54 protein-coding genes, 1 tRNA gene and 1 pseudogene (1 of these 56 only partly in view) are annotated in these 55,407 nt (G+C 66.9%); 35 read left to right on the forward strand and 21 right to left on the reverse strand.

Going from position 1 to position 55,407, the window contains the following annotated elements; genetic code table 11:
* Together GU927_RS10700 and GU927_RS10705 are read right to left on the reverse strand one after the other, a co-directional pair.
* On the reverse strand, positions 1 to 926 hold a 926-nt coding region (locus tag GU927_RS10700; protein ID WP_232489192.1), incomplete at its 3' end, for an AIR synthase related protein.
* 460 nt (positions 927 to 1,386) lie between these two features.
* The gene (locus GU927_RS10705) at positions 1,387 to 2,280 is read right to left on the reverse strand and encodes a LysR family transcriptional regulator (protein WP_161762449.1); all 894 of its coding nucleotides are present in this window, start codon (positions 2,278 to 2,280) and stop codon (positions 1,387 to 1,389) included.
* A 202-nt stretch (positions 2,281 to 2,482) separates the two neighbouring features.
* Here GU927_RS10705 and murI point away from each other — a divergent pair, with 202 nt between their 5' ends.
* The 12 genes from murI (at position 2,483) to GU927_RS10765 (ending at position 11,540) form a co-directional block, all read left to right on the forward strand.
* Positions 2,483 to 3,295, forward strand: a complete 813-nt coding sequence (murI, locus tag GU927_RS10710; RefSeq protein WP_161762450.1) for a glutamate racemase — start codon at positions 2,483 to 2,485, stop codon at positions 3,293 to 3,295.
* A gap of 94 nt (positions 3,296 to 3,389) precedes the next feature.
* Positions 3,390 to 3,674, forward strand: a complete 285-nt coding sequence (locus GU927_RS10715) for a BrnT family toxin (RefSeq protein WP_161762451.1) — start codon at positions 3,390 to 3,392, stop codon at positions 3,672 to 3,674.
* A 13-nt stretch (positions 3,675 to 3,687) separates the two neighbouring features.
* A complete protein-coding gene (locus GU927_RS10720) occupies positions 3,688 to 3,900 on the forward strand; it encodes a BrnA antitoxin family protein (RefSeq protein WP_161762671.1) in 213 nt (70 codons plus the stop codon).
* Positions 3,901 to 4,098: 198 nt separating this feature from the next.
* Positions 4,099 to 5,127 (forward strand): N-acetyl-gamma-glutamyl-phosphate reductase, encoded by a 1,029-nt coding sequence (gene argC / locus GU927_RS10725; protein ID WP_161762452.1) that lies wholly within the window; start codon positions 4,099 to 4,101, stop codon positions 5,125 to 5,127.
* 17 nt (positions 5,128 to 5,144) lie between these two features.
* Positions 5,145 to 5,597: a cytochrome c maturation protein CcmE gene (gene ccmE, locus GU927_RS10730; RefSeq protein ID WP_161762672.1), complete on the forward strand. Its 453-nt coding sequence runs from the start codon at positions 5,145 to 5,147 to the stop codon at positions 5,595 to 5,597.
* Positions 5,598 to 5,667: 70 nt separating this feature from the next.
* A complete protein-coding gene (locus tag GU927_RS10735; RefSeq protein ID WP_161762453.1) occupies positions 5,668 to 6,024 on the forward strand; it encodes a 3TM-type holin in 357 nt (118 codons plus the stop codon).
* 68 nt (positions 6,025 to 6,092) lie between these two features.
* Positions 6,093 to 7,838 (forward strand): arginine--tRNA ligase, encoded by a 1,746-nt coding sequence (gene argS / locus GU927_RS10740; protein ID WP_161762454.1) that lies wholly within the window; start codon positions 6,093 to 6,095, stop codon positions 7,836 to 7,838.
* A 75-nt stretch (positions 7,839 to 7,913) separates the two neighbouring features.
* Complete coding sequence (locus GU927_RS10745; RefSeq protein ID WP_161762455.1) at positions 7,914 to 8,876, forward strand: SPOR domain-containing protein; 963 nt, start codon at positions 7,914 to 7,916, stop codon at positions 8,874 to 8,876.
* Positions 8,873 to 9,889, forward strand: coding sequence for a glycoside hydrolase family 3 N-terminal domain-containing protein (locus GU927_RS10750; protein ID WP_161762456.1), 1,017 nt, complete (start codon positions 8,873 to 8,875; stop codon positions 9,887 to 9,889). The genes GU927_RS10745 and GU927_RS10750 overlap by 4 nt, the downstream gene beginning before the upstream one ends.
* Positions 9,882 to 10,667: a segregation and condensation protein A gene (locus tag GU927_RS10755; RefSeq protein WP_161762457.1), complete on the forward strand. Its 786-nt coding sequence runs from the start codon at positions 9,882 to 9,884 to the stop codon at positions 10,665 to 10,667. The genes GU927_RS10750 and GU927_RS10755 overlap by 8 nt, the downstream gene beginning before the upstream one ends.
* Positions 10,664 to 11,311, forward strand: a complete 648-nt coding sequence (gene scpB, locus GU927_RS10760) for an SMC-Scp complex subunit ScpB (RefSeq protein WP_161762458.1) — start codon at positions 10,664 to 10,666, stop codon at positions 11,309 to 11,311. The genes GU927_RS10755 and scpB overlap by 4 nt, the downstream gene beginning before the upstream one ends.
* A 16-nt stretch (positions 11,312 to 11,327) precedes the next feature.
* Positions 11,328 to 11,540 (forward strand): hypothetical protein, encoded by a 213-nt coding sequence (locus tag GU927_RS10765; RefSeq protein WP_161762459.1) that lies wholly within the window; start codon positions 11,328 to 11,330, stop codon positions 11,538 to 11,540.
* On the opposite strand, the gene GU927_RS10770 is transcribed toward GU927_RS10765, so the two are convergent.
* From GU927_RS10770 to GU927_RS10805, 8 genes are all read right to left on the reverse strand, one after another.
* Entirely contained in the window at positions 11,541 to 12,617 is a 1,077-nt protein-coding gene (locus GU927_RS10770; RefSeq protein WP_161762673.1) for a 2'-deoxycytidine 5'-triphosphate deaminase, read from the reverse strand.
* Positions 12,618 to 12,690: 73 nt separating this feature from the next.
* Positions 12,691 to 12,768 (reverse strand) — tRNA-Pro (locus tag GU927_RS10775).
* Between the two features lie 63 nt (positions 12,769 to 12,831).
* Entirely contained in the window at positions 12,832 to 13,695 is an 864-nt protein-coding gene (locus GU927_RS10780) for a MerR family transcriptional regulator (protein WP_232489193.1), read from the reverse strand.
* 15 nt (positions 13,696 to 13,710) lie between these two features.
* Entirely contained in the window at positions 13,711 to 14,013 is a 303-nt protein-coding gene (ihfA, locus tag GU927_RS10785; protein ID WP_161762460.1) for an integration host factor subunit alpha, read from the reverse strand.
* Between the two features lie 88 nt (positions 14,014 to 14,101).
* On the reverse strand, positions 14,102 to 15,073 hold the full coding sequence (locus tag GU927_RS10790; RefSeq protein WP_161762461.1) for a beta-ketoacyl-ACP synthase III: 972 nt from the start codon (positions 15,071 to 15,073) through the stop codon (positions 14,102 to 14,104).
* A complete protein-coding gene (gene plsX / locus GU927_RS10795) occupies positions 15,070 to 16,203 on the reverse strand; it encodes a phosphate acyltransferase PlsX (protein WP_161762462.1) in 1,134 nt (377 codons plus the stop codon). Before plsX ends, GU927_RS10790 begins: the two co-directional genes overlap by 4 nt.
* Before the next feature lie 24 nt (positions 16,204 to 16,227).
* Complete coding sequence (rpmF, locus tag GU927_RS10800; RefSeq protein WP_161762463.1) at positions 16,228 to 16,434, reverse strand: 50S ribosomal protein L32; 207 nt, start codon at positions 16,432 to 16,434, stop codon at positions 16,228 to 16,230.
* Between the two features lie 161 nt (positions 16,435 to 16,595).
* Positions 16,596 to 17,153 (reverse strand): YceD family protein, encoded by a 558-nt coding sequence (locus GU927_RS10805; RefSeq protein ID WP_161762464.1) that lies wholly within the window; start codon positions 17,151 to 17,153, stop codon positions 16,596 to 16,598.
* 277 nt (positions 17,154 to 17,430) lie between these two features.
* Here GU927_RS10805 and GU927_RS10810 point away from each other — a divergent pair, with 277 nt between their 5' ends.
* Positions 17,431 to 17,877 carry an outer membrane protein assembly factor BamE gene (locus GU927_RS10810; protein ID WP_232489194.1) on the forward strand — a complete coding sequence of 149 codons (447 nt, stop codon included), beginning with the start codon at positions 17,431 to 17,433 and terminating at the stop codon, positions 17,875 to 17,877.
* Positions 17,878 to 17,938: 61 nt separating this feature from the next.
* Here the strand turns inward: GU927_RS10810 and msrB are convergent, their stop codons facing one another.
* Positions 17,939 to 18,331 (reverse strand): peptide-methionine (R)-S-oxide reductase MsrB, encoded by a 393-nt coding sequence (gene msrB, locus GU927_RS10815; RefSeq protein WP_161762466.1) that lies wholly within the window; start codon positions 18,329 to 18,331, stop codon positions 17,939 to 17,941.
* Between the two features lie 112 nt (positions 18,332 to 18,443).
* Here msrB and GU927_RS10820 point away from each other — a divergent pair, with 112 nt between their 5' ends.
* The 3 genes from GU927_RS10820 to GU927_RS10830 all read left to right on the forward strand — a co-directional run bounded on the left by GU927_RS10820 (position 18,444) and on the right by GU927_RS10830 (position 21,877).
* On the forward strand, positions 18,444 to 19,178 hold the full coding sequence (locus tag GU927_RS10820; protein ID WP_161762467.1) for a GNAT family N-acetyltransferase: 735 nt from the start codon (positions 18,444 to 18,446) through the stop codon (positions 19,176 to 19,178).
* A gap of 41 nt (positions 19,179 to 19,219) precedes the next feature.
* Positions 19,220 to 21,025, forward strand: coding sequence for an ABC-F family ATP-binding cassette domain-containing protein (locus GU927_RS10825; RefSeq protein WP_161762468.1), 1,806 nt, complete (start codon positions 19,220 to 19,222; stop codon positions 21,023 to 21,025).
* 243 nt (positions 21,026 to 21,268) lie between these two features.
* The gene (locus GU927_RS10830; RefSeq protein WP_161762469.1) at positions 21,269 to 21,877 is read left to right on the forward strand and encodes an outer membrane protein; all 609 of its coding nucleotides are present in this window, start codon (positions 21,269 to 21,271) and stop codon (positions 21,875 to 21,877) included.
* A gap of 61 nt (positions 21,878 to 21,938) precedes the next feature.
* Here the strand turns inward: GU927_RS10830 and GU927_RS10835 are convergent, their stop codons facing one another.
* Positions 21,939 to 23,327, reverse strand: a complete 1,389-nt coding sequence (locus GU927_RS10835) for a pyridoxal phosphate-dependent decarboxylase family protein (RefSeq protein WP_161762470.1) — start codon at positions 23,325 to 23,327, stop codon at positions 21,939 to 21,941.
* A 399-nt stretch (positions 23,328 to 23,726) separates the two neighbouring features.
* On the opposite strand from GU927_RS10835, the gene cysS reads away from it, so the two are divergent.
* The 4 genes from cysS to GU927_RS10855 all read left to right on the forward strand — a co-directional run bounded on the left by cysS (position 23,727) and on the right by GU927_RS10855 (position 28,362).
* Positions 23,727 to 25,178, forward strand: a complete 1,452-nt coding sequence (cysS, locus tag GU927_RS10840) for a cysteine--tRNA ligase (RefSeq protein WP_161762471.1) — start codon at positions 23,727 to 23,729, stop codon at positions 25,176 to 25,178.
* Between the two features lie 94 nt (positions 25,179 to 25,272).
* On the forward strand, positions 25,273 to 26,898 hold the full coding sequence (gene cimA, locus GU927_RS10845) for a citramalate synthase (protein WP_161762472.1): 1,626 nt from the start codon (positions 25,273 to 25,275) through the stop codon (positions 26,896 to 26,898).
* The gene (locus GU927_RS10850; RefSeq protein ID WP_161762473.1) at positions 26,895 to 27,668 is read left to right on the forward strand and encodes a phytoene/squalene synthase family protein; all 774 of its coding nucleotides are present in this window, start codon (positions 26,895 to 26,897) and stop codon (positions 27,666 to 27,668) included. Before cimA ends, GU927_RS10850 begins: the two co-directional genes overlap by 4 nt.
* A 157-nt stretch (positions 27,669 to 27,825) precedes the next feature.
* A complete protein-coding gene (locus GU927_RS10855; protein ID WP_161762474.1) occupies positions 27,826 to 28,362 on the forward strand; it encodes a Hint domain-containing protein in 537 nt (178 codons plus the stop codon).
* A 14-nt stretch (positions 28,363 to 28,376) separates the two neighbouring features.
* Here GU927_RS10855 and GU927_RS10860 read toward each other — a convergent pair whose 3' ends face one another.
* On the reverse strand, positions 28,377 to 29,600 hold the full coding sequence (locus GU927_RS10860; RefSeq protein WP_161762475.1) for an MFS transporter: 1,224 nt from the start codon (positions 29,598 to 29,600) through the stop codon (positions 28,377 to 28,379).
* Between the two features lie 145 nt (positions 29,601 to 29,745).
* On the opposite strand from GU927_RS10860, the gene GU927_RS10865 reads away from it, so the two are divergent.
* Both GU927_RS10865 and GU927_RS10870 read left to right on the forward strand, forming a co-directional pair.
* A complete protein-coding gene (locus tag GU927_RS10865) occupies positions 29,746 to 30,378 on the forward strand; it encodes a DNA-3-methyladenine glycosylase family protein (protein WP_161762476.1) in 633 nt (210 codons plus the stop codon).
* Complete coding sequence (locus GU927_RS10870; RefSeq protein WP_161762477.1) at positions 30,375 to 31,031, forward strand: alpha/beta hydrolase; 657 nt, start codon at positions 30,375 to 30,377, stop codon at positions 31,029 to 31,031. Before GU927_RS10865 ends, GU927_RS10870 begins: the two co-directional genes overlap by 4 nt.
* A gap of 99 nt (positions 31,032 to 31,130) precedes the next feature.
* Here the strand turns inward: GU927_RS10870 and GU927_RS10875 are convergent, their stop codons facing one another.
* Genes GU927_RS10875 through GU927_RS10885 form a run of 3 tightly spaced genes read right to left on the reverse strand, consistent with a single transcriptional unit; the run spans position 31,131 to position 34,474 of the window.
* The gene (locus GU927_RS10875; protein ID WP_161762478.1) at positions 31,131 to 32,108 is read right to left on the reverse strand and encodes a glucokinase; all 978 of its coding nucleotides are present in this window, start codon (positions 32,106 to 32,108) and stop codon (positions 31,131 to 31,133) included.
* 10 nt (positions 32,109 to 32,118) lie between these two features.
* Entirely contained in the window at positions 32,119 to 33,438 is a 1,320-nt protein-coding gene (locus GU927_RS10880; protein WP_161762479.1) for a GH1 family beta-glucosidase, read from the reverse strand.
* 4 nt (positions 33,439 to 33,442) lie between these two features.
* Positions 33,443 to 34,474, reverse strand: a complete 1,032-nt coding sequence (locus GU927_RS10885; protein ID WP_217765595.1) for a LacI family DNA-binding transcriptional regulator — start codon at positions 34,472 to 34,474, stop codon at positions 33,443 to 33,445.
* Positions 34,475 to 34,798: 324 nt separating this feature from the next.
* Between GU927_RS10885 and GU927_RS10890 the strand changes: the two genes are divergently transcribed.
* The 5 genes from GU927_RS10890 (at position 34,799) to GU927_RS10910 (ending at position 41,169) form a co-directional block, all read left to right on the forward strand.
* The gene (locus GU927_RS10890) at positions 34,799 to 36,151 is read left to right on the forward strand and encodes an ABC transporter substrate-binding protein (protein ID WP_161762481.1); all 1,353 of its coding nucleotides are present in this window, start codon (positions 34,799 to 34,801) and stop codon (positions 36,149 to 36,151) included.
* A gap of 148 nt (positions 36,152 to 36,299) precedes the next feature.
* Positions 36,300 to 37,292 (forward strand): carbohydrate ABC transporter permease, encoded by a 993-nt coding sequence (locus GU927_RS10895; RefSeq protein WP_161762482.1) that lies wholly within the window; start codon positions 36,300 to 36,302, stop codon positions 37,290 to 37,292.
* Positions 37,292 to 38,422, forward strand: coding sequence for a carbohydrate ABC transporter permease (locus tag GU927_RS10900; RefSeq protein ID WP_161762483.1), 1,131 nt, complete (start codon positions 37,292 to 37,294; stop codon positions 38,420 to 38,422). Before GU927_RS10895 ends, GU927_RS10900 begins: the two co-directional genes overlap by 1 nt.
* Positions 38,423 to 38,436: 14 nt before the next feature.
* Complete coding sequence (locus tag GU927_RS10905; protein WP_161762484.1) at positions 38,437 to 40,068, forward strand: alpha-amylase family glycosyl hydrolase; 1,632 nt, start codon at positions 38,437 to 38,439, stop codon at positions 40,066 to 40,068.
* Positions 40,069 to 40,083: 15 nt separating this feature from the next.
* Positions 40,084 to 41,169: an ABC transporter ATP-binding protein gene (locus GU927_RS10910; protein ID WP_161762485.1), complete on the forward strand. Its 1,086-nt coding sequence runs from the start codon at positions 40,084 to 40,086 to the stop codon at positions 41,167 to 41,169.
* A gap of 84 nt (positions 41,170 to 41,253) precedes the next feature.
* Here GU927_RS10910 and speB read toward each other — a convergent pair whose 3' ends face one another.
* Both speB and GU927_RS10920 read right to left on the reverse strand, forming a co-directional pair.
* Positions 41,254 to 42,216 carry an agmatinase gene (gene speB, locus GU927_RS10915; RefSeq protein WP_161762486.1) on the reverse strand — a complete coding sequence of 321 codons (963 nt, stop codon included), beginning with the start codon at positions 42,214 to 42,216 and terminating at the stop codon, positions 41,254 to 41,256.
* Between the two features lie 5 nt (positions 42,217 to 42,221).
* Complete coding sequence (locus GU927_RS10920) at positions 42,222 to 43,139, reverse strand: LysR family transcriptional regulator (protein ID WP_161762487.1); 918 nt, start codon at positions 43,137 to 43,139, stop codon at positions 42,222 to 42,224.
* 95 nt (positions 43,140 to 43,234) lie between these two features.
* Here GU927_RS10920 and GU927_RS10925 point away from each other — a divergent pair, with 95 nt between their 5' ends.
* Both GU927_RS10925 and GU927_RS10930 read left to right on the forward strand, forming a co-directional pair.
* Positions 43,235 to 44,020, forward strand: a complete 786-nt coding sequence (locus GU927_RS10925) for a phytanoyl-CoA dioxygenase family protein (RefSeq protein WP_161762488.1) — start codon at positions 43,235 to 43,237, stop codon at positions 44,018 to 44,020.
* A gap of 112 nt (positions 44,021 to 44,132) precedes the next feature.
* Positions 44,133 to 45,125, forward strand: a complete 993-nt coding sequence (locus GU927_RS10930) for a TDT family transporter (protein WP_161762489.1) — start codon at positions 44,133 to 44,135, stop codon at positions 45,123 to 45,125.
* A gap of 94 nt (positions 45,126 to 45,219) precedes the next feature.
* On the opposite strand, the gene GU927_RS10935 is transcribed toward GU927_RS10930, so the two are convergent.
* Positions 45,220 to 45,930 carry a type 1 glutamine amidotransferase gene (locus GU927_RS10935; RefSeq protein ID WP_161762490.1) on the reverse strand — a complete coding sequence of 237 codons (711 nt, stop codon included), beginning with the start codon at positions 45,928 to 45,930 and terminating at the stop codon, positions 45,220 to 45,222.
* Positions 45,931 to 46,053: 123 nt separating this feature from the next.
* Between GU927_RS10935 and guaB the strand changes: the two genes are divergently transcribed.
* Positions 46,054 to 47,502 carry an IMP dehydrogenase gene (gene guaB, locus GU927_RS10940; protein WP_161762491.1) on the forward strand — a complete coding sequence of 483 codons (1,449 nt, stop codon included), beginning with the start codon at positions 46,054 to 46,056 and terminating at the stop codon, positions 47,500 to 47,502.
* Positions 47,503 to 47,566: 64 nt separating this feature from the next.
* Here guaB and GU927_RS10945 read toward each other — a convergent pair whose 3' ends face one another.
* Positions 47,567 to 48,199 (reverse strand): hypothetical protein, encoded by a 633-nt coding sequence (locus GU927_RS10945; RefSeq protein WP_161762492.1) that lies wholly within the window; start codon positions 48,197 to 48,199, stop codon positions 47,567 to 47,569.
* Positions 48,200 to 48,299: 100 nt separating this feature from the next.
* Here GU927_RS10945 and GU927_RS10950 point away from each other — a divergent pair, with 100 nt between their 5' ends.
* From GU927_RS10950 to GU927_RS10960, 3 genes and pseudogenes are all read left to right on the forward strand, one after another.
* Entirely contained in the window at positions 48,300 to 49,073 is a 774-nt protein-coding gene (locus GU927_RS10950; RefSeq protein WP_217765596.1) for an SDR family NAD(P)-dependent oxidoreductase, read from the forward strand.
* Positions 49,070 to 50,221 (forward strand): RsmB/NOP family class I SAM-dependent RNA methyltransferase, encoded by a 1,152-nt coding sequence (locus tag GU927_RS10955; RefSeq protein WP_161762493.1) that lies wholly within the window; start codon positions 49,070 to 49,072, stop codon positions 50,219 to 50,221. Before GU927_RS10950 ends, GU927_RS10955 begins: the two co-directional genes overlap by 4 nt.
* A gap of 298 nt (positions 50,222 to 50,519) precedes the next feature.
* Positions 50,520 to 51,980 (forward strand): annotated as a pseudogene (locus GU927_RS10960) (ATP-binding response regulator); the annotation flags it as partial.
* A 4-nt stretch (positions 51,981 to 51,984) separates the two neighbouring features.
* On the opposite strand, the gene GU927_RS10965 reads toward GU927_RS10960, so the two are convergent.
* Positions 51,985 to 52,587: a hypothetical protein gene (locus GU927_RS10965; protein WP_161762495.1), complete on the reverse strand. Its 603-nt coding sequence runs from the start codon at positions 52,585 to 52,587 to the stop codon at positions 51,985 to 51,987.
* A gap of 209 nt (positions 52,588 to 52,796) precedes the next feature.
* On the opposite strand from GU927_RS10965, the gene recA reads away from it, so the two are divergent.
* Positions 52,797 to 53,870 carry a recombinase RecA gene (gene recA / locus GU927_RS10970; RefSeq protein ID WP_161762496.1) on the forward strand — a complete coding sequence of 358 codons (1,074 nt, stop codon included), beginning with the start codon at positions 52,797 to 52,799 and terminating at the stop codon, positions 53,868 to 53,870.
* A gap of 150 nt (positions 53,871 to 54,020) precedes the next feature.
* A protein-coding gene (alaS, locus tag GU927_RS10975) for an alanine--tRNA ligase (RefSeq protein WP_161762497.1) crosses the window boundary here: on the forward strand, positions 54,021 to 55,407 show its 5' portion. Its footprint extends 1,271 nt past the window's final position; only the first 1,387 of its 2,658 coding nucleotides appear in the window; it begins with the start codon at positions 54,021 to 54,023; its stop codon lies off the right edge, out of view.

Consider the following 55,407-nt stretch of genomic DNA (forward strand, 5'->3'; position numbering starts at 1 on the left):
GACAGCATCATCTCGTAGGCCATCATGCCCGTCTCGCGCTGCGGCACGTCATCCAGTTGCAGCCGGATACCCAGACCGCCCTTGTCGCCCATCTCCACCGCCGAACAGGTCAGGCCCGCCGCCCCCATGTCCTGAATGGAAATCACCGCGCCCGACGCCATAAGCTCCAGACAGGCCTCCAGCAGCCGCTTTTCGGTGAAGGGGTCACCCACCTGCACCGTGGGGCGCTTCTCCTCGATCGTGTCGTCGAATTCGGCGGATGCCATGGTCGCCCCGCCCACCCCGTCACGCCCCGTCTTGGCGCCCAGATAGACCACCGGCATCCCCACGCCGCTCGCGGCCGAGTAAAAGATCTTGTCCGCATCCGCGAGGCCAGCCGCAAAGGCATTGACCAGACAGTTGCCGTTATAGGCGCGGTGGAACCGCACCTCGCCCCCGACCGTCGGCACGCCGAAGGCATTGCCATAGGACCCGATCCCCTCGACAACGCCCTTGACCAGATGCGCGGTCTTGGGATGCGACGGCAGCCCGAAGGACAGCGCGTTCATCGCCGCGATGGGCCGCGCGCCCATGGTGAAGACGTCGCGCAGGATGCCGCCCACGCCCGTGGCCGCCCCCTGATGGGGTTCGATATAGGACGGGTGGTTGTGGCTCTCCATCTTGAAGATCACCGCCTGCCCGTCGCCGATATCCACGACCCCCGCATTCTCGCCCGGCCCGCAGATCACCTGCGGCCCCGTGGTCGGCAGCGTCCGCAGCCATTTCTTCGACGACTTGTAGGAACAATGCTCGTTCCACATGGCCGAAAAGATGCCCAGTTCCGTAAAGGTCGGCTCGCGCCCGATGATCTGCAATATCCGCTGATACTCGTCCGGCTTCAGCCCGTGGCTGGCGATCAGGTCGGGCGTGATGGCAGGTTCGGTCATGGCGGCATCCCTCGGGGCTTCGTCCTTGCCCGCGCGTCTAGGCGAAACGGGGCACAAGGAAAAGGGGGAAGGGCAGGGGATGCCCCCCCGCCGCCGGATTTTTCGCCGCGCCCCCGCAGCCCGACTCACACCCGCCGCCCGCGCCCCGTCCGCCCGTTCGCGCTCTGCCCCGATCCGCGGCAGGACCCGGCTGCGCCTGCCGCTTCCGCAGGCACCGGCCCGACCGGACCCTGAAAAGCAAAAAAAAAGGCCGAGCTTTCGCTCGGCCAAGTCCAACAGGGAGGTATGAAGCGGCAAGAGAAAGTCTCGATCACCGCCTCGCCGCTGCATTTAGGGTGGCGGACGATTCCGCGCAAGGGCAGGAATGCCGCAGATGCATCATGGCCGCTATGCACCTGATGCATGGCTGCGCGCATTGGCATGGAAACGGTTCCACAGCCCCCCGCGGACCGCCCCGAAATCAGGCCTGCTCGCGCTTGCGGTACTTGAAGATTTCCTCGCTGACGAACTCGCGGAAGGCCGCCACCCGCTTGGAATGGCGCAGCTCCTCGGGATAGGCCAGAAACACCGGCACCTCGCCGCTTTCCACCTCGGGCAGCACCCGCACCAGATGGGGGAAGTCCTCGGTGATGTAATCGGGCAGCACGCCGATCCCGATATGGTTCAAGACCCCCTGCAACACCCCGAAATAGTTGTTCACCGTCAGGGTGGACGGAATGTCATGGCTCATAAGCTGCTGCACGAGGCTCGCCCCCGCCGCCACCTGCGCCGTGCCGGGATGCTGGCAGATCAGCCGGTGGGAATGGAACTCGGCCATGGTCGCGGGCGTGCCATGCGCGGCCAGATATTCCTCGGTCGCATAAAGCCGCATCTTGATGTTCATGAGCCGCTTGCGGATCAGGTCGGCCTGCGACGGCTCCTTCATCCGGATCGCCACATCCGCCTCGCGCATGGGCAGGTCCAGCACCTTCTCCTCCAGCATCAGGTCGATCTTCAGACCGGGATACTTCTGGTACAGCGCGGCCAGACGCGGTGCCAGCCACAGCGTACCGAACCCCATCGTGGTCGTCACCCGCAACTCGCCGAAGACCTCGTCCTCGCTGTCCCGGATCCGCGCCGCCGTCGCATCCAGCCGCTTGACCATCTGCGTCGTCGCATCGAACAAAAGCTCGCCCTGCTCCGTCAGGATCAGCCCCCGCGCATGGCGGTGGAACAGGGTCACGTTCAGGCTTTCCTCCAGCGCGCGGATCTGCCGGCTCACCGCCGACTGGCTCAGATGCAGCACATCCCCCGCATGGGTCAGACTGCCCTTGTCCGCCACCGCGTGGAAAATCCGCAACTTGTCCCAATCCATGCCCGCACCTGTCCTGAAATCCCGGCCACGCTAGCACGGGAGACCCCACATAAGAAGTATATCAGCCATGTAAAGGACGCATGGCTGGGTAAAATGACACAAAGCCCCCCATACCCTTCCACAGCGCCCGCATCCCGCCTATGCTTTGTCCAAAGGACAGACCGCCGCCCCCGCGCGGCGGGCAAGGGCAAAGGGGCAGGTCATGGCAGTGGGCATCTTCGATTCGGGCCTCGGCGGGCTGACCGTGCTGGACGCCGTCGCGCGCCGCCTGCCCGATGTGCCCTTCGTCTATCTGGGCGACAATGCCCACGCCCCTTACGGCGTGCGCACCGCCGACGACATCTTCAACCTTACCTGCGCCGCGACAGAACGGCTCTGGGCCGAAGGCTGCGATCTGGTGATCCTCGCCTGCAACACCGCCTCTGCCGCCGCGCTGAAACGGATGCAGGAAACCTGGGTGCCGCCGAACAAACGCGTCCTGGGCGTCTTCGTGCCCCTGATCGAGGCGCTGACCGAACGGCAATGGGGCGACAACTCCCCCCCGCGCGAGGTCGCGGTGAAACACGTGGCCCTCTTCGCCACCCCCGCCACCGTCGCCTCCCGCGCCTTCCAGCGCGAGCTTGCCTTCCGCGCCATCGGTGTGGATGTCGAGGCGCAGCCCTGCGGCGGCGTGGTCGACGCCATCGAACAGGGCGACGAGATATTGGCCGAGGCGTTGGTGCGCTCGCATGTCGAGGCGCTCAAGCGCCGCATGCCCGCGCCCGAGGCCGCGATCCTCGGCTGCACCCATTACCCTTTGATGGAAAAGGTCTTCCAGGACGCGCTGGGGCAGGGGGTCAAGGTCTATTCCCAGGCCAATCTGGTGGCCGAGTCACTGGCCGACTACCTGACGCGGCGGCCGGAGTTTCTGGGCTCGGGGACGCAGTCGAAATTCCTGACGACGGGCGATCCCAAGGCGGTGTCGAACAAGGCGACGCAGTTCCTGCGGCGGAAGATCGAGTTCGAGGCGGCGTAGGGTGCGCCCCCGGCGCATCCCGCTTGGGTTAACCACCCCTTAACTGGCAGTTCTGCATGATCTTCCCGAGCGAGGATTTAATGTAGTAACAAAAATGCAGATCAGCTATGATCCCGCCAAGCGCGAACAGACCTTGTTGCAGCGCGGGATCGACATGGCCGATGCGGGCGACGTGCTTGCCGGACCTTGCCTCACGATCGAAGATGACCGGTTCGATTATGGCGAGCCGCGCTTCATCTCGGTCGGGTTCCTGCGCAGCCGCATGGTCCTCGTTGCGTGGACACCAAGAAACGACACCCTGCGCATCATCAGCATGAGGAAAGCCAATGCCCGCGAAATCGCCCGTTACCGGCCAGCCTTCGGAACCGCTGACGGATGACGACCGCGCGTCGATGCCTGACGGCGACCTCCCCGACCTCTCCACCCCCTACTGGGCCGAACGCTTCGCCAAGGCCGAGGTGACTCGCGGTCGCCCCAAGGCCGCCGTCACCAAGGTCTCCACCACCCTCCGCCTCGACCCCGACATCCTTGCCGCCTACCGCGCCACCGGACCCGGCTGGCAGGGCCGCATCAATGCCGATCTGCGCCGCGCGCTGGGGCTGTGACGGGGCGGGCGGGCTGGCGCTACCGTTAACCCCGCTGGACTCATCCCCCGCCGCAGCCGTTGCGCCCGACCCCGCCCGACCGCGCGCTGCGTATGTACAGTTTGCGGCACAACCGTCGGCACAGGCTGCGGTACAATTACCCCTTGCCCTCCGCCCCTGCCTGCCGCATCACTCCCCCATCTGACACAGGGGGTCGCCATGGCCAGAAAAGTCGCCATCCTCGGGGCATCGGGATATACGGGCGCAGAACTCGTCCGCCTGATCGCCACCCACGAAGGTCTTGAAATCGCGGCCCTTTCCGCCGACCGCAAGGCAGGGATGGAGATGGCCGAGGTCTTCCCCTTCCTGCGCCACCTGACCCTGCCGCGCCTGCAAAAGATCGACGAGATCGACTTTTCCGGCATCGACCTCTGCTTCTGCGCGCTGCCCCATGCCACGACCCAACAGGTTGTGTCCGCACTCCCCCGCACCCTCAGGATCGTGGACCTCTCCGCCGACTTCCGCCTGCGCGACCCGGCGGAATACGCCAAATGGTACGGCCAACCCCACACGGCGGTCGACCTGCAAAAGGAAGCCGTCTACGGCCTGACCGAATTCTACCGCGCCGACATCGCCAAGGCCCGTCTGGTGGCCGGAACCGGCTGCAACGCGGCAACTGGCCAATATGCGCTTCGTCCCCTGATTTCAAAGGGTTGCATCGACCTTGACGACATCCTGATCGACCTCAAGGCAGGCGTCAGCGGGGCAGGGCGGTCCTTGAAGGAAAACCTCCTCCACGCCGAACTGTCGGGCGGGACGCACAGTTATTCGGCGGGCGGCAAGCACCGCCACCTCGGCGAATTCGATCAGGAATTCAGCAAGATAGCCGGCCGCCCCGTCCATGTGCAGTTCACTCCGCACCTTCTGCCCATGAACCGCGGCATCCTTGCGACCGTCTATGTCAAGGGCGACCCGAAGGTGGTTCACGAAACCCTCGCAACCGCCTATGAAACCGAGCCTTTCCTGAAGGTGCTACCCTTTGGCGCACTCCCCTCGACACGCGACATCGCAGGTTCCAACTTCTGCCACATCGGCGTGACCGGCGACCGCATCCCCGGCCGCGCGATCATCATCGCTGTGCTGGACAACCTGACCAAGGGCTCTTCCGGTCAGGCCATCCAGAACGCCAACCTCATGCTGGGCCTGCCCGAAACCCAAGGGCTGATGCTCGCCCCCGTCTTCCCGTAGGAGGGATCATGGCCGGTCTGAAAGGTCTTAAGAAACAACGCCGTATCCAGATCATCGCGCTTGCCGCGGTGGCCCTGCTCGGCGCGACCGGCCTTGTGGGCTATGCCATGCGCGACGGCATCAACTTCTTCCGCTCGCCCACGCAGGTCGTCGAACAACCGCCCGAGTCGGGCGAGGTGTTCCGCATCGGCGGTCTGGTCGAGGAAGGCTCCATCATCCGCGGTCAGGGCGAAACCGTGACCTTCCGCGTCACCGACATGAACCAGTCCGTCCCCGTGGCCTATACCGGCGTCCTGCCCGACCTTTTTGCCGAAGGCCAGGGCATGGTGGGCACCGGCAGCATGGTCGACGGCACCTTCCAGGCCACGGAAATCCTTGCCAAACATGACGAAACCTACATGCCCAAGGAAGTCGTCGACGCGCTGAAGGAACAGGGCGTCTACGTCGACCCGAACCAGCCCGACAGCTGACCGCGCGCCGCCTTGCGCGGCGGTTAACCCTGTGGCGCGACCCTCGCACTTTCTGGACCGAGGAGCGCATATGAAACTGACCGACAAACTCTCCGGCGCGCTGGACCTTGCCGCCCGGCTCTCCGCCAACCCGGCTGTCGCGGGAAAGGGCCGCTACGACCGTCTGATCGACGCGGCCAACCGCTTGCCGCGACCGCTTCTGGCCTATGGCACGGTGGCGCTCTTTGCCTTGGCGTTGCTGGCACCCGCCACGTTCGAGCGCGCCATGGCCAGCCTTGACCGCATGCCGGAGGAATTGTGGTGGCTTCTCGGGGCGGTGCTGATCGGCCATTTCGGCGCGCGCGAGGCGTATCACCTGCGCCATCGTCCCGCAGCCGAACCGCCCGCCGACACCCCCGTCACACCGCGCGAAGCGGGCAATCCCTGACGCGCGATCCTTGACCTGTCTGGCGGCCTCTGGCATTGCCGGAGGCAACCAGACAGGAATGTGATCAAATGAACCTCTTCTCGGATATCCGGGATCTCGTGATCTCTGCGCTCGACTCGCTGGTCGCGGATGGCACGCTGCCTGCGGGCCTCGACTTTTCGGCTGTGGCGGTGGAGCCGCCGCGCGATGCCTCGCATGGCGACATGGCGACCAATGCCGCCATGGTTCTGGCCAAGCCTGCCGGACTGCAACCGCGCGCGATTGCCGATGCGCTGGCAGGGCGGCTGATGGCCGATCCCCGTGTTGCGGGGGCCGATGTGGCAGGCCCGGGTTTCCTGAACCTGCGGCTGGTTCCGGCGCTCTGGCAGGGTCTGGTGCGCGCCACGCTGGCGGCGGGGGCGGATTACGGCCGGTCCGGGATGGGCAAGGGGCTGCGCGTCAACGTCGAATTCGTCTCGGCCAACCCGACCGGTCCGATGCATGTGGGCCACACGCGCGGCGCGGTTTTCGGTGACGCTCTGGCGCGGCTCTTGGCCTATGCGGGCTGGGATGTGACGCGGGAATATTACATCAACGACGGCGGCGCGCAGGTCGATGTGCTGGCCCGCTCGGCCTTTGAACGCTACCGCGAGGCGAACGGGCTGGAACCCGAAATCCGCGAGGGTCTCTATCCCGGCGACTACCTCATCCCCGTGGGCGAGGCGCTGAAGGCCAAATATGGCGACAGCCTGCTGAACCAGCCGGAATCTGTTTGGCTCCGGGACGTGCGCGATTTCGCGACCGAGATGATGATGGCGGAAATCCGGAACGATCTCAAAGTGTTGGGGGTCGAGATGGATGTCTATTCATCCGAAAAGGCCCTCTACGGCACGGGCGAGATCGAGGCGGCAATCGCCACCCTGCGCGACATGGACCTGATCTATGAAGGCGTCCTCGAACCGCCGAAGGGCAAGGAACCCGAGGATTGGGAACCCCGCGTCCAGACCCTGTTCCGTTCCACCGCCCATGGCGACGACGTCGACCGCCCCGTGCAGAAGTCGGACGGGTCATGGACCTATTTCGCCCCCGACATCGCCTATCACTACAACAAGGTGAAGCGCGGCTTCGACCAGCTGATCGACATTTTCGGCGCCGACCATGGCGGCTATGTGAAACGGATGAAGGCCGCCGTTTCCGCCCTGTCGGGCGGTCGCGTGCCGCTGGATATCAAGCTGATCCAGCTTGTGAAGCTCTACAAGAACGGCGAACCCTTCAAGATGTCCAAGCGGGCAGGGACCTTCGTCACGCTGCGCGACGTGGTGGAACAGGCGGGGGCCGACGTCACCCGCTTTGTCATGCTGACGCGCAAGAATGACGCGGCGCTGGATTTCGACTTCGACAAGGTGCTGGAACAGTCCAAGGACAATCCCGTCTTCTACGTCCAGTATGCCAATGCCCGCATCAACTCCGTCCTCCGCAAGGCGCGCGAGGCGGGAATAGACTGCGCCGACGCCACGCTTGCCGCGGCCGACCTGTCCCGTCTGGGGCACGAGGCGGAAATCGCTATGGCCAAGAAGATCGCCGAATGGCCCCGTCTGGTCGAGATTGCCGCGCGCAACAACGAACCGCATCGGGTGGCCTTTTACCTCTATGAGCTGGCCTCCGAATTCCACGGTCTGTGGAACAAGGGCAACGATGACGGCGCGCTGCGCTTCATCCAGGACGGAGATATCGCCACATCGCAGGCGAAAATCGCCCTTGCGCGGTCCGTTTCCGTTGTCATTTGCAACGGTCTTGCTATCTTGGGTGTCGCTCCGGTCGAGGAAATGCGCTGACAAAAGGTGCCCCGCCGGATCGAGCAGGCAAAGAACGCGGGTGCGGCACGTATCGCACCGGGCAAGAGGCATGGCATGGCGGACGTGGACTTCGATGATTTCGATGGCGCCTACGGCTCTGGCTGGCAGGACCCTTTGGCACGCTCGCGCGTGGCGCGGGTCGTGCATCTGGCCGGTGCCGTCTGTTCCGTAGCGATTGTGCTGGGTGTGATTTTCTGGGGCTACCGGATTGCCGTCCGCGACGTGCATGGCGTGCCGGTGATACAGGCGATGTCCGGTCCGATGCGGATCGCCCCCGAAAACCCGGGTGGCGAGGTGGCCGACCATCAGGGCCTAGCCGTCAATACGGTGGCCGCCCTCGGAACCGCCGCCCCGCCGCCCGACCGTCTGGTCCTCGCCCCGCGCCCGGTCGAGCTGAGCTATGAGGATGCCCCCGGCCTGGCGCTGGAAGGCGCGCTGCCTGCCATGCCCGAAGCCGCGGTTGCTGCCTCCGGCGTCCTTTCCCTTGCCGCGCCCGATCTTGCCGAGCCGGTCCTTCAAGCCCCCGCCGAAACCACCGGACCCGACCCCGACGCCGTCGCTCTGGCCTTGGCCGAGGCGCTGGCCGAGCCGGTGCCCGAAGCCCCGCTCACGGACGATGGCGTCGATCTTGCCGCAGCCGACACAACCGCCATCCGCCCCCGTGCCCGTCCGGGCAGCGAAGGGGGGGCTGCTGCACCCGTGTCCCTCTCCGAACCTGAGGCACAGCCTGCCGTCATGGCCGAGATTGATCCGTCCATGATCCCCGCCGGAACCCGCCTCGTGCAACTCGGTGCCTTCGACAGCGCCGAACAGGCGCGGGCCGAATGGCTGAAACTGGGCAACCAGTTCGGCCCCCTGCTGGACGGAAAGGCGCTTGTTGTGCAGGCGGCCGAAAGCGGCGGGCGCACCTTCTTTCGCCTGCGCGCCCACGGTTTTGCCGATGAGGTCGACGCGCGGGGGTTCTGCACGCAGATTCTCGCGCAGAACGCCTCCTGCATTCCGGTCGAACAGCGATGACGGCCACAGGCACCGGCGCAACCATCTTCGGCTGCGCGGGGCCCGCCCTGTCGGCGGAGGAAACGGCCTTCTTCCGCGACGCCGATCCCTTCGGCTTCATCCTGTTTGCGCGCAACGTCGAAACCCCTGACCAGATGCGCCGCCTGACCGCCTCTCTGCGCGAGGCCGTGGGGCGCGATGCGCCGATCCTGATCGATCAGGAAGGCGGACGCGTCCAGCGGATGCGCGCGCCGCACTGGCGGGAATGGCTGCCACCGCTGGATCAGGTGCTGCGCTCGGGCGCGCAGGCGGCGCGGGGCATGGCGATTCGGTCGCGGATCATTGCCCATGAACTGCGCGCGGTGGGTGTCGATGCCAATTGCGCCCCCTGTGCCGACATCGCGGGTGCGGTGACCCATCCTTTCCTGAAGAACCGGTGCTACGGCAGCGATGCCGCCACCGTCGCCGCCGTTGCCCGTGCCGTGGCCGAGGCGCATCTGCAAGGTGGCGTGCTTCCCGTGGCAAAGCACCTGCCGGGGCATGGCCGGTCCACCGCCGATACCCACCATGACCTGCCCACCGTATCGGAAAGCGCGGCGGTGCTGGATGCCACCGACTTTGCGCCCTTCCGCGCGCTGGCCGACATGCCCATGGCGATGACCGCCCATATCGTATTCGCCGCCTTCGATCCCGACCGCCCCGCGACGCAGTCCCCCGCGATGGTGGACGTGATCCGCAACCGGATCGGTTTCCGGGGCCTTCTGATGACCGACGATCTGAACATGCAGGCCCTTGCCGGAACGCTGGCCGACCGCGCCGCAGCCTCCATCGCCGCAGGCGTCGACATTGCCCTGCATTGCAAGGGCGATCTGGCCGGGATGCAGGCGGTCGCCACGGCGGCCGGACGGATGGGGCCCGCCACCCTTGCGCGCGCGGCAGCCGCCCTTGCAGCGCGCCGGACGCCCGACCCCGTTGACATTGACGCGCTTGAAGCTGACCTTTCCCTGATCCTTGAGGGACGGGCGCATGTCTGACGACGACTGGACTGGCGAAGAACGGCTCTCTCCGGCCGAGCGCGTCACGGCCGAGGCGCTGATCGTCGATGTCGACGGTTTCGAAGGGCCTCTGGACCTGCTGCTGATGCTGTCGCGGACGCAGAAGGTGGATCTGCGCCGGATCTCCATCCTCCAGCTGGCAGACCAGTATCTGGGCTTTGTCGAAAAGGCGCGCGCGCTGCGGCTGGAACTGGCGGCGGATTATCTTGTGATGGCGGCGTGGCTGGCCTTCCTGAAATCCCGCCTCCTCCTGCCGCCCGATCCCACGGACGATGGCCCCTCGGCCGAGGAACTGGCGGCCCATCTGGCCTTTCAACTGGAGCGGTTGCAGGCCATGCGCGAGGCTGCGGCACGGCTGATGGCGCGCGACCAGCTGGGGCGCGATTTCTTTGCGCGCGGCCTGCCCGAGGATGTGACGCGCCACCGCAAGGTGACCTATTCCGCCACACTGATCGACCTGATGCGCGCCTATGCCCGCATCCGCACCAAGGACGAATTCCGCCCCTTCGTCATGGACCGCGACCATGTCTTCACCATGGAACAGGCGCTGGAACGGATGCGCGACCTGATCGGCTTTGCGGGTGACTGGTCCGAGCTGACCAGTTTCCTGCCCGATGGCTGGGACAGCAACCCGATGCGGCGGCGTTCGTCTACAGCCGCCCATTTCGCCGCCGTTCTGGAAATGGCCAAGCGCGGGCAGGTGGAATTGCGGCAGGGCGAAACCTTCGCGCCCATCCAGTTGCGGCGAAAATCATGAGTGACACCGAAGATCCCGTCGAACGCAGCCTGTTCGAGGCCCCCCCGATGGCCGAGCAGGAGCGGATGATCGAAGCGATCCTCTTCGCCTCGGCCGAACCCGTGACGCTGGCCGAACTGGCGTCGCGCCTGCCTCATGGTTGCGATCCGGCCGAGGCGCTGCTGCACTTGCGCAAACGCTATGAGGGCAGGGGGGTGAACCTCGTGCGGGTGGGCGATGCCCATGCCTTCCGCACCGCGCCCGATCTGGGCCATCTGATGCGCAAGGAAACGGTCGAAACCCGCAAACTCTCGCGCGCGGCGATCGAGACGCTGGCCATCGTCGCCTATCACCAGCCCGTCACGCGGGCCGAGATCGAGGAAATCCGCGGCGTGGCCGTGTCGCGCGGCACCATCGACCAGTTGCTGGAGATGGAATGGATCCGTCTGGGCCGCCGCCGCATGACGCCGGGCCGTCCGGTGACCTTTGTGGTGACCGAACAGTTCCTTGACCATTTCGGTCTGGAATCCGCCCGCGACCTGCCGGGGCTGAAGGAATTGCGTGCCGCGGGGCTGCTGGACAACCGTCCGCTGCCCGGCAGTCTGCAAAAGACCGATGACGAGGAGGAAACCGTCACGGGCCAGAGCGAGCTTTTCGAGGATTGAGTGAAAGGGTGACAGGATGGACTGGGGACGTCTGATTCAGGGCATCGGCGGGCGCCTGCTGCGCCAGTTGCTGGGAACCGCAATGCGCGAGGGCATCAACCGCATGGCAGGCTCGCCCAAGGCCAAGGGAAAGATGACACCCGAAGAGCGCGCGCGCCACGCAGGCAGCGCGCAAACGCAAAAACGCCTGCGGGACGCGGTCAAGCTGGGTCGGCGCTTCTGGCGCTGATCAGCGGAACTGCTTGGCCAGTTTCAGCCCCTGACCCTGATAATTCGACTTGATCTCGCGCCCGTAAAGTGTGTCGGGCCTTGCCGCCATACGCTCATAGACCAGCCGCCCCACGACCTGCCCGTGTTCCAGCACGAAGGGTGCCTCGTGGCAGCGCACCTCGAGCACCCCGCGTGACCCTGCGCCACCGGCGGCGGCATGGCCGAAACCGGGGTCGAAGAAGCCTGCGTAATGCACGCGGAATTCGCCGACCATCGCCAGATAGGGGGCCATCTCGGCGGCGTAATCGGGCGGGATCGTCACGGCCTCGCGGCTGACGAGGATGTAGAAGGCGCCGGGATCGAGGATGATGCGTCCCTCGGTCGTGCGTACTTCTTCCCAGAAGTCGCGGGCGGGGTAATGGCCGATGCGGTCAAGGTCGATGACGCCGGTATGGGGCTTTGCCCGATAGCCCACAAGGTCGCTGTCCGTGGGTCGCAGATCGACCGAGAATCCCAGACCTTCGGAAATCACCGCCTCGCCCGAGACCAGCGTCTCTGCTTCATGCAGCGCGGCAAGGGCGGCATCGTCCAGAACGGCCTGCCCTTGGCGAAAGCGGATCTGGTTCAACCGCATCCCCGGACGGACCAGCACGGAAAAGCTGCGCGGGCAGACCTCGGCATAGAGCGGGCCTTCGTAACCTTCCGGAATTCGGTCGAATTCCGTCCCGCCATCGGTGATGGTGCGGGTCAGCAGGTCCAGCCGGCCCGTGCTGCTCTTGGCATTTGCAACCGCATTGACCCCCGCGGGAAGGCGCAGCCGTTCCATCAGGGGAATCAGGTAGACGCAGCCCTTTTCCAGCACGGCCCCGTGCGTAAGGTCGACGCGGTGCATTTCGAATTCCGCGATGCGGTCGGCCACCTTGCGCCCCTGTCCGGCAAGAAACGAGGCGCGGACGCGATAGGCCACGGTGCCAAGCCGCAGGTCAAGGCTCGCAGGCTGGATCTGGGCGTCGATGATGGCGGGATCGGCGGCGATGGTGCCTTGGGCGATCATGGCACGCAGGGTCTGTGACGGAAGGACGCCGGTCGAAGTCATCACTCTGCCCCCCCGCAGAAGCCGGAAACGGAACCGCCCGCGCTACCTTGCGGCAGGCGGGCGGTTTCGGTGTTGGTCGGGCCGGAGAGATTCGAACTCTCGACCTTCCGCCCCCCAGACGGACGCGCTAACCAGGCTGCGCCACGGCCCGACAGGCGGGATACATACTGATATTCCGGGCAGGGGCAAGCCTGAAAGCGCATCCCTGAAACGATCACTTCACGCGCCGACGCGATGCCGTCGCCAGCCTGTCGCGCAGGTCCACCGCGCGGGTATAGAGCCGCCGCAGTTCGTCCTGCCTGTGCAGCAGATCGGCCTGTCGCGCTCGCCGCAAAAGCGCGGCCAACGTGGCCGCAGCATCCTCTGCGGCTATCTCCCCTGCGCCGTCCCCGTCTGCCGAATCGCCGCCCTGACCCGAGGAGCTGTCGCCTTGCGCGGCGGCAGCGTCCGGTCCGGGGCCTTCGGCTGGGGTCAGCCACGCCACCTGCGCGCCGGTGGTCCCTGTTTCCTGCACGGCGTCATCGTCCAGATCGACGAAAGGCGCTTCCTCCGCCACATCCTCGGGGTCTTGCGGCCAGTGCGCGTCTTGCGGGCCATCGGACGGCAAGGGGGCCTCGCCCGGATCCTGAGCCCAAAGGTCGGGCTGTACGGGGACGGGGCGGGGGCTGTCCTGACGTTGCAGCGCCGCCTCGAGCGAGATGATCTGCGCGGATTGCGCCACCTCGGGCGGCAGGGGCGCGGCGCTTTCCAGCGCGGCCTGCGCCAGACGCAGCGTTTCCCCCTCGGACATCACGCCATCCCCCAACCCGCCGGGGGCGAGCGAGGCGACATGCCTTATCCCTTGTTCCCGCAGGATTTTCTGGACACCGCGAATGGTCATCCCTTCGTCGTGCAGCAGCCGCTTGATCCCCGACAGCAGAGCAACGTCGCCCGGTCTGTAATACCGACGACCGCCAGCCCGCTTGACGGGCCGGATCTGGGGAAACCGGCTCTCCCAGAACCGCAGCACATGGGCCGGCGTTTCAAGGATTTCGGCGACCTCGCTGATGGTCCGGAACGCCTCGGGCGACTTTTCCATCCGCGGACTTCCTTCTTACTTGTGCGTGCCAGCGGCCACACGATCCTTCATCAGATGAGAGGGACGGAAGGTCAGCACGCGCCGCGGGCTGATCGGAACCTCGTCGCCCGTCTTCGGGTTGCGACCGACACGCGCCGACTTGTCGCGGACCGAAAAAGTCCCGAAGGACGAGATCTTCACCGTCTCGCCCGAAACGAGCGCATCGGACATGTGTTGCAGCACGCTTTCGACCAAAGCCGCGCTTTCGTTGCGCGACAGGCCCACCTCGCGGAAGACTGCCTCGGACAGATCCATCCGCGTCAAGGTTTTCTCACTCATCCTGTCCCCCCCGGGCTTTTCAGGCCAGAGTGAGGTGTTTGGATTTACGAGTCAATATCAACCACTTGTCGCGCTGCATTGAGGCGGTTCACCAGCGCAGGACAACCGCACCCCAGGCAAGCCCCCCGCCGATCGCTTCGGTCACGATCAGATCGCCCGGCTTGATCTGCCCGCGCGCCTTGCCGACGGACAGGGCCAGCGGGATGGATGCCGCCGAGGTGTTGCCGTGATCCTGTACGGTCACCACGACACGGTCCATCGGAACCTGCATCCGCTTGGCCGTCGCCTCGATGATGCGGATGTTGGCCTGATGGGGAACGATCCAGTCCACATCCCCGCCATTCAGCCCGATCTTTTCCAGCGCGGTATGGGCGGTTTCGGCCAGTTTCTCCACCGCATGGCGGAAAACTTCCTTGCCCTGCATCCGCAGATGCCCCGTGCTTCCGGTCGACACGCCGCCATCGACGTAGAGGATATCCTTGTGCCGCCCGTCGGAATTCAGGTCGGTGGACAGGATGCCGCGATCCTGCGTTCCGCCGGTGCCCTCGGCTCCCTCCAGCAGCACCGCGCCCGCGCCGTCACCAAATAGGACGCAGGTGGTGCGGTCCGACCAGTCCATCAGCTTCGAAAAGGTTTCGGCCCCGATCACCAGCACGCGGCGCGCCTGTCCGGACAGGATCAGGGCATTGGCGGTGGACAGCGCATAGACGAAACCCGCGCAGACGGCCTGCACGTCAAAGGCGAAGCCGCGCGTCATGCCCAGCCCCGCCTGCACCATCGTTGCGGCAGACGGAAAGGTCAGATCGGCGGTGGAGGTGGCAAGGACGATCGCATCGACGTCATCGGCGGACATTCCGGCATCGGCCAGTGCGGCCTGCGCGGCGCGGATGGCGAGGTCGGATGTGGTCTGCCCATCGGCGGCAAAATGGCGGCGTTCGATGCCGGAACGGGTGCGAATCCATTCGTCGCTCGTCTCGACCTGCGATTCCAGTTCCGAGTTGGGGACCACCCGTTCGGGCAGATAGTGCCCGACGCCCTTTACGACGGCGCGTATCGTCATTCTTTCGTCCCGCCTCCCGTCCCCGCGGCCGCATCGAGCGGGGTTTGCTCTGCGGCGGCATCCTGCCCCGCCCGTACAGCGGACGCAACCCGCGCGGCAAGTCGGTCCTGAAAGCCAGCCGCGGCCAGCCTGTAGGCAAGGCGCAGCGCGGCGGCGACGCCTGTGGCATCGGCAGAGCCGTGCGATTTCACGACAGTGCCGTTCAGCCCAAGGAACACGCCCCCATTGGCGCGGCGCGGGTCCATCCGGCGTTGCAGGCGGCGCAGCGTTCCAAGGGCGAAGAGTGCCGCCAGTTTCGAAAAGACCGAGGCGTTGAATTCCTCGCGCAGGAAGTCCGAGATCAGCTTCGCCGTGCCCTCGCCGGTCTTGAGCGCGATATTGCCGGTGAAACCGTCGGTCACGATCACGTCGACGCGGTCAGACGGGATGTCCGATCCTTCGACGAAGCCCACGAATTCGAATCCCCCCGCCTCGGCCGCCTGCGAGAGGAGTTCATGCGCCTCTTTCAGCTCGGCACGTCCCTTGTGCTCTTCTGTGCCGACATTCAGCAGGCCCACGCGGGGGCGCGAGAGGTTCAGACCGTTGCGCGCGTAAGAGGCGCCCATCATGGCGAATTGCAGCAGATCGCCCGCTTCCGCCTTCACGTCGGCGCCCATGTCGAGCATGACGTTGAACCCGCCCGGATTGCGCGAGGGCCACATGCTGGCGATGGCGGGGCGGTTGATGCCGGGCAGGCGGCGCAGGCGGATCATCGAGATCGCCATGAGTGCGCCGGTATTCCCGCAAGAGACGGCCACCGTCGCCTCGCCCTGTTTGACGCTGTCGATGCAGGACCACATCGAGGTGCCGTCACCGTTCCGCATCACCTGGCTGGGCTTGTCGTGCATGGTGACCACGCGGTCCGCGTGGCGCAGGCTGACGCGTCCGGCCAGACCGGTTTCCCGCGCGATCAGGGGCGCGAGTTCGGCGTCGTTGCCATGCAGGATGTAATGGGCATCCGGCAGTTCACGTGCAGACAGGCAAAGACCGGCAACGACAGCTGCCGGTCCCCTGTCGCCGCCCATGGCGTCGACGGAAATAACGATGCGCGATGCGCCGCCGTTTGCCGGAATCTGCGATCCGCTGGCCATCAGGCGACGCGTCTGGCGGGCGGCTTACGCCGCGTCCTCGTCCAGATCGACTTCGGTCGCCGTCGCCACGACTTCGCGGGCGTCATAGTGACCGCAGGCGCCGCAGACGTGGTGCGGGCGCTTCAGCTCGCCACAGTTGGAGCATTCCTGCGGATTGCCAGCGACCAGCGCGTCATGAGCACGACGCATGTTGCGGCGCGAACGGGTGACTCGGTTCTGAGGGACAGCCATGTCTCAACCTCGGGGTAGCGGGGACATGCCCCTGATTTTCCTTTGCGATCAGCGGTTTGCCCGCTTATCGCGCGAGCCCTGACCAGCCATCGAATGAGGCGCGGAACATAGCGGGATTTGGTGCGGGCGCAAGCCCCTTTCTTGTGTCCTGCGACAGCGCGTCATTCGCCCCCGTCGCCCGGTGCCAGACGGGCCTTGAGGGCGGCCAGACCGGCAAAGGGACGCAGGTCCTCGTCCCGCAGGGGTTCGGCGTCGGGGGCGGTGAAAACCGCCTCGCCCAGTTCCGCGCCGGGCGCGCGGGGATAGAGCGGCAGCGCCAGCGCCAGCGCCTCGAGCGCGACGGTGCCTATGTCGATCACCTCGGGCAGGGGTTCGAGCGTGTCATCCTCGGGCATCTCGACCTCGTCACCCTCGGGGATCTGCCAATCGGCCACGAAACTGCGGCGCACCGGTTCCTTGAGGCTGGCCGGAACGGGGGCCAGCGTGATCGAGCAGGGCTGCACGATGTCGGCGGTCAGCTCGGCCTCGAAATCGAAGTCGCTGCGTCCCGAAGGGCGGATTTCGCCCCTGAGCCGGAAGGCGGGCAGGTCCAGCAGGCCCAGCTCTGCCGCGATGGCGGCGCGACCGGCTGCATCGGGGCGGAAGTCGAAACGCGTCGCCTTGCGCGAGGACAGGGTCGCGCTGCGGAAAGGCAGGCTGGGCAGGGGCGCGTTGGTCATCCGTCGAAGGCTCCGGCTGGGCGGTTCAGGGGCTGGTTCTGGTCGTCAGCATCGGGCAAGAGGCCGTCTTCCTGCCAACTCCGGCATGGTTGGCCCCGTTCCATTCTTGAACAGCGGGCCGTCCTTCTGTAAGCCGGAGGGAAAGAAGCGCCTGCGCCCCGATGCAGACGGGATACTTCTTGTGCTGCTGCATGACAAGGTGACCGGACGGGGCAGGGTTGGGCAGGTAGGGAACGGAATGGCTTTCCACGGCAAGAGTGCGACCGGTGCGGTTGTTATGCGCGGCCTGAGGTTTGGGCTTGCCGGTGCGGTGCTGCTGGCCCTTGCGGCCTGTTCGACGGTCTACCGCAACCACGGCTATGTTCCCACCGACGATGAACTGGCAGCGGTCGAGGTCGGCGTCGACACGCGCGAGACTGTGACGGAAAAGGTGGGACGCCCCACGGCCTCGGGTCTGCTGAACGACGAGGGCTGGTATTACGTCCAGAGCCGCTGGGCCAATCGCGGAGCTTTCGAGCCGCGCGAGGTTGACCGGCAGGTGGTGGCAATCACCTTTGCGGAGTCGGGAACGGTTGCGAATGTCGAACGATTCGGGCTTGAGCGGGGCAAGGTCGTGCCGCTGTCGCGGCGCGTGACCGAGACGAATGTGAAGGGGCTGGGTCTGATCCGGCAGCTTCTGGGAAGCTTTGGCCGCATCGCGCCGGGCGTCATCACCGGCGACTGACAGGTTTGCGGTCCATGCAACGAAAAACGCGCGCCCTTCGGCGCGCGTTTTCCATTGTGCATCAGCCCTCGGGTTCGAAAGTCAGGGCCACGCCGTTGATGCAATAGCGCAGGCCGGTCGGGGCGGGGCCGTCGGGAAAGACATGGCCCAGATGCGCGTCGCAGCGGTTGCAGTGCACCTCGGTCCGGCGCATCCAGAGGGTTCGGTCCTCCTGCTCGCCCACCATCTCGGGGTCCAGGGGTTGCCAGAAGCTGGGCCAGCCGGTGCCGCTGTCGAATTTGGTGGCCGCATCGAAAAGGGGCGCGTCACAGCAGACGCAGCGGAAGGTGCCGCGCGCCTTGGGGAAATCGTCATGGGTGAAGGCGCGTTCGGTGGCGTGCTTGCGCGTCACCTTGTAGGCAAGCTCGGACAGTTGCGCCCGCCATTCCGCATCGGATTTCACCACCTTGTCCATCGTCCGTTTCCTTCCCGTGCCGCGCGCTGCCGAGGGCTTGCGTCGCCATTCCTGCCAGCGTCATATCTAGGTCGCCGCCGGTGCTGCGCCAAGCATCAAGGAGCCGTCAGACGTGCAGCCGTTCTGCAAGGGCCGTTTCCGCGCCCGCCTAGCCGAGACAGACGAGGATCTGCGCGCCGCGCAACGCCTGCGCTATCGCGCCTTCCGGCTGGGACGGGGAAGGGGCGGGGATCCCGACGGGCTGGATGCAGAGCCGCTGGACGCGCGCTGCCGGCATCTGCTGGTCGAGACGCAGGCGGGGCTGCTGGCCGGAACCTGCCGCCTGCTGCTGCTGCCGGACGGGGGCGGGTTGGCGCAGAGCTATGCGGGGCAGTTCTATGACCTGTCGCCTCTGGCAGGCTATGGCGGCAAGGTGCTGGAGATCGGGCGGTTCTGCACGGCGGCGGGCGACCCCGAGGTGCTGCGGATGGCATGGGCCGCGCTGACGCGGATCGTGGATGGCGAGAGCGTCGGGATGATGTCGGGCTGCTCCTCGTTCGACGGCGCGGATCCGCTGCGGCACGGGGATGCGCTGGCGCTGCTGGCGAGCCGCCATCTGGGCCCTCCCCACCTGCGGCCGCGCAAGGGCAGGGCAGAGGCGGTGGCGATGCGTCCCGAACCGCATGACGGGCGGGCGGCGCTGGCGCAGATGCCGCCGCTGCTCAGGACCTATCTGGCGATGGGGGGATGGGTCGGGGATCATGCCGTCATCGACCGCGATCTGGACACGCTGCATGTCTTTACCGCCGTCGAGATCGCCGCGATCCCGCCTGCCCGCGCGCGGCTTCTGCGGGCGGATGCGGCCTGAGGGGCGTTGACGGCGGCGCTTGCCCCGCTTACCCACGCCGCATGGCACGCGCACCCCTTCTCCAGCTTTCCGGCATCTCGCTGACCTTCGGCGGCAATCCTGTTTTCGACGGGCTGGACCTTGTCGTCCAGCCGGGCGACCGCGTCGCGCTGGTGGGGCGGAACGGGTCGGGGAAGTCGACCCTGATGAAGGTGATGGCGGGGCTGGTGGAGCCGGATCAGGGCAGCCGCATCGTGCCGCCGGGGGTGACGGTGGGGTATATGGAGCAGGACCCCGACCTGTCGGCCTTTGCCACGCTGGGCGATTACGCGGCGAGCCAGTTGGCCGAGGCGGATGGCTACCGGGTAGAGATGGTGGCCGAGGGGTTGAAGTTCCGCCCCGAGACGCCGGTTGTCACGGCCTCGGGCGGCGAGCGGCGGCGGGCGGCGCTGGCCAAGCTCTTGGCCGAGGCGCCTGAGCTGATGCTGCTGGACGAGCCGACCAACCATCTGGACATCCAGGCCATCGAGTGGCTGGAGGCGCAACTGTCCGAGACGCGGGCGGCCTTTGTCCTGATCAGCCATGACCGCGCGTTCCTCAAGGCGCTGACGCGGGCCACGCTCTGGATCGACAGGGGCGAGGTGCGGCGGCGCGAATCCGGTTTTGACGGCTTCGAGGAGTGGCGCGAGACGGTCTGGACCGAAGAGGACGAGGCCCGCCACAAGCTGGAGCGCAAGATCAAGGCCGAGGCGAAATGGGCGGTCGAGGGGATCAGCGCGCGGCGCAAGCGGAACATGGGGCGCGTGCGCGCGCTGCAGGCGCTGCGGGCAGAGCGGGCGTCGATGATCCGCCGTCAGGGCACGGCGGCGATGGAGCTGGAAAGCGGACCGACCAGCGGTAAGCGCGTGATCGAGGCGAAGGGGCTGGAAAAGCGCTTTGCCGACAAGGTGATCGTGCGGGGGTTCGACCTGCGGGTGCTGCGCGGGGATCGGGTGGCATTCGTCGGGCCGAACGGGGTGGGCAAGACCACGCTTCTGAAGATGCTGGTGGGCGAGGTGGCGCCCGATGCGGGGACGGTGACGCTGGGCACCAGTCTGGAGATCGCGGTCTTTGACCAGACCCGCGCGCAGTTGGACCCCGAGGCGAGCCTGTGGGAGAACATGACGGGCGATCCGGGCATGCGGGTGTCGGGCAATTCCGATCAGGTCATGGTGCGGGGCACGCCCAAGCATGTGGTGGCTTATCTGAAGGATTTCCTGTTCGACGAGCGGCAGGCACGGGCGCCGGTCAAGAGTCTGTCGGGGGGCGAGAAGGCGCGGCTCTTGCTGGCCAAGCTGATGGCAAAGCCGTCGAACCTGCTGATCCTGGACGAACCGACCAACGATCTGGATGTCGAGACGCTGGATCTGTTGCAGGACATTCTGGGCGAATATGACGGCACCGTCCTGCTGGTCAGCCACGACCGCGATTTCATCGACCGCGTGGCCACCGCCACCGTGGCGCTGGAGGGTGACGGGCGGGCGACGGTCTATCCCGGCGGGTGGTCGGATTACGCGGCGCAGCGGCCGCAGCCGGTGGCCGAGGTGGCGCGTCCGGTGAAGGCCGAAGGGCCCAAGCTGGAGGCGAAGGCGGAGCCTGTGAAGGCCGAGGGTCTGTCCTTTACCGAGCGCAAGCGGCTGGAGACGTTGCCTGCGATCATCGAACGGCTGGAGGCCGAGATCGCCAAGCTGGGCGAGTTCCTGTCGGACCCCGACCTGTTCACCAAGGAACCTGCGAAGTTCCGCAAGGCATCCGAGGCGATGGCCGAGCGGCAGGTGGCGCTGGCGGCGGCGGAAGAGGAATGGCTGTCGCTGGAAGAGCGGGCCTGACGGGCAAGCGCGGGTAACGCCGTCGTGCGGTCGCGGTTCCGGAATATCACGTGTTTTTGAGGGGATAGGCCAAAACCGGCCGGTTCGCCCCGTTTGCCCTGCGGATTACCGCCGGTTGAGTTCACGCCCCCTCACCTCGCCGTTAACTAGGGTTGCCCGGGCGGGGGGAAGGGCGCAGGTCTGTAGCGTCTGACGGCCGCCCGGATGGAGAGCGGCCGCGTACACATGGCACAGGAGACAGACATGAAACGCATTACCGCAACCGCAGTCGCAGGCGCCGTGGCCGCCTTTGCCGCCCTTCCCGCGCTGGCCGGCGGGCCGGTGCAGGCCGTGGAAGAGCCGATGGTCGCCCCCGCCGCCGCACCCGTCTATGTCGCGCCGAACGGGGATTGGACGGGGTTCTATGCCGGTGGCCAGCTTGGGTATGGCGATGTTGGCAGCTCGGCCGCGCTGGGTGGCGATGGCATGACCGGCGGTCTGATCGGTGGGTACCGGATGGACTTCGGCCAGTTCGTTGCGGGGGTCGAGGGCAACTATGACTGGTCCGACATCGAGCTGGGCGCGGCGGGCAACTCGCTGGACAATATCGCGCGGCTGAAGCTGATCGGGGGCTATGACATGGGCCCCGCGCTGGTTTACGGCACGGTGGCGGCGGTGCGCGCCGATGCCACCGTGGGCGGTGTCGAGGCCAGCGACAATGGCTGGGGCGCCGGTCTGGGCGTGGACTATGCGCTGTCCGACAGCATGACGCTGGGTGCCGAGATCATGGAGCACCGGTTCGACAACTTTGCCGGAACGGGCACCGATCTGGATGCCACCACGGTGAATGCGCGCGTGGGCTTCCGGTTCTGATCGGTTAACGATGCGTTAACAGGGGGGTGGTCCGCAGGGGCCGCCCCTTTGCGATTCCGTGTCATTTCTGCCCCAGAAGATCGGCCACGACCTGCGGGATGGTCATCACATCCTCCCTTGTGCAGTCGAACTGGCCCACTTGCACGCGGATCACGAAGCGGCCCGCGTGGCGGGTCTGGGTCAGGTAGATGCGGCCGTCGTCGTTGATGCGGGTCAGAAGGGCCTCTGTCCCGGCGTCGGTGGGCAGGGCGAAGGTGAAGAGCGACAGCGAGGGTTCGGTGGTGATCGTCACGCCGGGAAGCCGCGCCAGCGCGTCGCGGGCCTGTCGCGCCCAGTCGACATGGTTGCGGATGCGGGCGCGCAGGCCGGACAGACCATAGGCGCGAAGCGTGAACCAGAGCTTAAGCGACCGGAAGCGGCGGCCGAGCGGGATGGTCCATTCGTTGAAATTGGTGATCTCTTCCCGTCCGGCGGTTTGCAGATAGGTCGGGCGCAGGCCGAGCGTCCGTATCTGCGGGGCGGGATCGGCGAGGAACTGCACCGCGCAGTCGAATTGCGCGCCGAGCCATTTGTGCGGGTTGAAGACGATGGAATCCGCCCCTTCGACCCCTGTCCAGAGGGTGCGGAATTCGGGGCAGATCATGGCGCTGCCGGCCCATGCGGCATCGACATGGACGGGCAGGTCGGCGGCGCGGGCCACGGCGATGCAATCCGCGATGCGGTCGAAGGCGCCGACCGAGGTGCCGCCCGCGCAGAGGATGACGCCCGCAGGCAGGAAGCCCGCCGCGCGGTCGGCGGCGATGGCACCGGCGAGCGCGCCGGGCTTCATGGAGAGCGTCGCATCCGTCGGGATTTTCACCAGATTTTCCTGACCGATGCCCGCGATGCGCGCCGCCTTGTCGACCGAGGAATGGGTTTCTGCACTGGCATAGAGGCGCAGGCGCGGCTGGCCGGAGAGGCCCTGTTGCAGCCCCTGCCAGTCCAGCGCCGCCTCGCGCATGGTCAGGATGGCGGAAAGGGTGGCGGTGGTCGCGCTGTCATGGATCGTGCCGGTGAAGCGGTCGGGCAGGCCGAGGGCAGAGGCGAGCCAGCGGATCATCACCTGTTCCACCTCGGTCGCGGCGGGAGAGGTCTGCCAGAGCATCCCCTGCGACGCGATGGCATTGGCGAGCTGTTCGGCCAGCATCGAGGCGGGGGCGGCATTGGCGGGGAAATAGGCGAAGAAGCGGGGGTGCTGCCAATGGGTCATGGCGGCGGGGATGAGGCGGGTGAAGTCGGAGAAGATGTCCTCCATCGCCTCGGGCTCTTCCGGCGGGGCGGGGGGGAGCTGCGCGGCGGTGGCGCCGGGGGTGAGGGGGGCGCGGACGGGGCGGTCGCGCAGGGTGGCGTGGTAGTCATGCGCCCAGTCCGCGGCGCGTTTCGACCAGTGGCGCAGGTCGTCGTGATCCATGATGTCCCCCCCGTTTTGCGCGGAACTTGAGCAGGCGGCGCGTTGCGCTGCAAGGGGCGTGCGTTCTGTGTGGAAATTCGGAGGGTTAGCGGAACGCGGTCGTACCGGCGGCTGTGCCGGTGGTTGTGCCGCAGGCTGTACATACGCAGCGGGCGGTCGCAACGGGGCGTGCGGTCGTTAACCGTGATCCGCGAATCGGGGGGCGGGGCTTGGCAGCGGGCGCGATTGGCGCTAGGGCTGTAGCCATGGACAGGACGCGCATCACCGCCATCTGCTGCATTCCCGGCTGACCACAGGGTCGCGCGGGACTTCTTGTCATTCCCAAGGAAAGACGAAGTTGCTAGACCCGCGCCGGGAGACGGCATGGCGGCGGTTGCGCCTTTGGCACGGGGTTTCAGGATGGTGACGATCCGGCTGCACAATTCGAGGACGCGGGCGAAGGAGGTCTTTGCCCCGATCGACCCGCAGAATGTGCGTGTCTATGTCTGCGGACCGACCGTCTATGACCGCGCGCATCTGGGCAATGCGCGGCCCGTGGTGGTGTTCGACACGCTGTTCCGGCTGCTGCGCCATGTCTATGGCGCGGGGCATGTGACCTATGTGCGCAACTTTACCGACGTGGATGACAAGATCAACGCCACCGCCCTTGCGCGGCAGCAGGCGGGGGCGGCGGGGACGCTGGAGGCGCTGATTGCCGAGCGGACGGAAGAGACGATCCGCTGGTATCACGAGGATATGGATGCCTTGGGCGCACTGCGCCCCACGCATGAGCCGCGCGCGACGGGCTATATCGCCGAGATGATCGCGATGATCGCGGGGCTGATCGCGGGCGGCCATGCCTATTCGCGGGATGGTCATGTTCTGTTCCGCGTCCGTTCGTTCAAGGACTATGGGCGGCTGTCGGGGCGGTCGGTCGATGACATGATCGCGGGCGCGCGGGTCGAGGTGGCGCCCTTCAAGGAAGACCCGATGGATTTCGTTCTGTGGAAGCCGTCGGATGACAGCCTGCCGGGGTGGGAGAGCCCTTGGGGCAGGGGGCGGCCGGGGTGGCATATCGAATGTTCGGCCATGAGCCTTGCCCTGCTGGGGGCGAGTTTCGATATCCATGGCGGGGGGATCGATCTGCAATTCCCGCATCACGAGAACGAGGTGGCGCAAAGCTGCTGCGCCCATCCGGAGGCAGAGTTTGCCCGCGTCTGGATGCATAACGAGATGCTGCAGGTGGAAGGGAAGAAGATGTCCAAGTCCTTGGGCAATTTCTTCACCGTGCGGGACCTGCTGGGGCAGGGCGTGCCGGGCGAGGTGATCCGCTTCGTCTTTCTGGGGACGCATTACGGGCGGCCCATGGACTGGACCGCCGAGAAGGCGGCGCAGGCGGAAAGAACCCTAGACTGGCTCTATTCTACCGTTGGTGATGTGCCCTTACAGGAAGAGTGGACTCCTAATGAGAAGGTTGTGCAGGCACTTGCCGATAACCTTAACACGTCCCTTGCGATTACTGAGTTAATTGAGCAAGCAAAGTCCGTCCTACCGAAAGGCCATCCCTCCGCTGATGGGAGCGATGAGGTTGGCGCATTGGAACTGAAGCGGACTGCGGCGCTGCTTGGACTGCTTCAATCTACCGAAACGGAGTGGAAGGCCACGAAGCTTGGTGGGGTGGACCTTGCGCCCTATGCCGCGCGGCTGGGCGCCTTGCGCGAGGCGGCGATGGCGTCGAAGGATTTTGCGCCCGTGGATGCGATGAAGGCCGCGCTGGTGGCGGCGGGGGTGGAGGTGCGGATGTCCAAGGCGGGGGTGGAGTTGCTGCCCGGGCCGGGATTCGATGCCGCGAAGCTGGAGGGGTTGGTGTGAGCGATTTTTCTGCGAAAAATCGGGGGGGCGCTGCCCCCGTCCGCCGGTGGCGGACTCCCCCGGGGTATTTGGGCCGAGATGAAGGAGCGGTGTCGTGAAGGAGCGGCTTTACCTGTTTGACACCACTCTGCGCGACGGGCAGCAGACGCAGGGGGTGCAGTTTTCCACCGCCGAGAAGCGGCAGATCGCGGCGGCGCTGGATGTGCTGGGGGTGGATTACATCGAGGGCGGCTGGCCGGGGGCGAACCCGACGGATAGCGAATTCTTTGCCGATGTGCCGCGGACGCGGGCGGCGATGACGGCCTTTGGCATGACCAAGCGGGTCGGGCGGTCGGCGGAGAATGACGATGTGCTGGCGGCCGTTCTGGATGCGGGGACGGGGGCGGTCTGTCTGGTGGGCAAGACGCACGAGTTCCATGTGCGCACGGCGCTGGGGTGTTCGCTGGAGGAGAATGTCGAGGCGATCCGCGCGAGCGTGGCGCATTGCGTGGCCAAGGGGCGCGAGGCGCTGTTCGATGCGGAGCATTTCTTTGACGGATATCGGGCGAATCCGTCCTATGCGCTGGACTGCCTGAAGGCGGCGCTGGGGGCGGGGGCGCGGTGGGTCGTGTTGTGCGACACCAACGGGGGCACCCTGCCTGCCGAGGTGGGGCGCGTGGTGGCCGGGGTGATCGCGGCGGGCGTGCCGGGGGAGCGCCTGGGCATCCATTGCCATGACGATACCGGCAATGCGGTGGCCAATTCGCTGGCCGCCGTCGATGCGGGGTGCCGGCAGATACAGGGCACGCTGAACGGGCTGGGCGAGCGCTGCGGCAATGCGAATCTGACGACGATCATCCCGACGCTGCTGCTGAAAGAGCCCTATGCGGGGCGGTTCGAGACGGGGGTCACGCGCGAGGCGCTGGCGGGGATGGTGCGGGTCAGCCGGACGCTGGACGATATCCTGAACCGCGTGCCGCTGCGGAGCGCGCCTTATGTGGGTGCGTCGGCCTTTGCCCACAAGGCGGGGCTGCATGCCAGTGCGATCCTGAAGGACCCGTCCACCTACGAGCATGTGGACCCTGCGGTGGTGGGCAACGAGCGTGTCATCCCGATGTCCAATCAGGCCGGGCAGTCGAACCTGCGGGCGCGGCTGGCGGCGGCGGGGATCGAGGTGGACCCGAAGGATGCGCGGCTCGGGCGGATTCTGGAAGTGGTGAAGGAGCGCGAGGATCAGGGCTATGCCTATGACGGCGCGCAGGCGAGTTTCGAGCTGGTGGCGCGGGGGGAGTTGGGGCTGCTGCCCGAGTTCTTCGAGGTGAAGCGATACCGCGTCACGGTGGAGCGGCGGAAGAACAAGTACAACCAGATGGTCAGCCTGTCCGAGGCGGTCGTCGTGGTGAAGATCGGCGAGACGAAGATGCTGTCGGTGTCGGAATCGATGGATGAGACGGGGACGGATCGGGGGCCGGTGAACGCGCTGGCCAAGGCTTTGGGCAAGGATCTGGGGCCCTATCAGGCGGTGATCGACGACATGAAACTGGTCGATTTCAAGGTGCGCATCACGCAGGGCGGCACCGAGGCGGTGACGCGGGTCATCATCGACAGCGAGGATTCGCAGGGGCGGCGGTGGTCGACGGTGGGGGTGTCGGCCAATATCGTGGATGCGAGTTTCGAGGCGCTGCTGGATGCGATCAATTGGAAGTTGATCCGCGATGTGGGCCAGGCGGTGGCGGGATGAGCGTGGAGGCCTGCGCCGCGCTGGTGGAGCGGGGCGATCCCGACCGCTTCGCCGCCGTGATGGCGGCGCCCGTGGCGGCTCGGGGGCGGCTTTTTGTTCTTTATGCCTTCAATCTGGAGGTGGCGCGGGCGCCTTGGGTCACGAAGGAGCCGATGATTGCCGAGATGCGGCTGCAATGGTGGCGCGATATCGTGGCCGAGGCGGGGGCGGGCAAGGCGGCGCGGGCGCATGAGGTGGCGGGGCCGCTGTCGGCGCTGATCCGCGAGGCGGGGTTGCCGGTCGAGGTGCTGGACCGGCTGGTCGAGGCGCGGCGCTGGGATGTCTATCGCGACCCTTTCGAGGATCGGGCGGCCTTTGACGCCTATCTGGAGGATACGGGCGCGGGGCTGATGTGGCTGGCGGGGCGGGCGCTGGGGGCCGCTGACGGGGCCGAGGCGGCACTGCGGGGCATCGGGCGGGCGGCGGGGCTGGCGGCGTTCCTGCGGGCCGTGCCGGAGCTGGAGGCGCGGGGGCGCATCCCGCTGGTCGACGGGCGGGCCGAGGCGGTGGCGGCGCTGGCGCGCGAGGGTCTGGGCTGGATTGCGGCGGCGCGGGGGGAATTGCGGCGGGCCGGTCCGGCGCGGGCGGCGAGCATTGCGGGCTGGCAGGCCGGAGGTCTGTTGCGGCTGGCGGCGGCGGAGCCTGCGCGCGTTGCCGAGGGGCGGTTGCAGCTTTCGGAATTCGCGCGGCGCTGGGGGCTTTTGCGTGCGGGGCTGCGCGGCGGACTTTGACGCGGCGTCACCGCGATTTTCCCGCAATTCTATCTGATTGCCCTAGAAAATCCCGAATTGTGGCCGTTTGAGACCATGAAGGTGCGTCAGGGTGCATCCCGGCAGTCGTGTCATGGTGGCCGGTTGCTTCCCTGCCGTTCGCGGGTAGAGGCGTCGCATGAGTGTCATTTCGCAGATCGTTCCGGTGGATACCGAGGTCGTCACCACGCCGCGCGGGTTCTTGCGCGGCACGCGGGTGATGACGGTCGGCGGATTGCGCGCGGTGGAGGAGGTGCGGGTCGGGGATCGGATCGCGTCACCCTGCGGGGCAGTCCGTGCCGTGCGGCAGGTGGTGCAGCGCTTTGTCCTGCGGGGCGGGGAGCGGCTGGTCGCCGTATCGGGCGAGGCGCGGGGGTTGCACGGGCGCACGCCGGACCTGCTGTTGCCCGCGGGGCAGATGATCGTCGTGGCGGGGGACCGGCTCGCGGCCTATTTCGGGGTCGAGGAAGCCTTGGCCCCCATCGGTGCGCTGGCGAACGGAACGGACCTGCGGCTGGTCGAGGTCGAGGGGCCGGATGCCTGGTACGAGATCGAGGTCGACGCGCCCTGTCTGGCGGTGGTCGAGGGGTTGCAGGTGGCACTGGGTGCCGCCGATGACGAGGGCTGCCCGCTGCTGAGCGAGAGCGACGCACGGTTGCTGGCGCTGGCGGCCTGATCCCGCGCGGGGGCCTAGCGGGCGCGCATGTCCTGCGGGCGGAGCGCCAGCCAGATCAGCGCGCCACCGGCAAGGACGAGGAAGGGCAGCATGGCGAAGTTGACCGCCTGCCAGCCGGCCTGCACCGTTCCGCCCGAGCAGTTCATCAGTCCGCCCGAGGAGAGCGAGGCGAGCGTGACGCCGCCGAAGACCACGAGGTCGTTCAGGCCCTGGAGGCGGCCCTTCTCCTCGGCGGCCTGCTGGGCGGTGAGCATGGTGGTCGCGCCGATGAAGCCGAAGTTCCAGCCGAGGCCGAGAAGGGCGAGGGCGATGAAGAAGTTTTCCAGGTGAACGCCGGCGATGGCGACGGCACCGGCGGCGGCGAGGATGGTCAGGCCGAGGGCCACGATGCGTTCGGCCCCGAAGCGGGCGATCAGGTGGCCGGTGAAGAAGCTGGGCGCATACATGGCGAGGACATGGGCGGTGACGACATCCGCCGCGTCGCCCTTGGTGAAGCCGCAGCCCACCACGGCGAGGGGGGAGGAGGTCATCACGAGGTTCATCAGCGCGTAGGAGACGGTGGCGCAGATCATGGCGACAGCGATGCGGGGCGTGCGGACGAGTTCGGCGCGGCTGCGGCCTGCGGGTGATCCGGTCGCGGCGGGGCGGGGGGCGGGGATGTCGAGCAGCAGGAAGAGGAAGACACCCGCAAGGTTCAGCGCCATGACGGCAAGATAGGTGGCGAGGAAGGGGATCACCATCGCCTCGGCCGTGACCTTGACGAGCTGGGGGCCGACCACGGCAGAGAGGAGGCCGCCCGCCATGACCAGCGAGATCGCCTTGGGGCGGTAGCTGTCCGAGGCGGTGTCGGCTGCGGCGAAGCGGTAGAAGCCCTGTGCCGACATGTAGATGCCGGTGAAGAGGGCGGCGATCACGAAGAGGACGAAGCTTTGCTGGAGGAGCGCGAGGGCGCCGAGAGCGCCGCCGATCCCGCCGCCGAGCGCGCCCACCGCGAAACCGGCGCGGCGGCCGTGGCGCTGCATGAAGGCCGAGATGGTGGTGGCGGTGAGCATGGAGCCGATGACGGCTGCGGTGATGGGCAGGGTGGCCCAGCAGACATTGGGGGCGAGCGACTGGCCCGCCAGACCCGCGACGGTGAAGATCATCGGCATCTGCGCGCCGAGGATGGCCTGCGCCGCCACAAGGACAAGGACGTTGCGGCGGGCAGTGCTGTCGGTGGGGGCGGATGCATCGGTCATGGGCGCAAGGGTTAGCCGATGGGGTGGCGGGGGCAAGGGACAAATGCGCGCGGGGGAATGCGAGGGGGGAGGGATCGGCGGACGCGCGCGGGTGGCTGGCGGCGCAGGGGTATTTGGGCCAAGGTGAGGGGGGCAGGGAGGCGACATGGCGACGGGGCGCATCATCACGGGGCCGGATTGCGTGGCCGAGGGGGCGGCGTGGCTGGCCGCGCGCGAGCCGCGGTTTGCGCATGCGCTGTCGTTGACGGGACCATTGCCGCTGCGCCGGAGGGAGGACGGGTTCCGTGCGCTTCTGTCCGCGATCGTATCGCAGCAGGTTTCGGTGGCATCGGCCAATGCGATCTGGGCGCGGCTGGAGGCGGCGGGGTTGTGTGATCCCGAGGCGATGGCGGGGGCGGGGGAGGAGGTGCTGCGGGCGGCGGGTCTGTCGCGGCAGAAGGCGCGATACGGGCAGGCGCTGGCGCGGGCGGGGATCGATTTCGTCGCGCTGCGCGAGGCGGCGGACGAGGAGGTGGTGGCGGTGCTGACTGCCGTGCCGGGGATCGGGCGGTGGACGGCGGAGATTTACGCGATGTTCGCGCTGGGGCGGGCGGATGTGTTCGCGCCGGCGGATCTGGCCTTGCAGGAGGGGGTGCGGCTGTTGTTTGCGCTGGAGGCGCGGCCGCAGGAGAAGGCGCTGCGGGCGATGGCGGAGGCGTGGTCGCCCTGGCGGGCGGTTGCGGCGCGGCTGCTCTGGGCCTACTACCACGTGGAGAAACGGCGGGAGGGCATCCGGTGAGCTTGAAATTCGGGCGCAAGGCGGCGCGGAGCGGGCGGGCGACGTCGGTCGTGGTCTTTGTCCATGGCTATGGCGCGGACGGGGCGGACCTGTTGGGTCTGGGCGACGCGCTGGCGCCGCATCTGCCCGATACGGTCTTTGTCGCGCCCGACGCGCCGCAGCCCTGTGTGGGCAATCCCTTCGGGTTCCAGTGGTTCCCGATCCCGTGGCTGGACGGGTCGAGCGAGGAGGCCGCGAAGGCGGGGATGGCGGAGTCGGTCGTGCTGTTCAACGAATTCCTTGACGCGCGGCTGGCGGAGGAAGGTGTCGGACCGGAGGCGATGGCGCTGGTCGGGTTCTCGCAGGGTGCGATGATGTCGCTGCATGTCGCGCCGCGGCGGGCGCAGGCGGTGGCGGGGGTGGTGGCGATCTCGGGCCGTCTGCTGTTGCCGGAATTGCTGGCCGCGGAGGCGGTGGTGAAGCCGCCCGTGTTGCTGGTGCATGGCGATCAGGACCCTGTGGTGCCTTTTGCCGATATGGGGCTGGCGGGGGATGCGCTGGTCGCGGCGGGGTTCGAGACCTATGGCCATGTCATGGAGGGCACGGGGCATGGCATCGCGCCGGACGGGTTGGGTGTGACCTTGCAGTTCCTGAGGGAACGTCTGCCGTGCTAGCGATTTTTCTGGCGAAAAATCAGGGGGCGCTCGCGCCCCCTCTGGCCCTCTGGGCCATTCACCCCCTGAGGATATTCGGGAACGGATGAAGCGGCAGGATCAGGCCGTGGTGGCGTGAAGATAGGCGGCGCAGCCGGTGAGGGCGGCGAAGTCATCTTCGACCACGGTGACGGAGAAGTCCTTTTGCAGGAGGTCCACGCGGCGCGCCTCGCGGAAGGTGGCGGTCAGGCCGAAGCGGGCGAAATGGGGCGTCATGGCGCGGGACATGCCGCCGATCAGGTAGATGCCCCCATAGGGCAGGTGGATGAGCGCGAGGTCGGCCAGAACCTGCGCGAGGATGGTGGTGTAGAGCCGTGCGGCATGGGTGGCCGTGGGGTCGCCCGCGGCGAGGGCGGTGAGGACTTCGGCAGAGGTCTTTTCCTGCGGCTGGCCCGCCTCGGCCGCCGCGAAGGCGTGGAGGTTGGCGAGGCCGCGACCGGCGAGCACCTCTTCCGCGCCGCAATGCGGGGTTTCGCCGCGGGAGTGCAGGCGGGCTTCGATGAAGCGCATCAGGCGGAGGTCTTCTTCGGAGCGGACGGGCATGTTGACATGGCCGCATTCGGAGGGCGGCACGACGCGGGCGGCGCCCTGTCCGTGGACAGGGGCCGCGTTGACGCCGGTGCCGAGCCCCACGACCAGCATGGCGGCGGCGGGGTGGACGGGGCCGTCGATCAGGCGGCGCAGGTGGTCGGGCGCGATGTGGCCCAGCGCGTGGCCCTGTGCCTGCAGGTCGTTCAGGATGGCGACGCGGGTGGCGCCCGTGGCGGTGGCGAGTTTCGCGCCGTCCATCACCCAGTCGAGATTGGTCATGGTGGCCACGCCGTCCTGCACGGGGCCGGCGGCGGCGACGCAGACGCCGTCGGGGCGCGCGCCGGTGGTGGCGAGGTAGTCGCGCAGGATATGGGCGATGTCCTTGTCTGCGGCCTTGTATTCGGCGTTGGGGTAGCGTGCGATGCTGTCGGCGCGGACGGTGGTGCCGTCGGCCAGTGCGACCCTTGTATTGGTGCCGCCGATATCGGCGAGGATGGCGAGGGTCATGGCTGCTCCGTCAATCGTTCCGCGCCAATGCGCGGGCGAGGGCGTGATAGGAGGATTTCGGGGTCCGCTTCAAGCTGTCGAAGTCCACATGGACGAGGCCGAAGCGTTTTTCATAGCCTTCGGCCCATTCGTAATTGTCCAGAAGCGACCAGTAGAAGAAGCCCCTGACATTCGCGCCGTCCGAGATGGCCCGTTTCGTGGCGGCGAGGTGGGCGAAGAGGAACTCCTCGCGCACCGTGTCGGGAAGGTCGGGCAGGTCGGGGTTGGCCATGCCGTTTTCGGTGACGTAGATCGGCAGGTCGCCCACGTGGTCCTTCGCCATGCGGGTGAGGAAGTGGTGCAGCCCTTCGGGGTAGATTTCCCAGCCCATCTGGGTTTTCGGGCGGTCGCCGTCGACGGTGCGGAGGGCGGGCCATGGCGCGCCCGCGTCATGGGCGAGGATGTGGCGGGTGTAGTAGTTGACCCCCAGCCAGTCGAGCGGCTGGGCGATGGTGGCCATGTCGTCCTGCCAGCCCTGCGGCATGTGGGGGCCGAGCCCTTGCAGCACGTTGGCGGGATAGGTCCGGCGGGTGATGGCCTCGATGAACCAGCGGTTGAAGATGCCGTCCCAGAGGGCGGCGGCGCGGATGTCGGCGGCGCTGTCGCTGGCGGGCTGGGCGTAGTCGAAGTTCAGCACGACGCCGAGGTTTTTCTGCCCCATGCCGCGCAGGCGGTCCACGGTCAGGCCGTGGGCGAGCAGGATGTGGTGCATGGCGCGGGCGGCGGCGCGGATGTCGCGCAGGCCGGGGGCGTGGATGCCCATGAAATGGGACAGCCACGCGACGCACCACGGTTCGTTGATCGTGGCGATGGTCTCCACCCGGTCGCCCAGCGTGCGGGTGACGGTTTCGGCGAAATCGGCGAAGCGGTGGCAGGTGTCGCGGTTGGTCCAGCCGCCCCTGTCGGCAAGGGCCGAGGGCATTTCCCAGTGATAGAGGGTCTGGAAGGGTTTGAGGCCGCGTTCCAGCATCCCGTCGACCAGACGGTCGTAGAAGGCCAGTCCTTCGGGGTTCACGGTCACGCCGTCGGGCATGACGCGGTTCCAGGCGGTAGAGAAGCGGTAGGCGTCCATGTTGGCCGCGCGCAGCAGGTCGAGGTCTTCGGGCCAGCGGTGGTAATGGTCGCAGGCCAGCGCGCCATCCTCGGCGCGGACGACGTTGCCGGGGGTGGCGGCGAATGTGTCCCAGTGGCAGGGACCGGCTGCGCCATGCCTCATCCCCTCGATCTGGTAGGCGGCTGTGGCGGCCCCGAAGAGGAAGCCTTCGGGGAAGTCGAAGCGCGACAGGGTCATGGGATCAGCCGTTGCGGGGGGCCGGTCCGGTGGACTGGCCGATGATGAGCTCTGCCTCGAGCAGGCGGGTTTCGGGGGGGGCGTCGGGCTGGGCGATGCGCAACATCAGCATCTCGGCCGCGATGCGGCCCGCCTCGCGCACCGAGGAGCGGGTGGCGGTGAAGATCGGCACATCCTCGCCGTTCTTCATGTAGGAGAGGTCGTCGTCATGGATGATGACCGACACGTCGCGGCCCATCCTCAGGCCGCGGGATTCGATGGCGCGGCGCACGCCCATGCCCGAGATCATCGAGGCCACGAGGAAGGCCGTGGGGGGGGCGGGCAGGTCCAGCATGGCGGAGGCGGCGCGGAAGCCTGCGACTTCGGTCATCTCGTCCGAGGCGCAGAGGTCGGGGTCGATGGACAGGCCGCGCGCGGCAAGCGCATCGGCGAACCCCGTGCGGCGGCGGATGGCGAAATCCATGAATTCGAGGCCGTTGACCAAACCGATGCGGGTATGGCCGAGATCGAGGAGGAATTCGGTCGCTCGCTGGAACGCGCGGCGGTTGTTCACGTCGACCCAGGAATAGGGCAGGCCGGCACCGGTGGCGCGGCCGTGCACGACGAAGGGAAGCCCCACCTCGTGCAGGAGCGGGATGCGCGGGTCGTCCATCCGGGGGGCGTGCAGGATCACGCCGTCGACCGCCCCGCGCGAGCGCAAGTCGCGATAGGCCTCTTCCTCGGCATCGTCGGGGACGACGGAGAGGACCATGTCATAGCCGTTGCGCGAATAGCTTTCGCCCGCGCCGGCGATGAAGTCTGCGAAGACGGGGTTCACGATCTCGTGCCGGGTGGCGACGGGGATGACGTGGCCCACAGCCATGGCGCGGCCCGTGGCAAGGCGGATGGCGCGGGTGTTGGGGCGGTAGTTGTGCCGCTTGGCCGCGGCCATGACGCGGGCGCGCGTGGCCTCGTTCACCTCGGGGTAGCCGTTCAGGGCGCGGCTGACCGTCGTGGGGGAGAGGCCGAGTTTGCTGGCCAGTTCCTTGAGGTTCATGGGGCCCGTGTTCCAAACCGATTTGAGGACGCAGGCCAGATTATTTGCGCCGCGCGGCGAGGTCAAAGGTTAAGCGCAGGGGATTCCGAAAACGTTTTCGGATGCGTTGTGAATCCGGCACATGCAAAAGCAGGGGAAACGCATGCCAAAGACCGCTGGACAGCGGTGGATGCGGGGTCTGCTTTCCGCTGCGTTCCAATGCGCTTTGGATTGACTTGAAGCAAGCCTTCGGCAAATGTGCGGCATCCAAAGCGGTTTGAGGATGATTCTGGCCGGTGTTGGTTTGAAGCCCTGCATGTGAGCGGGGAAATCGGGAGGAAGAACATGACAGCGAAGTTTCTCGCAAGCGCCGCGGCGCTGGCGCTTTTGTCCGGCGCGGCCGCCGCGCAGGACGTGAAATTCCCCATCGGCGAAGGTGCGTTCAACTGGGACAGCTACAAGGCCTTTGACGAGAAGTACAATCTTGACGGGCAGAAGATTACCGTGCTCGGCCCGTGGCTGAGCGTCGACCAGGAGCTGTTCCAGAGCGTGATCGCCTATTTCGAGGCGGCGACCGGCGCGGATGTGGAATATATCGGGGCCGAGGGCTTCGAGCAGCAGGTGGTGATCGACGCCGAGGCGGGTTCGCCCCCCGATGTCGCGGTCTTTCCGCAGCCCGGCCTGATGCGCGGCATGGCGGCCAAGGGGCAGGTCCTGCCCATGTCGCCCGAGATCGTGCAGTGGACAAAGGACAACTATGCGGCCGGCCAGTCCTGGGTCGATCTGGTGACCTTCCCCGGTTCGGATGGTGCGGCCAATACCTTCGGCTTTTTCTACAAGGTCGATGTGAAGTCGCTGGTCTGGTACGTGCCCGAGAATTTCGAGGATGCGGGTTACGCCGTTCCGACGACCATGGAAGAGCTGAAGGCGCTGACCGACCAGATCGTGGCGGATGGCGGCACCCCGTGGTGCATCGGTCTGGGATCAGGCGGTGCGACGGGCTGGCCCGCGACCGACTGGGTCGAGGACATGATGCTGCGCACGACCACGCCGGAAAACTATGACAAGTGGGTGTCGAACGAGCTGAAGTTCAACGACCCCGTCGTCGTGAACGCGATCGACCAGTTCGGCGCCTTCGCCAAGAACGATGCCTATGTGTCGGGTGGCGCGGGTTCCGTTGCCTCGACCGACTTCCGTGACAGCCCGAAGGGTCTGTTTGCCTCGCCCCCGCAGTGCTATATGCACCGTCAGGCGTCGTTCATCCCGTCCTTCTTCCCCGAAGGCACCGTCATCGGCGAGGATGCGGACTTCTTCTACTTCCCCGCCTTTGCCGAGCAGGATCTGGGACAGCCGGTTCTGGGTGCGGGCACGACCTTCGGTCTGATGAAGGAATCTGACGCGGGTCGTGCCTTCATCGAGTTCCTGACCACCCCCATCGCGCATGAGGTGTGGATGAACCAGACCGGCTTCCTGACGCCCCACAAGGGCGTGAACACGGACCTTTACGGTGACCCGACGCTGAAGAAGATGGGCGACATCCTGCTGAACGCGACGACCTTCCGCTTTGACGGGTCGGACCTGATGCCCGGCGGCGTGGGTGCGGGCGTGTTCTGGACCGGCATGGTCGACTATGTCGGCGGCAAGTCGGCGCAGGACGTGGCGGACTCGATCCAGTCCACCTGGGACTCGCTGCAGTAAGCGGCACTGACAGGGCCCGTCGCGACAATCGCGGCGGGCCTTTTTCTTCTGCCGCTGCGGTCGGTGCGGTTGACGCGGCGCGTCGGCGCGGCGTTCCCTGACACGGCGGATATTGCATCTTCAGGCATTTCGGGAGGGGGTCTGACCGATGGAACAGTTCTTCGGTGCGGCGACGACGATCGTCATCGGGGTCGGTGGCTGCCTTCTGTATTTCTTTCTGACCAACATGCTGCTGGACCGGATCTTTCCCGCCAGCGGGCCGAATATCAGCCGCAACATCAACCGCGCCAATGCGGTGCGGCCGTGGCTGTTCCTGTTTCCGGCGCTGATCCTGCTGACGCTCTACCTTGTCTACCCGCTGTTCTGGTCGATCTACCTGTCGGTCATGGATGCCAATGGCCGCGCATTCGTGGGCATGTCCAACTATGCGTGGATGGTGAACGACCCCAAGTTTCTGGAATCCATGCGGAACAACATCCTGTGGCTGATCGTGGTTCCGGCCCTGTCCACCTTTTTCGGCCTGTTGGCGGCGGCGCTGACCGACCGGATCCGCTGGGGCAATTTCGCCAAGGCGATGATCTTCATGCCCATGGCGATCTCTTTTGTCGGGGCCTCGGTCATCTGGAAATTCGTCTATGACTTCCGGCCCGAGGGGCAGAACCAGATCGGTCTGCTCAATGCCATCGTGGAGGCCTTTGGCGGCGCGCCGGAGACATGGCTGACGCATGAGATCGTCAACAGCTTCCTGTTGATGGTGGTGCTGATCTGGATCCAGACGGGGTTCGCAATGGTCATCCTGTCGGCTGCGCTGCGGGGGATTCCGGAGGAGACGGTGGAGGCCGCTATTCTGGATGGTGCGTCGCCGCTGCAGGTCTTTTTCAGGATCAAGGTGCCGCAGATCTGGGGGACGATCCTTGTGGTCTGGACCACCATCACCATTACCGTGCTGAAGGTGTTCGACATCGTGCTGACCATGACCAACGGGCAGTGGGGCACGCAGGTTCTGGGCAATTACATGTATGACTGGCTGGTCCGTGGGCAGGATAGCGGCCGCGCTTCGGCCATTGCCATCGTGATCATGCTGCTGGTGACGCCGATCATGATCTGGAACATCCGGAACGCCCGCAAGGAGATGCGCTGATGGACAATATCGTCGGCCAGAAATCGAGCCTGACCTGGGTGGTCAACATTGCGGCGGCGGCGCTGGTGCTGTTGTGGACGATCCCGACCTTCGGGCTCTTGGTGTCGTCCTTTCGCGACCGCGACCAGATCCTGACGAGCGGGTGGTGGCAGTCGCTCTTCCCGCAGGAGGCATCGGTGCATTACCGCGCGGGCGCGCCGGATACGGCGGTGCAGGAGGGTGGGCTTTATGTCATCGCGGGCAATGTGTTCGACGGGGCGGGCGGCGTGGTCAGCGCCTTTGGCACGAATTCGCGCGATCCGGCGGCCTTTGCGGCGGGCGAGACGGTGCAGACCAATGACGGTTATGAACTGACCGTGTCGGAGGATGGGGCCTATCGCCTGACCTCGGCCGTGCCCTTCGAGGGGACGCGGGGCGAGCGGTTCTTCGTGACGACGACGCAGCCGCCCACGTTCACCACCGAGAATTTCGTGAAGGTGCTGAATGCCGAAGGGTTGGGGCGCGGGTTCCTGAACACGCTGACCGTGTCGATCCCGGCGACGGTGATCCCGATCCTGGTCGCGGCCTTTGCGGCCTATGCGCTGGCCTGGATGGAGTTTCCGGGGCGGGCGCTGTTGATCGCGGCGGTGGTGGGGCTCTTGGTGGTGCCCCTGCAACTGGCGCTGATCCCGCTGTTGCAACTGCATCTGAAGGCGGGGATCGGGAAGAGCTATATCGGCATCTGGCTGGCCCATTCGGCATTCGGCCTGCCCTTGGCGATTTACCTGTTGCGCAACTACATGGCCGGTCTGCCGCGCGACATCATCGAAAGCGCGCGGGTGGACGGGGCAACGGATTTCCAGATCTTCCTGCGGATCATCCTGCCGTTGTCTTTCCCTGCGCTGGCGTCATTCGCGATCTTCCAGTTCCTGTGGACGTGGAATGACCTGCTGGTGGCGCTGGTCTTCCTCGGGTCGACGCAGGACCAGCTGGTGATGACCGGACAATTGAAGGAATTGATGGGGTCGCGCGGGGGGGATTGGGAAATCCTTGCGGCCTCGGCCTTCATCAGTATCGCGGTACCTTTGGCGGTGTTTTTCGCCATGCAGAAATATCTGGTCCGTGGCCTGCTGGCCGGATCGGTGAAGTGAGAAAGACCTGAGGAATGAAAGACGTGATCGGCCATGACGCCGACTGGTGGCGCGGGGCGGTGATCTATCAGATCTACCCCCGCAGCTTTCAGGACAGCAATGGCGACGGGGTGGGCGACCTTGCGGGGATCGCGGAGCGGTTGGGGCATATCGCGGCGCTGGGTGCGGATGCGGTCTGGATCAGCCCGTTCTTCACCAGCCCGATGAAGGATTTCGGCTATGACGTCAGCGATTATTGCGACGTCGACCCGCTGTTCGGCAGTCTTGAGGATTTCGACCGCGTGGTGGCGCGGGCGCATGAGCTGGGCCTGAAGGTGATGATCGATCTGGTGCTGTCGCATACCAGCGACCAGCATCCGTGGTTCAGGGAAAGCCGGAAGGACCGCACCAATGGCAAGGCCGACTGGTATGTCTGGGCAGAGCCCAAGCCGGACGGGACGCCGCCCAACAACTGGCTGTCGGTCTTTGGCGGCAGCGCGTGGCAGTGGGATGCACGGCGCGAGCAGTATTATCTGCACAACTTCCTGACTAGCCAGCCTGACCTGAACCTGCACGAGCCTGCGGTGCAGGAGGCGCTTCTGGACGTGGCGCGGTTCTGGCTGAAGCGGGGGGTGAACGGGTTCCGGCTGGATACGATCAATTTCTACTTTGCCGACAGGCATTTGCGCGACAATCCTGCACTGCCGAAGGAATTGCGGAATGACAGTATTGCGCCGAGCGTGAACCCCTATAACCACCAGTTGCATCTGTTTTCGAAGAACCAGCCGGAAAACCTTGAATTCCTGCGGAAATTCCGTGCTGTGCTGAACCCCTACAAGGCCGCTGCCGTGGGCGAGGTGGGCGATGCCCAGCGCGGGCTGGAGATCATGGCGGAATATACCGCCGGTGGGGACAAGGTGCAGATGTGCTATCCCTTCGAGATGCTGCAACCGGCGCGGCTGACGGCGGGGCTGGCGAAGCAGACCTTTGACCGGCTGTCGGCGGCGGCGCCGGGGGCGTGGCCCTGCTGGGCCTATTCCAACCACGACACGGTGCGGCACATCACGCGCTGGGGGCTTTCGGACGCGGCAGCAAGGGTTTACGCGACGATGCTGATGTGTCTGCGCGGGTCGGTCTGCCTGTATCAGGGCGAGGAATTGGGCCTGCCCGAGGCGGAGATCGCCTATGAGGAATTGCAAGACCCCTATGGCATCGAGTTCTGGCCCGAGTTCAAGGGGCGCGACGGGTGCCGAACGCCGATGGTCTGGCAGACGGACAATGCGCTGTGCGGCTTTTCGTCGGCGCAGAAGGCGTGGCTGCCGGTGACGGCGCCGCACCGGCCGCTGTCGGTTGCCGCGCAGGAGGGTGAGGCGGGGTCGCTTTTGCACCATTACCGCGCGGCGCTGGCCTTCCGGCGAGGGCATCCGGCCTTGCGCGATGGCGGGATGGAGCAGGTGATCGCCACGGGGGATGTGTTCAGCTTCGTGCGGACGGGGGCGGAGACGATCTTCTGCGCCTTCAACCTTGGTCCGTCCGAGGCGCGGGTGTCGCTGCCCGAGGGGCGGTGGGAGCGGATCGGCGAGGCGGTGGGAAGCGTGGCGGCGGCGGGCGGCACCGGAGAGGTGCGGCTGTCCGGCTGGGGCTGCTGTCTGGCGCGCAGGGTTTAACGGGAGGGACGGACGATGGCAGAGCTGAAGCTGGTCAATGTCGAGAAGGCCTATGGCGAGGTGAAGGTGTTGAAGGACATCAACCTCGAGATCCAGACGGGCGAGCTGATCGTCTTTGTCGGTCCTTCGGGCTGCGGGAAATCCACGCTGTTGCGGATGATCGCGGGGTTGGAGCGGATCACGGGCGGGGATTTTTCGATCGACGGGGTGCGGATGAACGACGTGCCGCCCGCGCAGAGGGGGATCGCGATGGTGTTCCAGTCCTACGCGCTTTACCCGCACATGACGGTGCGGGACAACATGGCCTTCGCGTTGAAGATCGCGAAGAAATCGGCGCAGGAGATCGCGGCGGCGGTCGACAAAGCGGCGAAGATTTTGCAACTGACGCCCTATCTGGACCGTCTGCCCAAGGCGCTGTCGGGCGGGCAGCGGCAGAGGGTGGCCATCGGGCGGGCCATTGTGCGCGACCCGAAGGTCTATCTGTTTGACGAGCCGCTGTCGAACCTTGACGCAGCACTTCGCGTGGCGACGCGGATCGAGATCGCGCAGTTGAAGGAGCAGATGCCGAATTCCACCATGATCTATGTGACGCATGATCAGGTGGAGGCGATGACACTGGCCAGCCGCATCGTGGTGCTGGCAGGCGGCGGGATCAGCCAGGTGGGCACGCCGCTGGAGCTCTATGAACGGCCCGAGAACGAGTTTGTCGCGCAGTTCATCGGCAGTCCCGCGATGAACCTGATGCCGGGCGAGGTGGTGGAGACGGGCGCCACCACCGTGGTGCGTCTGGCCAATGGCGGCATGGCGCGGTCGGCGGTGCCGACGGTGGCGGGTGACAAGGGGTTGAAGGTGAATATCGGCATCCGGCCCGAGGATCTGGTCACCGCAACGGGCGAGGCGGCCTTTACTGGCGAGGTGGAAATCACCGAGGCGCTGGGGGAGGTGACGCTGCTCTACTTCAAACGGCAGGGAGAGGCGGCGCAGGTGGTGGCGAAGCTGCCGGGCATCCATGCGGGGTTGCGGCACAAGACGGTGTCGCTGTCGGCGGAGCCTGCGAAGGTGCATCTCTTCGCGGAGGGGAAATCGCTGCTTTACCGGTGAGGGCGGAGCGGGGGTTTCACCCCCGCACCCCCAGAGTATTTGGGCCGAGATGAAGGGGCAGGGTCGACCTGCCCCTTTGGCGTTTCAGGCGCGCGTCTTGCGGGCGTGGAAGATGAAGCCGAGGAAGTTCAAGAGGACCTGCGCGGCGAGGATCGCGGTGGTGCCGTCGCGGTCGTAGTCGGGGGCGACCTCGACAAGGTCGATGCCGACGATGTCGTGGGTGTTGGCGACCTGCTGTAGGATTTCGAGGACTTCGTAATAGAGGAAGCCCCCATGGCTGGGCGTGCCGGTGCCCGGCGCGATGGAGGGGCAGAAGCCGTCGATGTCGATGGTGACATAGACGCGGGCGCCTTCGGGGATGCGGGCGGCGGTGGCGTCGGGGCCGAGCTTGCGGACCTGACGCACCGAGAGGATGTCGTCGCCCATCGCGCGGGCGGCATCATAGCCTTCCTTGGTGGTGGAGGAGACGTTGCGGATGCCCAGCGCGGTGATGCCGGTCACATAGTCCTTTTCTGCCGCGCGGCGCATCGGGTTGCCGTGGCCGTGGCGGACGCCGTGGCGGATGTCGACGAAATCGAGATGGGCGTCGATCTGGAGGATGTGGATCGGGCCCTGATCGTCGAAGGCGCGGATGCAGGGGATGTTGACGGAATGGTCGCCCCCGATGGTGACGGGCAGCGCGCCCGCCTTGAGGATGGCGCGGACGCCCTTTTCGATATTGGCGTGGCTGGTTTCGGTATCGGTATGGACGATGTCGGCATCGCCGATGTCGACCATGCGGACATCGGGGCCCATATAGGTGACGTCATCCTCGTGGTCATAGGCGCCGGCATGGCCGAAGGAGAAGAGGGTCGATGCCTCGCGCACGGCGCGGGGTCCGAAGCGGGCGCCGGCGCGGAACTGGGTGCCGAAGTCGAAGGGCGCGCCGAGGATGGCGATATCGGCGTCGATGGCGTTCCAGTCGGCCACATAGGGGCGTTTGCCGAAGGTCGAGATGCCGACGAAGGGCAGGTTCAGGCGGCCGGTGTCATAGGTATTGGCGGACATTTGGGTCAGGTCTCTCCGTCGGTCTGGTCTGGGTCTGTTGCGGTGAAAAGGGTGGGGATGAGGCCCGCGATCCGGTCGGCCTGCGGGGTGAGGGCATTGGCGGCGAGGCGGGCGAGGATGATCGGCTCTGTCCCCGCATCGGTGAGGGTGACGGTGGCGAGTTTCGCCCCGCAACTGGCGCGGCGTCCCCATGGCCGTGTGTAGCTGAGCCCGACGCCGTGGCCGTTGGCCGCGTAGGAGCGCAGAAGGTCGAGCGAGGCAGTGCGATGGGCCACGGTGAAGGGCAGGTCGCGGGCAGAGAAGAGCGCGCGCATATGGCCGAGCGACAGGCCCTGATCGGCGAGGATGAGCGGGTATCGGGCCACCATGTCGAGGGTGACCCCGCGCCGGGCATGGGCGGCGAGCGGGTTGTCGGCGGCGCAGATGGCATGGGGCGCGACCTGCCGCAGCACGTTGCGATGGCAAGCGTCGTCAAGGCCGAGGTCCCATGTCAGGGCAAGGTCGATGCGCCCCGCGCGCAGGCCTTCGGTGATCGCCTCGAAGGGCAGGACGTCCGGCACGATGGCGATGCCGGGGGCGGTGGCGGCGAGTTTGCGCAGGAGGGGGGCGAGAAGGGTGGGGGCGAGATCCTCGAAACAGGCGAGGCGGACGGGGGCGGCGGGGGTTTCGCCGGACATAAGGCGGGTGAGGGCGTCGAGCTGTTCCTGTGCCTGTGCCAGCCATGAGCGGCCGAAGGAGGTGGGGGTGATGCGCCCGCCGGGGCGGCGGAGGAAGAGCGGCTGGCCCAGTGTCGCCTCGAGCTGGGCGAGGGAGACGGAGAGGGCGGGTTGGGAGATATGCAATGCCTCGGACGCCGCCGTGACGCCGCCGAAGCGGGCGGTGGCGGTGGCGTATTCCAGTTGGCGGATGGTGATGGCAAGCATTACTAATGACCCCTATCGACAGATATTATTGGAAGCTATTGCCCGGTCGTGCCATTTGTCGACCCCGAAATCCATCTTTGCGACAGGAGGCCGGAATGGCGGTGGTGACGGGGTCGATGGCGGCGGATTACGCCCGCGACGGGGTGGTTCTGGTCAAGGGGCTGTTCGCCGGTTGGGTGGAAGAGTTGCGCGCCGGTGTGGAGCGGAACATGGCCGATCCCAGCCCGCAGTTGATGGCGACGCTGAAGCCCGGCGAGGCGGGCAAGTTCTTTGACGACTATTGCAACTGGCAGCGGATTCCGGAATTCGAGCGGGCGATCCGCGGGTCGGGCGTGGCGGATGTGGCGGCCGCGCTGATGGGGTCGGAGCGGGTGCAGCTGTTCCATGACCATGTGCTGGTGAAGGAGCCCGGGACGAACAAGCCCACGCCGTGGCATACGGACGGGCCTTACTATTTCGTCGAAGGGCGGCAGACGGTGTCGTTCTGGGTGCCGCTGGATCCGGTGAAGGAGGCGTCCTTGCGCTGTGTCGCGGGAAGCCATCTGTGGCCGAAGGACGTGCTGCCGACGCGGTGGATGGCGGAGACGAATTTCTATCCCGGGGACCACGATTACATGCCCGTGCCCGATCCCGATGCGGAAGGCATGCGGGTGCTGGAATGGGAGATGGAACCGGGCGATGCGGTGGCCTTCCATTACCGCACGCTGCACGGGACGCGAGGGAATACGACGACGGCGCGGCGGCGGGCGTTTTCGCTGCGGCTGGTGGGGGATGATGCGCGCTATGTGGAGCGGCCCGGGCCGACCTCGCCGCCGTTTCCGGGGCACGGGATGGTGGCAGGCCAGCGGTTGCGGGAGGATTGGTTTCCCTATCTGAACTGAGCCCAGTGGTTTGGCCCGTGGCCACGGGCGGTGCGCTGATCCGGCGCGGGGGGCGGGCTTTGCCTGCCCCTGTCCTATTGGCTAGTCTCGGCGCAAAGCGAAGGGGGCAGTCATGGCAGAGCGCGCGCATCCGAGGCCGAAACTCTATCCGCCGCCGGAGTTTCCGCCGCGCAGGCCCGCGCGGTTTGCCCGCACGCCGCCTGCGGTGTTTCCGGTGATCCTTGGGCTGATCGGGCTGGGGCTGGCGCTGCGGCGTGGGCTGGAGGCGGCGGGGATGGGCGTGGGGCTGGCCGAGGTGGTGCTGGGGGCGGTGGCGGTGCTATGGGGTTTTGCGGCCTTTGCCTATCTGGCCAAGATGGCGCGGCGGGTTTCGGTGGTGCTGGACGATCTGCGGGTTCTGCCCGGGCGGGCGGGGCTGGCGGCGGGGACGATGGGGGCGATGGCGCTGGCCGCTGCGGTGGCGCCGGTGTCTGTCGGGCTGGCGCAGGGGCTGCTGGTGGCGGGGCTGGTGGTGCATGGGTTGCTGATGCTGGCCGTGCTGCGGGTCTTTGCGGGGATGGCGCCCGAGGGGCGGGCGGTGACGCCTGCCTTCCATCTGACCTTCGTGGGATTCATCGTGGGGGGGCTTGCCGCGCCTGCTGTCGGGTGGGCGGGGTTGGCGGTCGGGCTGTTGTGGGTGACGGTGCCGGTGGCGGTGGCGATCTGGGGGGTGAGCGCGGTGCAACTGGTGCGGCGCATTCCGCCTGCGCCGTTGCGGCCTTTGCTGGCGATCCATCTGGCACCGGCGAGCCTGTTCGCGCTGGTTTCGGCGGGCGTCGGGAGGGAGGGGGTCGCGCTGGCATTCGTGGCCTTGGGCGGGGTGATCCTGCTGGGGCTGGTCGTGGCGGCGCGCTGGATCGGGGAAAGCGGGTTTTCGGCGCTGTGGGGGAGTTTCACCTTTCCGCTGGTTTCCTTTGCCGCGGCTCTGTTCGCGGTGGGGGTGGATGTGGCGGGGATGGTGGTGCTGACGCTGGCGCTGGGGGTGGTGCCGTGGATCGCTTGGCGGGTCATCACGCTGTGGGGCAGCGGGCGGTTGGCGGCGATGACGAATGCGGCGGAGGCGTGAGGGCGAATTCTGACACAGAATTCGCGGCGGAATTTGACACAAATTCCGCGGCCCGGGGTCCGGTTCCTGCGTCAGAAACCGGCGCGGACTTCCGTCAGTTTCCGCTTTCGATCAGGTTGACCCAGGCGCGGGCGATGGCGATGCCGTGGGCATCGGCCAAGGCGCCTTGGACGGGGGCGCGTTCGGGGTGGTGGGTGCCCAGCCAGCCGGGGTTCATGCGTTCCACCGTTTCGGGGAAGGTGCGGTTCCAGTCGGCGACCACGGCGCGCGAGGCTTCGAAATGGAACTGGGTCGCGTAGGTGGCGCGGTTCAGGCGGAAGCACTGGTTCTGCGCGGTGGTTGAGGTGGCGAGGCGCGTCACGCCGGACGGCAGGGTGAAGGTGTCGGAATGCCACTGGAAGATCGGGAAGGTGGCGGGAAGGTGTGACAGCACGGGGTCGGCGCGGCCTGCGTCCGTCAGGGTCACGTCGCACCAGCCGAATTCGGGCGCCGCGCCGATGCGGTTTTCCGCGCCGAGGCCGCGGGCGAGGAGTTGGGCGCCGAGGCAGATGCCGAGGACGGCTTTCCCGTCCTCTCCGGCCTGCCGCATGAGGGTGGCGAGGGCGGGCAGGTAGGGGTGGGTGTGGTCGTCGCGCGCGGTCTGTTCGCCGCCGAAGACCACCAGCGCGTCAAAGCTGTCGGGGGCGGGAAGGCGGCTGTCGGACCACGGCTTGTAAAGGTCGAGCTTGGCCGCCTGTTCGTGCAGCGCGACGCCCACCTGTCCGTGATGGGTGACGCGGGTATTCTCGACGATGGCGACGCGCATTTGGGGGCTCCTGTCCGGTGGGGCGCAGGATGCATGGGGCGGGGGCGGGTGCAAGGGGGCTTGCATCGCGCGGGCTTGCGTGAAAAGGGGAACCGCCAAACGGACAATCCCACGGAGACGGTGATGGAGATTCGCGAGGCGCTTACCTTTGATGATGTCCTGCTGGTTCCGGCCGCGTCGAGCGTGTTGCCGAGCGAGGCGGATACGTCGACCTTCGTCACGAAGTCGATCCGGATGAACATCCCGCTCTTGTCCAGCGCGATGGATACGGTGACCGAGGGGCGGATGGCGATTGCCATGGCACAGGCGGGGGGGATCGGGGTGATCCACCGCAATCTGGACATCGAGGCGCAGGCGCGCGAGGTGCGGCGGGTCAAGCGGTTTGAATCGGGCGTGGTCTATTCGCCCATCACGCTGGCCCCCGACCAGACGCTGGCCGATGCCAAGGCATTGATGGAACGCTACAACATCACGGGCTTTCCGGTGGTGGACGGGCAGGGGCGCGTGCTGGGCATCGTGACCAACCGCGACATGCGCTTTGCCAGCGACGACCGCACGCCGGTATCGGTGATGATGACGTCCGAGAACCTTGCGCTGCTGAAGGAACCGGTGGACCGCGAGCAGGCGATTTCCCTGATGAAGGCGCGGCGGATCGAGAAGCTGTTGGTGACAGACGGGACGGGCAAGCTGACGGGTCTGCTGACGTTGAAGGATACGGAAAAGGCCGTGCTGAACCCGCAGGCCTGCAAGGACGAGCTGGGGCGGCTGCGGGTGGCGGCGGCGTCGACGGTGGGGGATGCGGGGTTCGAGCGGTCGCAGGCCCTGATCGATGCGGGCGTGGACATGGTGGTGATCGACACGGCGCATGGCCATTCCGAAGGCGTGGCGCGGGCGGTGGAGCGGATCAAGAAGCTGTCCAACACCGTGCAGGTCGTGGCGGGCAATGTGGCCACCGGCGAGGCGACGCGGGCGCTGATCGATGCGGGTGCGGATGCGGTGAAGGTGGGGATCGGGCCGGGGTCGATCTGCACGACGCGGATCGTGGCGGGCGTGGGTGTGCCGCAGTTGACGGCGATCATGGATTCGGCGCGGGCGGCGGGGGATATTCCGGTCATCGCGGATGGCGGGATCAAGTATTCCGGCGATTTTGCCAAGGCGATCGCGGCGGGGGCGTCCTGCGCCATGGTCGGGTCGGCCATCGCGGGGACGGACGAATCCCCCGGCGAGGTGATCCTGTGGCAGGGGCGGTCCTTCAAGGCCTATCGCGGGATGGGCAGCCTTGGCGCCATGGCGCGGGGGTCGGCGGACCGCTATTTCCAGAAGGATGCCGCCAGCGACAAGCTGGTGCCCGAGGGGATCGAGGGGCAGGTGCCCTACAAGGGGTCGGCGGCGGCGGTGATCCACCAGATGGTGGGCGGCCTGCGTGCGGCGATGGGCTATACCGGCAACGCGACCGTGGCCGAGATGCGGACGAAGTGCCAGTTCGTGCGGATCACGGGGGCGGGGCTTAAGGAATCCCACGTCCATGACGTGCAGATCACGCGGGAAAGCCCGAATTACCGTATCGGGTAAGGGACAGGGATCACCGGTCCGGAAGGGCGCGTCCCCGTGACGGGGGCGCGCCCTTTGTCTTTGGTCAGCTGCGCATGAGCATCAGGTCGGCGCGCAGCCAGATCAGATAGCACAGCAGCAGCACGGCCGAGGCGGCGAGCGGCTGGGCGGGCAGGCCCGCGATGGCGGCCTGTGCTTCGAAAAGCACCAGAAGGATCGCGGGCAGGCGGCTGAGGAGCACGATCCCGCGGAAGGCGGGCGCGCCATGGGGCATCAGGCGCTGCCATGCGGCGGGCAGGGCGCTGCCGAATTTGCCCGCGGCGTGGAGAAGCCCCGCCGTGGCGGCCAGAAGCGTCTGGTCCATCAGGAAGAGGCCGAAGCCCAAGAGCAGCGCGCCGATGCCCGAGGAGATGTCGCCCGCGCGGTTCTGCACCGGATCGGGCGGTGCGCCGTCCTTCCACGCGCGGTGGTAGCGCTCGCCGCTCCAAAAGAAGACGAGCATGGAGAGGGTGATGGCGGCGGCGCCAAAGCTGCCCGCGAGATAGTCGAGCGCGGCTTCGAGGCCGTGGCCCAGCCCGCCCCCGATCTGCGGAGTGGCGGCGATGTGAAGCGTGATCCCGCCCAGCAATCCCATGGCATTGCCGAGATTATAGAGCCCACCGGGCCCTGTCATCCGTAGCCCGAATGCGCGGTTGATCGTTCCGATGCGTGCTGTCATTGCAGTCCCCCTTGCGGTTCCGGCGTCCGGTCAGGGGCGCGGCGGAATGATGCGCCCGCGTTTGCGGTTGCGCTGTTCCCTGCGGAACGGGGAGGGTAGGATGGGCGGCAGGCAGAGGATGGGGCGGCAGGTGGAACAGGCGCTGGTGACGGGGGCGGGGGCGCCCGGCGGGATCGGGATGGCGGTGGCGCGCAGGCTGGGGCGGGCGGGGCTGCGGCTGCATATCTGTTCCACCACGCAGAGGGTGCACCTGCGCGCGGCCGAACTGATGGCCGAGGGGATCGACGTCACCGCCCATGTCGCCGACCTGACCGAGCCGGAACAGGTGGCACGGCTGGCCGATGCGGTGGGGGATGTGGCGGTTCTGGTGAACAATGCGGGGATGGGGTCGGTGGGCGCGCCGGCGGAGCAGCGATCCTTCCTCGACCTTGATCCCGCGGCGTGGCGGCGGGCGATGGATGTGTCGCTGACGACGGCGGTTCTGGTGACGCGGGCCTTTCTGCCCGCGATGCTGGAGCGCGGGCAGGGCCGCGTGGTGATGATGGCAAGTGTGACGGGTCCCTATGTCTCGAACCCCGGCGAGGCGGCCTATTCGGCGGCCAAGGCGGGGATGGTGGGGCTGACCCATGCGCTGGCGCTGGAGGTGGCGGCGCGGGGGGTGACGGTCAATGCCGTGGCGCCGGGCTGGATCGCGACCGAAGCCTCGACCCCCGAGGAGTTGCAGGCCGCGCGCGCGACCCCGCCGGGACGCGCCGGAACGCCGGACGAGGTGGCGGCGGTGGTGGAGTTCCTCGCCTCGGGCGGGGCGGGCTATGTGAATGGCGCGGTCATCGTGGTGGATGGCGGCAATATCCTGCAGGAGCGCAAGGCATGACACCGGGGGCACGCGCGGCGGCGGCGATCGATGTGCTGGAGGCGGTGCTGGCGGGGCGGCCGGCCGAGGTTGCGCTGACCAACTGGGGCAGGGCGAACCGCTATGCGGGATCGGGTGACCGTGCCGCGGTGCGCGACATCGTCTTTGACGTGCTGCGCTGCCGCCGGTCGCTGGCCGTGCGCGGCGGGGGCGAGGGGGCGCGGGCGCTGGTGCTTGGCTGGGCGCGGGAACGGGGGCAGGAGGCGCTGTTCGACGGGCAGGGCCATGCGCCCGCCCCGCCACGGGCCACGGAGGCGAGGGCAGAGCCCGCGGGTCTGGCGGCGCTGGATTGTCCCGACTGGCTGGAGGGGCCGCTGCGCGCGGGGCTGGGGGACGGGTTTGCGGCGGTGATGGCGGCGATGCGGCAGCGCGCGCCGGTCTTCCTGCGGGTCAATCCGCTGCGCGCCACGCAAGGTGCGGCGATTGCCGCCTTGGCCGCCGACGGGGTGGAGGCGGTGGCGCATCCGCTGGCCGCATCGGCGCTGGAGGTGCGGGCGGGGGCGCGGCGGGTGCAGCAGGGCCGCGCCTATGCCGAAGGGATGGTGGAATTGCAGGACGCGGCCAGTCAGGCCGTGGTGGAGATGCTGCCGCTGCGGGACGGGATGGCGGTGCTGGACCTCTGCGCGGGGGGCGGGGGCAAGACGCTGGCCATGGCGGGGCGGGCGCGGCTGCGCCTGTCGGCCCATGATGCCGATCCGCGCCGGATGGCCGATCTGCCCGCGCGGGCGGAACGGGCCGGGGTGCAGGTGCGGCTGGTGGAGCGGCCCGAGGGGGCGGGTCCGTGGGATCTGGTCCTGACCGATGTGCCCTGTTCCGGTTCGGGAAGCTGGCGGCGCGACCCCGAGGGGAAATGGGCGCTGACACCGGCGAAGCTCGAGGCGCTGCTCGAGGTTCAGGCCGGGATCATGGACCGCGCGGCGGCGCTGCTGCCTGCGGACGGGGTGCTGGGCTATGCCACCTGTTCTATGATCGAGGCCGAGAATCAGGGGCAGGTCCGCGCCTTTCTGGACCGCCATGCGGGCTGGGAACTGCTGGCGCAGCGGGCCTTTACCCCGCTGGAGGGGGGCGACGGGTTTTTCGGCGCGGTTTTGCGGCGCAAGATGGGCTGAGCGGCATGTCCCGCGGCGCGCATTAGCCAGTTGTTAAGGATTTGCCCTCTAGTCTGCGCGCATGAGACGGCGACCACCCCACTCCCTTTTCCCGCCCCTTGCGGGATTTCCCTTCGTCCATGTGATCGTGGCCGCAGGGCTGGCGGTGCTTTTGGGGATGCTGCTGCTGTCGGTGCCGGTCGGTCTGATCGCGCCGGGGATGGTTGTGGCGCTGCTGGCGGCGGGTCTTGCCGCGCTGTTGCGGCTGCACTGGCAGGACGGGCAGGAGGCCGGGCCTCCGCCGGTCATGGTGCAGCCCGCGCCGCTGGATGATCTGCCGGTGGCGGTGATGCGCTTTGACGGGCAGGGCGATCCGGTCGAGGCGAATGGAGAGGCGCGGGGCATGCTTGGCCTTGGTCCGCAGGATCTGCCGCCGGTCACGGCGATCTTTGCCGATCTGGGCCGACCGGTGCGGGGCTGGCTGGGCGACATCGCGGCGGGGCGATTGCCCGCCGCAACCGAGGTTCTGGCGCTGCGCGGCGAGGGCGAGCGCTTTTTGCAGATGGCGGCGCGACCGGACGGGGCGGGGGGCGTGCTGGCAGTCCTGCAGGACGCGACCGCGATCAAGCGGCTTGAGGCGCAGGTGGCGCAGGGCCAGAAGATGCAGTCGATCGGGCAGCTTGCGGGGGGGATAGCGCATGATTTCAACAATCTGCTGACCGCCATCACGGGGCATTGCGACCTTTTGCTCTTGCGGCACGAGGCGGGGGATGCCGACCATGCCGACCTTGTGCAGATCAGCCAGAACGCCAACCGCGCGGGCGCGCTGGTGGCGCAACTGCTGGCCTTTTCGCGCAAGCAGACGCTCTTGCCGCAGCTGATCGACCTGCAGGACACGCTGTCGGACCTGACCCATCTGCTGGACCGGCTGCTGGGCGAACGGGTGCGGCTGGAGCTGGTCCATGCCCGCCATCCGGTGGCGATCCGCGCGGACCGCCGCCAGTTCGAGCAGGTGGTGATCAACCTTGCCGTCAATGCCCGCGATGCCATGCCCGAGGGCGGCGTGGTGACGGTCGAGACCTGCGTGATGCGGCTGGACGAGGACATGCAGCGCGACGGCGCCGTGGTGCCGAGGGGGGAGCATGCCGTCATCCGCGTCATCGACACCGGCGAGGGCATCCCGCCCGACCGGATCGGCAAGATCTTCGAGCCCTTCTTCACGACCAAGCGGGTGGGCGAAGGCACGGGGCTGGGTCTGTCGACCGCCTATGGCATCGTCAAGCAGTCGGGCGGGTTCATCTTCGTGCGCTCCACCCCCGGCGAGGGGACGCGGTTCGAGCTGTGGTTCCCGCTCTGTACCGAGGCGGCGGTGCCCGCACCGCCCGTGGCCAAGGCCGATGGCGGGCGGCGGGCCGAGGGGGTGGTGCTGCTGGTCGAGGACGAGGCACCGGTGCGCGCCTTTGCCGCCCGCGCCTTGCGGCTGTGCGGCCATGTCGTGCTGGAGGCGGGGAACGGCGAGGAGGCGCTGGACCTGCTGGAGGACGAGGGGCTGAAGGTGGATGTCTTTGTCACCGATGTGGTGATGCCGGGGCTGGACGGTCCGGGCTGGGTGCTGCGCGCGCTGGCGGCGCGCCCCGCGGCGCGGACCGTGTTCATTTCGGGCTATGCCGAAGAGGCGCTGGCGGACATGCAGACGCGGGTGCCCAATTCCGTGTTCCTGCCCAAACCCTTTTCGCTGGCGCAATTGACCGGCACGGTGCAGGAGCAGATGGTCGTCTGACCCGTCAGAAATCCAGCGGGCTGAGCGAGCGGTAGAGGTTGAAGTCGCGCGCGGCCGATTTCATGAGCCGGATCTGCGTTGCCGGCGCAAGGTCGAGCGGGGCGACAGGCGAGACGTTCAGGCGCGGCAGGATGATCTCGCATCCCAGACGCTCTTCGAGGAAGTGGACGAAGGTGTCGATCTCCTCGTAGCGGAACAGCCGGTCGAGGCCGTTTTCGCCCTTGGGCTGCAGGAAGCGGGACTGCGAGCCGACGGCGGCGAAATCGGGTTGCGGGTCGTCGCACCACGCGTTGACGAACCGGTCGAAATCCATGCCGCGGGTCGAACGGGCGGGTTCGACCACATCCTCGCGCTGGCGGTAGCGGAACCACGAGCCCAGCCAGTCGGACGGTTCGCGCATCATGGCGACGACCGTGAAGCGGTGGCCCGAGGTCGCCTCGAGATAGGGGCCGATGAAGCGGTGGTAGCGCTGCACGGTGGTGTGTTTCAGCACGGGCGGGCGCTGGATGGCCATGGTGGCCATCGATTCGAGTGCTGCCGCGATGGCGGTGGAGCCTGTCTTCGGCGTGGCGAGGATGACGAGTCTTTGTTCCCAGAAAACCAGCATGACGCACCAGATGAACGCTTTGACAGCCTCATACACAAGCCAGGCTGGCAAGGCGAGGCCGTAAACCACCCGTTAAGCTTTGCATGAAACGCTGGCCCCGTTCGAATTGGATTGATTTGTTCTCTTTTTGTGCTCATAAGGATGAGAACACTTGGGGAACAAGCGCAGCAATTGCCGCCCGGTCGCGGCTGTGGAATAAGGAGACGGACATGGCGGTGGCGAACCTCCTCGACTTGAACGGGAAGCGCGAAATGGACAAGGCAAAGGCGCTGGAAAGCGCATTGGCACAGATCGAACGTCAGTTCGGCAAGGGCTCGATCATGAAGCTGGGCGAGAACAACCCGGTGATGGATATCGAGGCGACGTCGACCGGTTCGCTGGGTCTGGACATCGCGCTGGGGATCGGCGGGCTGCCCAAGGGGCGGATCGTGGAAATCTACGGGCCGGAATCCTCGGGCAAGACGACGCTGACGCTGCATGTGGTGGCGGAAGAGCAGAAAAAGGGCGGCGTCTGCGCCTTTGTCGATGCGGAACATGCGCTGGACCCGTCCTATGCCAAGAAGCTGGGTGTCAATCTGGACGAGCTGCTGATTTCGCAGCCGGACACGGGCGAGCAGGCGCTGGAGATCGTGGATACGCTGGTGCGGTCCGGCGCGGTCAGCCTGATCGTGGTCGACTCCGTCGCCGCCCTGACGCCCAAGGCCGAGATCGAAGGTGACATGGGCGATGCCACGGTCGGCGCGCAGGCCCGCCTGATGAGCCAGGCGATGCGCAAGCTGACGGCCAGCATCGGGCGGTCGAACTGCATGGTGATCTTCATCAACCAGATCCGCATGAAGATCGGCGTCATGTTCGGCAGCCCCGAGACGACGACGGGCGGCAATGCGTTGAAATTCTATGCCTCGGTCCGGCTGGATATCCGGCGCATCGGGTCGATCAAGGAAAAGGACGAGGTGGTGGGCAATGCCACCCGCGTGAAGGTGGTGAAGAACAAGGTCTCGCCCCCGTTCAAGCAGGTGGAATTCGACATCATGTATGGCGAGGGCATCTCCAAGACCGGCGAACTGATCGATATCGGCGTCAAGGCCGGGGTCGTGGAGAAATCGGGCGCGTGGTATTCCTATGGCGACGAGCGGATCGGGCAGGGGCGCGAGAATGCCAAGCTGTTCCTGAAGCAGAACCCGGCCATGGCGATGGAGATCGAGGACAAGATCCGCGCGGCGAACGGGCTGGATTTCCACATGGCGGGCGGGCCGGACGAGGCCGAAGTCGTGGACATGTGACCGGCTGGCGCACGGACAGGATTGGGGCCGGAACCGCAGGGTTCCGGCCTTTTTTCACTGTGGCGGGCTGTGGCTGTGGACAGGGGCGGATTGCAGGGCTAATTGGGGGGCCGAAACGGGTTTTTTGCCTTTTGAAAGGGCCAATCCAGCATGGCGTCGCTGAACGATATCCGCTCTACCTTCCTCGACTTCTTTGCGCGCAACGGGCATCGGGTGGTCGAGTCCTCCCCTCTCGTGCCGCGCAATGACCCGACGCTGATGTTCGCGAATTCGGGCATGGTGCAGTTCAAGAACTGCTTTACGGGTGTCGAGTCGCGGGATTACAAGCGGGCGACCACGGCGCAGAAATGCGTGCGGGCGGGCGGAAAGCACAATGACCTGGACAATGTGGGCTATACCGCGCGGCATCATACCTTCTTCGAGATGCTGGGGAATTTCAGCTTTGGCGACTACTTCAAGGCCGAGGCGATTGCCTTTTCGTGGGAGCTGCTGACCCGCGATTTCGGGATCGACCCGAAGAAGCTGTGCGTCACGGTCTACCATACCGACGACGAGGCGGCGGGGATCTGGAAGAAGGTGGCGGGGCTGGAGGATCACCGGATCATCCGCATCCCGACGGATGACAACTTCTGGCGCATGGGGCCGACGGGGCCCTGCGGGCCGTGCACGGAAATCTTTTACGACCACGGCGACCATATCTGGGGCGGCCCTCCGGGGTCGGCGGATGAGGACGGCGACCGGTTCATCGAGATCTGGAACAACGTCTTCATGCAGAACGAGCAGTTCGCGGATGGCACGATGCGCCCGCTGGACATGCAGTCGATCGACACCGGCATGGGGCTGGAGCGGATCGGCGCGCTGTTGCAGGGCAAGCATGACAACTATGACACCGACCTGATGCGGTCACTGATCGAGGCAAGCGCCCATGCGACGAGCCAGGACCCCGACGGTCCGGGCAAGACGAGCCATCGGGTGATCGCGGACCATCTGCGGTCGGTCTCCTTCCTGATCGCGGATGGCGTGATGCCGTCGAACGAGGGGCGCGGCTATGTGCTGCGCCGGATCATGCGGCGGGCGATGCGGCACGCGCATATGCTGGGCGCGCAGGATCCGGTGATGTTCAAGCTGGTGCCCGCACTGGTGCGGCAGATGGGCGGGGCCTATCCGGAACTGGCGCGCGCGCAGGCGGTGATCGAGGAAACGCTGCGGCTGGAAGAGACCAAGTTCAAGCAGACGCTGGACCGGGGCCTGAAGCTCTTGGACGAGGAGTTGGGGCGTCTGCCCGACGGGGCCGAGCTGCCCGGCGGCGCGGCGTTCAAGCTCTATGACACCTATGGCTTCCCGCTGGACCTGACGCAGGATGCGCTGCGCGAGAAGGGTCGCGCGGTGGATGTGCAGGGCTTCGAGGCCGCGATGGCCGAGCAGCGCGCCAAGGCGCGCGCCAGCTGGGCCGGCACGGGCGAGGCGAAGGACGCCAAGATCTGGTTCGAACTGGCCGAGGCGCATGGCGCGACCGAGTTCCTTGGTTATGACACCG

Source organism: Paragemmobacter amnigenus (assembly GCF_009908265.2).
GTDB lineage: Bacteria > Pseudomonadota > Alphaproteobacteria > Rhodobacterales > Rhodobacteraceae > Paragemmobacter > Paragemmobacter amnigenus.

Coding starts and splice junctions, on each gene's coding strand:
- GU927_RS10735 (WP_161762453.1), top strand. CDS start 5,668: ATGAAACTGACCGACAAACTCTCCGGCGCGCTGGACCTTGCCGCCCGG.
- GU927_RS10780 (WP_232489193.1), bottom strand. CDS start 13,695: ATGGAAAAGTCGCCCGAGGCGTTCCGGACCATCAGCGAGGTCGCCGAA.
- msrB (WP_161762466.1), bottom strand. CDS start 18,331: ATGGACAAGGTGGTGAAATCCGATGCGGAATGGCGGGCGCAACTGTCC.
- GU927_RS10835 (WP_161762470.1), bottom strand. CDS start 23,327: ATGGATCACGACGACCTGCGCCACTGGTCGAAACGCGCCGCGGACTGG.
- GU927_RS10885 (WP_217765595.1), bottom strand. CDS start 34,474: ATGAACCTCAAGGAACTGGCCAGCAAACTCGGCCTCTCCCCCACGACG.
- guaB (WP_161762491.1), top strand. CDS start 46,054: ATGGAGATTCGCGAGGCGCTTACCTTTGATGATGTCCTGCTGGTTCCG.
- GU927_RS10955 (WP_161762493.1), top strand. CDS start 49,070: ATGACACCGGGGGCACGCGCGGCGGCGGCGATCGATGTGCTGGAGGCG.
- GU927_RS10720 (WP_161762671.1), top strand. CDS start 3,688: ATGCCTGACGGCGACCTCCCCGACCTCTCCACCCCCTACTGGGCCGAA.
- plsX (WP_161762462.1), bottom strand. CDS start 16,203: ATGGCCAGCGGATCGCAGATTCCGGCAAACGGCGGCGCATCGCGCATC.
- GU927_RS10965 (WP_161762495.1), bottom strand. CDS start 52,587: ATGCTGGTTTTCTGGGAACAAAGACTCGTCATCCTCGCCACGCCGAAG.
- GU927_RS10920 (WP_161762487.1), bottom strand. CDS start 43,139: ATGCTTGCCATCACCATCCGCCAACTGGAATACGCCACCGCCACCGCC.
- GU927_RS10745 (WP_161762455.1), top strand. CDS start 7,914: ATGGCGGACGTGGACTTCGATGATTTCGATGGCGCCTACGGCTCTGGC.
- GU927_RS10945 (WP_161762492.1), bottom strand. CDS start 48,199: ATGACAGCACGCATCGGAACGATCAACCGCGCATTCGGGCTACGGATG.
- GU927_RS10895 (WP_161762482.1), top strand. CDS start 36,300: ATGGAACAGTTCTTCGGTGCGGCGACGACGATCGTCATCGGGGTCGGT.
- GU927_RS10930 (WP_161762489.1), top strand. CDS start 44,133: ATGGCAGAGCGCGCGCATCCGAGGCCGAAACTCTATCCGCCGCCGGAG.
- GU927_RS10790 (WP_161762461.1), bottom strand. CDS start 15,073: ATGACGATACGCGCCGTCGTAAAGGGCGTCGGGCACTATCTGCCCGAA.
- speB (WP_161762486.1), bottom strand. CDS start 42,216: ATGTCCGCCAATACCTATGACACCGGCCGCCTGAACCTGCCCTTCGTC.
- GU927_RS10875 (WP_161762478.1), bottom strand. CDS start 32,108: ATGACCCTCGCCATCCTCGCCGATATCGGCGGCACCAATACAAGGGTC.
- GU927_RS10865 (WP_161762476.1), top strand. CDS start 29,746: ATGGCGACGGGGCGCATCATCACGGGGCCGGATTGCGTGGCCGAGGGG.
- GU927_RS10850 (WP_161762473.1), top strand. CDS start 26,895: ATGAGCGTGGAGGCCTGCGCCGCGCTGGTGGAGCGGGGCGATCCCGAC.
- GU927_RS10830 (WP_161762469.1), top strand. CDS start 21,269: ATGAAACGCATTACCGCAACCGCAGTCGCAGGCGCCGTGGCCGCCTTT.
- GU927_RS10715 (WP_161762451.1), top strand. CDS start 3,390: ATGCAGATCAGCTATGATCCCGCCAAGCGCGAACAGACCTTGTTGCAG.
- argC (WP_161762452.1), top strand. CDS start 4,099: ATGGCCAGAAAAGTCGCCATCCTCGGGGCATCGGGATATACGGGCGCA.
- GU927_RS10855 (WP_161762474.1), top strand. CDS start 27,826: ATGAGTGTCATTTCGCAGATCGTTCCGGTGGATACCGAGGTCGTCACC.
- GU927_RS10950 (WP_217765596.1), top strand. CDS start 48,300: ATGGGCGGCAGGCAGAGGATGGGGCGGCAGGTGGAACAGGCGCTGGTG.
- GU927_RS10705 (WP_161762449.1), bottom strand. CDS start 2,280: ATGGATTGGGACAAGTTGCGGATTTTCCACGCGGTGGCGGACAAGGGC.
- GU927_RS10860 (WP_161762475.1), bottom strand. CDS start 29,600: ATGACCGATGCATCCGCCCCCACCGACAGCACTGCCCGCCGCAACGTC.
- GU927_RS10890 (WP_161762481.1), top strand. CDS start 34,799: ATGACAGCGAAGTTTCTCGCAAGCGCCGCGGCGCTGGCGCTTTTGTCC.
- GU927_RS10925 (WP_161762488.1), top strand. CDS start 43,235: ATGGCGGTGGTGACGGGGTCGATGGCGGCGGATTACGCCCGCGACGGG.
- GU927_RS10765 (WP_161762459.1), top strand. CDS start 11,328: ATGGACTGGGGACGTCTGATTCAGGGCATCGGCGGGCGCCTGCTGCGC.
- GU927_RS10825 (WP_161762468.1), top strand. CDS start 19,220: ATGGCACGCGCACCCCTTCTCCAGCTTTCCGGCATCTCGCTGACCTTC.
- GU927_RS10755 (WP_161762457.1), top strand. CDS start 9,882: ATGTCTGACGACGACTGGACTGGCGAAGAACGGCTCTCTCCGGCCGAG.
- GU927_RS10900 (WP_161762483.1), top strand. CDS start 37,292: ATGGACAATATCGTCGGCCAGAAATCGAGCCTGACCTGGGTGGTCAAC.
- GU927_RS10910 (WP_161762485.1), top strand. CDS start 40,084: ATGGCAGAGCTGAAGCTGGTCAATGTCGAGAAGGCCTATGGCGAGGTG.
- cysS (WP_161762471.1), top strand. CDS start 23,727: ATGGTGACGATCCGGCTGCACAATTCGAGGACGCGGGCGAAGGAGGTC.
- rpmF (WP_161762463.1), bottom strand. CDS start 16,434: ATGGCTGTCCCTCAGAACCGAGTCACCCGTTCGCGCCGCAACATGCGT.
- argS (WP_161762454.1), top strand. CDS start 6,093: ATGAACCTCTTCTCGGATATCCGGGATCTCGTGATCTCTGCGCTCGAC.
- GU927_RS10810 (WP_232489194.1), top strand. CDS start 17,431: ATGCGCGGCCTGAGGTTTGGGCTTGCCGGTGCGGTGCTGCTGGCCCTT.
- GU927_RS10805 (WP_161762464.1), bottom strand. CDS start 17,153: ATGACCAACGCGCCCCTGCCCAGCCTGCCTTTCCGCAGCGCGACCCTG.
- murI (WP_161762450.1), top strand. CDS start 2,483: ATGGCAGTGGGCATCTTCGATTCGGGCCTCGGCGGGCTGACCGTGCTG.
- GU927_RS10770 (WP_161762673.1), bottom strand. CDS start 12,617: ATGACTTCGACCGGCGTCCTTCCGTCACAGACCCTGCGTGCCATGATC.
- ihfA (WP_161762460.1), bottom strand. CDS start 14,013: ATGAGTGAGAAAACCTTGACGCGGATGGATCTGTCCGAGGCAGTCTTC.
- GU927_RS10880 (WP_161762479.1), bottom strand. CDS start 33,438: ATGACCCTGTCGCGCTTCGACTTCCCCGAAGGCTTCCTCTTCGGGGCC.
- GU927_RS10935 (WP_161762490.1), bottom strand. CDS start 45,930: ATGCGCGTCGCCATCGTCGAGAATACCCGCGTCACCCATCACGGACAG.
- GU927_RS10750 (WP_161762456.1), top strand. CDS start 8,873: ATGACGGCCACAGGCACCGGCGCAACCATCTTCGGCTGCGCGGGGCCC.
- recA (WP_161762496.1), top strand. CDS start 52,797: ATGGCGGTGGCGAACCTCCTCGACTTGAACGGGAAGCGCGAAATGGAC.
- GU927_RS10905 (WP_161762484.1), top strand. CDS start 38,437: ATGAAAGACGTGATCGGCCATGACGCCGACTGGTGGCGCGGGGCGGTG.
- scpB (WP_161762458.1), top strand. CDS start 10,664: ATGAGTGACACCGAAGATCCCGTCGAACGCAGCCTGTTCGAGGCCCCC.